This window comes from Nocardia sp. Root136 (assembly GCF_001427185.1).
Lineage (GTDB): Bacteria > Actinomycetota > Actinomycetes > Mycobacteriales > Mycobacteriaceae > Nocardia > Nocardia salmonicida.
Map to the genome: position 1 here is coordinate 1 of NZ_LMFE01000005.1, position 55,450 is coordinate 55,450.

A 55,450-nucleotide genomic window follows, 5' to 3' on the forward strand; every position below is an offset into this window, starting at 1 on the left:
CCTCCCACGACCGGGGGGTACATGAAAGATTGGAACCAATAATAATTATTGGCACTGACATTCATCGACACACTATTGAGTTCTCAAAGAACACACGCACACACTTCTACCAACAACATGTCGTCGGGGTTTCAGTGAGGCAAGGGTTCAAACTTAGCTCAAGGCAATCACCGGAAGCAAATCCGGTTGACGTAACCCTGAACACATGATCAGTCAGGCGCTCAACGTCCTACCTCGTGTCCCAGCCAGTGGCTGAGTCGGTGTCCGTGTCGCTCTGACTGGAATAAAGTTACGTGCCGACAAACACGAAGTCAAATCGCCTGGAAAATCCAGCATTTCCCCAGGTCACGACCATCATTCTACCCAGGGTTGCAGGCCGGCGCTCGCCGGTGAACATCACGAGCGACGACGGTGAACAAGCGGCGATCGAACGGCAACTGATCACTCGTCCAGTGTGTTCTTGATCAACAAAATGCGGCTCACCAGGCAATATGGCGCGACAACCATAGACAGCATGCAGTGCCACCTATACAGTTTGCCGACATTCAGCAATTTTGTAGCTATCAGGCGGGTGGAAGGCAGGCCGAGGTGATGGAGTATCTCGACCCGGTCGAGCGTCGCGTATGGAGCGCGGTGATCACCCTCTCGATGCGCGTACCGAGCGCACTCGACTCACGACTACAGCGAGAGTTCGGGGTGACCCATTTCGAGTACCGGGTCATGGCCCTGCTCCACGACGCGCCGCGACGCCGGATGCGGTTGAGCATGCTCGCGGCGCGCGGGCACGGGTCCATCTCCCGGCTCTCCCACGTGGTTTCGAAGCTGGAAGGGGTGGGGTGGGTACGGCGTGAGGCCGCGGAATCTGGCCGCGGGATCGACGCGGTACTCACAGCGAGCGGGCAGGCCAAGGTGCTGGAGGCGACGCCCGACTATCTCCTCGCGGTGCGCAAGCTGGTACTCGACGGACTCGACGATCCGCAGAAGGCCGAGCTCGCGGTCTTGGGCGAGCGGCTCTCGCTGCATATCGTCCGCACGCTCGGTGCCGTCGAAACGGAGTATTCGGCACTCGACGACTGAACGATCCGACGACCGCAACGACGAACAAGCGCCGCCCCGGTGACCGGGGCGGCGCTGTCGAATGGATCAGGACAGCTCAGACCCTGTTCGGTCGCCAGGTGGCCACCGCCCAGATCACCACGATGTCGACGGCGATGATCAGGATCGACCACCACGGGTAGTAGGGCAGCCACAGGAAGTTGGCGATGATCGACAATGCCGCGATCACCATCGCCGCTACCCGGCCCCACGTCTGACCGGCCAGCAGGCCGATCGCGACGATCACCGCGATAGCGCCGAGAACGATGTGCCACCAGCCCCAGCCGGTGATGTCGAACTGATAGAGGTACTCCGGTCCTACGACGATGAGGTCGTCCTTGGCGACCGCGGAGATTCCCTGGAGGATCTGCAGAACACCGACCACGGCCAGCAGGATGCCAGCGCCGATGGAGGTTCCTGCTGCAATTCCGTCGCGCAGCTGGTGCTGATTCGTGTCTGTCATCGCTGGGCCTTCCCATGAGGTCAACGCCACGTGCCACCACGGCACACGACAACGGTAGGAAACCCAGCGAGTCGAGCGCCTCACCCGTTGCGGGTGAACTCCCCTACCCGACGCGACACCGGTCGCAGGGTCTTGCCGAGGTCGGTGCGCAGGGTGATCAGCGCGTCGAGCAGGTAGTTCTGCCTGACCCGCCATGGATGACGGTCGCCCTGACGTGGGAAGGCGGCGATCGAGCGCAGGACGTAGCCGGCGTTCAGATCCAGTAGCGGGCGCTCGGCGAGCGAGCCCCTGGGCTCGGGGACGACCGCGGCGCTCCCGGTGCGGTCCAGGTGGGTGAGGACTTTGCAGACCAGACGGGAGGTGAGGTCGGCGCGCAGGGTCCACGACGCGTTGGTGTAGCCGACGCAGATGGCGAAGTTGGGCAGGCCGGTGAGCATGGCGCCCTGCCAGACGAACTGATCGGCCAGCGGCACCGGGGTGCCGTCGACCGAGGGCGCGATGCCGCCGAACGCCAACAGGCGCAGGCCCGTGGCGGTGACCACGATGTCGGCGGGCAGCGTCTCCCCCGAGACCAGGCGGATCCCCGCCGGGACGAAGGCGTCGATGTGGTCGGTGACCACCGAAGCCTTGCCCTTCTTCATCGCCTTGAAGAAATCGGCGTCGGGGGCGGCACACAGGCGCTGGTCCCACGGGTCGTAGTCGGGCGTGAAGTGTTCGGCGACGAGCCTGTCGTCTTTGAGGATGCGCGCGGTGAGGTCGGTGAGCAGTTTGCGCGCGGCGGCGGGGCGACGGCGGCAGAACTGGTAGAAACCGATGCTGAACAGGATGTTCTTGGTGCGGATGAGCCGGTGGGCGAGACCGGCGGGGAGCAGTTTGCGGAGCTTGTCGGCATGCTTGTCGCGGCCGGGGACGGGGCTGATCCAAGTGGGGCTGCGCTGCAGCATGGTGACGTGTGCGGCATCGACGGCGAGGTTGGGCACCAGGGTGACGGCCGTGGCGCCGCTGCCGATCACGACGATGCGCTTGCCGCTGGTGTCGAGGTCGGCGGGCCAGAACTGTGGGTGCACCACGGTGCCCGCGAAGTCGTCGCGGCCGGGGAACTCGGGGGCATGCGGCTGCTGGTAGTCGTAGTAGCCGGCGCAGGCGTAGAGGAAACCGCAGGTCAGGGTACTCAGTTCAGGGCCGTCGGGGCCCTCGTGGGCGATGGTGAGTTGCCAGTGGGCCTGCGCCGATGACCAATCCGCGCCGATCACGCGGGAACCGAAGCGAATGCGCCGATCGATGCCGTTCTCCTGCGCGGTCTCGCGGATGTAGTCCAGGATCGCGGAGCCGTCGGCGATGGAGCGGGCCGCGCGCCACGGCTTGAACGGGTAGCCGAGGGTGAACATGTCCGAATCCGAGCGGATGCCCGGGTAGCGGAACAGGTCCCAGGTGCCGCCGAGGTCGGCGCGCGCCTCGAGGACGGCGTAGCTGCGATGCGGGTGCTCGGTCTGCAGCCGGTAAGCGGCCCCGATGCCGGACAACCCGGCGCCGACGATGACGACGTCGAGGTGTTCGGGGGCAACGGCGGTGTCGGTCATGGGCTCCAGTGTGCCTGGCATGCGACCGCGACAGAAGAGCGTGTGCCCGGTCGACAGCGGGACCGGCGGCCCACTTCGAGATTTCGGTATCGTCGGAGCCGTGTCGATCTTTCGGCGTGCGGGATGGTTGCTCGTCGGCGCACTGGTCACCGTGCTGGCTGCCGCGTTCGCTGGATGGCCGGTCTTCGTGCACCCCCAGGTCGACCCGTTACGGCCCGCGGACGTGATCGTGGTGCTCGGTGGCACCGCCTACGAACGGTTCGACCTCGGCATCGAACTCGCCGAGCGCGGCCTCGCCCCCGAGGTACTGATCTCGCAGTCCACCGGACCCGACGATCCGATGATGGACAAGTACTGCGGCGGCCGATTCGCCTTCCGGGTCTCGTGTTTCGTGCCCGACCCGTGGACCACCGACGGCGAGGCGCGCGAAATCGTCCGGCGCGCAAAGATCTACGGATGGCGCCACATCATCGTGGTCACCTTCACACCACATGTGTCGCGCGCGAGATACATCGTCGAGAAGTGCTACGACGGCGAGATCACCATGGTCGCCAGCCCGTCGGACTCCGGGCCGGAATTCTGGGCGTGGATGTATGTGCGCCAATCCGCCGGGTACATCAGAGCTTTCGTCAATCAGCATTGCGAGACCGACTGACACACGGTGGTCCGGCTCCTACAGTGAAATCAGCACTTCGGGGGCAGCGCTGGTGAGAGGACCGCCGATGCTTGTGGAGGATCTGCGCACCGTCGGCGACGACGCGCTGCGCACCCAGATCTGCGTCATCGGGTCGGGCCCCGCCGGACTGACGGTGGCCACCGAACTCGCCGCCGCCGGACTGCGCGTGCTGGTGCTGGAAAGTGGCGGGCACGAGATCACCGCGGACGAACCAGCATTCGCCGCGATGGAGAGCATCGGCGCCGCACGCGCGGAGCAACACCGGATCGCGGGAAACCGGGTGCTCGGCGGCAGCTCACACAGCTGGGCCGGACGTTGCGGCGTGCTCGACGACCTCGACTTCGCCCATCGGCCCTGGGTCACCCGATCCGGCTGGCCGATCGACGCGAGCGCACTGCGGCCCTATGCCGAACGGGCCGCCGCGCATGCCGGGCTCGGACACGGCACCGGCTTCACCGACAACGAGTTCTGGTCCCTGGCCGGGCGGCAAGCACCGGCCGACGCGCTCGACACCGCCTCGTTGCGCCCCTACTTCTGGCAGATCAGCCGCGACCCGGCCGACCGGTTCGACTGCAAACGATGGGGTCCGCACGTGCGCGACATCGTCGCGCCGACAGCTCGGGTGCTGGTGAACGCGACGGTCACCCATATCGACACCGATGCCACCGGCGCGCATGTGAATTCGGTCGAGGTGACCGGTGCGGGCGGGCGCGTGCGCACCGTCGAGGCGCGGATGTTCGTGCTGGCAGCGGGGGGAATCGCCACGCCACGGCTGCTGCTGGCCTCGCGGCGCACCGTCGCCGGCGGGATCGGGAATCGGTACGACCAGGTCGGGCGGTACCTGATGGATCACCGCTGCGGGGTGGTGGCGACCCTGCGCACCGCGGAGGCCGGGGCGGCGCTCGACCGGTTCGGAAAGTACGTGGTCAAAAGTGCGCGAGGCCGCCACACCTATCTGCACGGCATGGCGTTGTCGTCCACACTGCAACGGCGCGAGTCGCTGGTGAACTGCGCGCTGTGGTTGCAGGAGGTCGCCGCCGACGACGATCCGTGGGACTCGGTGAAGCGGTTCCTGCGCGGACGAGCGCACTGGCGGGACCTGCTGATCATGCTGTCCGGCACCGGGCTTCTGCTCGACGGTGCGCGACGCAGGTTGGTCGACAATGTCGGGATACCGCATCGACTGGCCTGCGTCGAGGTGCGGGCGATGGTGGAGCAGACCCCGAACGCCGACAGTCGAGTGCGGCTTTCGACACGGACCGATCCGGTGGGAATGCCTCTGCCGCAAGTGGATTGGCGAACGAGCGAGCAGGAGGATCGAACGGTGCGCCGGGCCACGGCGTTGCTCGTCGGTGAGTTCGCCCGGCTCGGTTTGCCGGCGCCGCAGGTGGTTCCGGCGGCACGGCCCGACAGCACCGATCCCCTACCGCTCACCGACTGGGCGCATCCCTGCGGCACCACCCGGATGTCGGCCGATCCCCGACACGGCGTCGTGGACCGGCACTGCCGGGTACACGGGGTGGACAACCTCTACATCGCCGGTAGTTCGGTGTTTCCGACGAACGGGCACGTCAATCCGACGCTGACGGTGATCGCGCTCGCGGTGCGCCTGGCCGACACGCTGCGCGCGGGCTGGTGGCCGCTCCCGACTAGGCTGAGCCGGTGCCGGACTCGTCGACGACCAGCCATCCCCACGAACCCCATGCCGAGGGCCTCGCGTCACGGTTGAACTGGCTGCGCGCCGGGGTGCTCGGCGCGAACGACGGCATCGTCTCCACCGCCGGGCTCGTCGTCGGCGTGGCCGCGACCACGAACAACGCCCAGACGATCCTCACCGCGGGTATCGCGGGACTGGTCGCGGGTGCGATCTCGATGGCCGCGGGCGAATACGTGTCGGTGAGTACCCAGCGGGATTCGGAGAAGGCCCTGCTGGCCAAGGAACGCCGCGAGTTGGCCGACGAGCCCGATTTCGAACTGGCCGAACTGGCCGGGATCTACGAGAAGAAGGGCCTCAGCCCGGCCACCGCGCGCGTCGTGGCCGCCGAACTCACCGCCCACGACGCGTTCACCGCGCACGCCGAGGCCGAACTCGGCATCGACCCGCGCTCGCTCACCAACCCGTGGGCGGCCGCGTTCTCCTCGGCGGTCGCGTTCATCTGCGGTGCGCTGCTACCACTGCTGGCGATCGTGTTGCCGCCCACCGCCTGGCGGGTCCCGGTGACCTTCGCCGCGGTAGTGATCGCGCTGGCGGTCACCGGCTCGGTGAGTGCCCGCCTCGGCGGCGGCAACCTCGGACGAGCGGTGCTCCGCGTGGTCATCGGCGGGGCGCTGGCCATGGCGATCACCTACGGAATCGGCGCCCTCACCGACACACTGAGCGCCGGCTGAGCTCCAGACCGACCGCCCCATTCAGCTGAATTGTCTCGGCACCAGCACACCAAGCGAATCCGCGAACCGCGCATTATGCGCCTACCAAAAAAACTGAGGTCAGACCACGAATCCGTGAACTACCCGAGTCTGCGCACTCAGTGCATCGGGCCGAGGTCGAGGCGGCGGGTGACCCGATCGACGACGTCGGGGGGCATGCCGGGTTCGCGGCGGGCGGCTTGGGCCTCGCGGCGGCCCGCTTCGGTGACGGCGGCGCGGACCGCGCGCATCTGCGAGGCGAGTTTTCTTTCCTTGTCCAGAGCGGCCTTGGCGTCGGCGTCGGCCGCTTCGGGATCGGCCTTGGCGGACAGCCTGCGCAACAGGGCCTTGAGGTCCTCGTAGACGTCTTCGGGGAGATTGTCGCGGGCGGCGATCGCTTTGAGTTCGGCGAGTTCGGCATTCACCACCCTGGTCCAGAGGGCCTGTTCGACGGCGCGTTCGTGCCGGGTGTCGGCATGGACGCCGGTGAGGCGGACCACCAGCGGGAGTGTCGGGCCCTGGACGAGCAGGGTGAACAGCACGACCGCGAACGCGATGAACAGGATTTCCGAGCGGGCCGGGAAGTCGGCGTCGGTGTCGAGGGTGAACGGCACGGCCAGCGCCAGCGCCACCGTGGCGACGCCGCGCATTCCGGCCCACCAGGTGACGATGACCTCGCGCCAGGTGAACGGTTCGTCGGTGTAGGGCAGTTTGGCGCTGATCGCCCAGGTGGCCATCAGCCAGGCAAGGCGCAATCCCACGACGACCACGATCACCGCCACGGTGACCCCGGCCAGCCCCGGCCAATTATGGCCGGTGGTTTCGATGACCACCCGCAGTTCCAGCCCGATCAGGGCGAAGGCGAAACCGGTGATGAGCATTTCGGTGATGTCCCAGAACGAGTCGGCGACCAGGCGATAGTCACGGTCGCCGATCTCGGTCACGGCATCGGTGAGATACAGCGCGCAGACCAGCACGGCCAGGACCGCCGAGCCCTCCCAGTGTTCGGCGATGCCGTAGGCGGCGAAGGGCAGCAGCAGGCTCAGGGCGACCTGGCCGGTGGCGGTGTCGAGGTGCTTGGTGAGCGTGCTGCCGAGCCAGCCGAGCACCAGTCCGACGACCAGCCCGACCACCGCGGCGATGGCGAAGTCGGCGAGCGCGTGCCACGGACTGAACAGGCCGGTCATGACCACCTGGAGACCGACGGTATAGATGACGATCGCGGTGACATCGTTGAACAGACCTTCACCACCCAGCGTGACGATCAGTCGACGAGGCAGACCGAGGCGGCCCGCCATCGACGTGGCTGCCACCGGGTCCGGCGGCGCGACTAGAGCGCCGAGCACCACGGCCGCGGCGACGGCGGTGCCAGGACTCCAGGCGTGGAAGACGGCAGCTACCGCGATCGCGGTGACGATCACGAGGCCGACCGCGCGCAACGCGATGATCTGCCAGTTCTCCGCGAACTGCCGCCACGAGGTGCGGCGGGCGGCGGCGTAGAGCAGGGGCGGCAGGACCAGCGGCAGGATCAACTCGGGCGGGATGCTCAGGCTCGGCACGGCCGGAATCAGGGCGAGCAGGCAGCCGAACAGGGTCATCAGGATCGAGGGCGCCAGACCGATGCGCGCAGCGAGGGGTTCGGCGAGGACAGCCGCGAGCAGGATCACCAGAGTCAGCACCAACTGGTCCATAGCTGACCAGTCTCACCGACATCGCCGGTGCGCGGGGATCGACCCGCCGCCGGTCAGGGGGTCGAACGGCGGACCTGACTCACCCGCGCTACCGCACCGGAGAGCCGGTCCGCCTGGACGGCACGGTGTGATCGCGGATCAGGGCCGAACGGCTGCCGCCGGTGGGAGCAGGATCGGCGGAATGGGGAACGGGAGTTGCAGGACAGGGGGCGGCGGAGGTGGTGGGGGCGGCGCCGGGGCGGGTTCGGGTTCGAAGACCGGAGGCGGCGGCTCGGGCGGAGGCGGCGGCTCGTAGACCGGCGGCTCGTAGACCGGCGGCGGGGGCGGCGGCTCGAATGCGGGCGGCGGCGCAGGCGCCTCCACGGGCGCGGGCCCGGGGCCGGGTTCGGTTCCGGGCGGCGGCGCGGGGGCCGCTGTCGGGGGCAGGGCGTCGGGGGTGGTCACCGTGCATTGCCATTGGCCGTCGTCCTGGACGCGCCAGTGCGCGACGATGCCACCGGCCGAGCAGTTCCCGCCGACTCGCCTTGCCGGCCACGGTGGCGCGAATTTCTGGTCCTGATCGGCGGCTTCTCGGTCGGACCCGGCGATCGGGAGACCGTTGGCGTCCGATCCCATCGGGTTCACCGACGGGTTGTCGTCACTCTGGTCGGCGCGCAGCAACAGACCGAGCGCGCCCACCAGTGCGAGTATCGCGGCGAGTACCGCCGCGATCGCGATCATTCGAGTACTGCTGCCGGTCCGAGTCTCCGGACCCTCGCTGCTCTCTGCCATCGCACCGCCTTTACCGCGGACCAGGTCCCCCGTCCAGCAGGCTACCGTACGGTTGCTCGCAGGCCGCTCGGCTCGACCGAACAACCACTGGCCAGGGCAAATACCTATATGCGATGGTTGCCAGATATTTACTTGATCGCGACCCGCACCTTCACCGCGTCGGCGTCGGTGTTGTGCAGCGCCTGGGTGACCAAGGCGCTCAGATCGAGCTGCGGAGCGGTCGCGGTGACCGATTCGGTGAGCGGGCGCAGCCCGGGCAGCAGCGCGGAGAGCTCGGGGCCGAGCTCGTTCAGCTTGGCGGAGAGCTGCTCGAGCAACGGCACCAGACCGCCGTCGCGCAGGTACATCCGCGGATCCCCCTCGGTGGCCCGGCCGACCGATTCGACGAACTGATCGATCACCTGACTCAACCGGATGAAGGCGGGCGCGGCGGCGGAGGTGGCCGGGCCTGCCCAGCCGATGTCGCCGGAGACGTACTCGAAGTTGTTCTGCAGCTCGCCGATCGCCGGGGCGCGACTCATGAGCGCCGCGGCGAGCAGGTCGCCTGCCCTTGCCAGTTCGGGGACCACGTTCTCGGTACCGACCATCGCCGTGCCGAGCGTGTCGACCAGGGAGCCGACGACCGCGGGGTCGAGCTGCTCGACGGTCTTGGTGACCAGCCGCGCGACCTCGGGGATCGACATCGGAGTGCGCACGTTCTCGCCGGAAAGGCGCTGTCCGTCGGTGAGATAGGGACCGTTGGCGTCGCGCGGCACGAACTGCACGTACGGCTCACCGAGCGAGGACAGGTGCTCGATGGTGACGACACTGCTCATCGGGACCTTGTGATCGGCGCCGAACCGGAAGCCGACCTGGACGCGACCGCTCGCCGAGGTGTCGACGCCGGTGACCTCGCCGATCTCGATGCCGGTGAGCAGGATAGGCGAACCGACGCTGAGGCCACCGGAATTCGCGATCTCGATCGAGGCCGCGGTGTAGTCGGCGAACGGGTCGACGCGCACCACCCCGAAGGTCAGGTAGCTCGCACCGAGCACGGTGATGGCGGCGATGCCGCCGAGTGAGGCCAGTGCACCGATCTTCATCGCACCATTCCGATCATCCGCAGCGCGGTGACGATCTGCGCCAGCTGGTCTTGTTCGGACACCTCGACACCGGTGACGTTCACCTTCGGTCCGCGCTCGGCGAAGGGAATGATCTTGTCGCGCAACAGGGCTGTCAGCAGCGCCATATTGGTCGAGGAGCGCAGGTCGGCCGAGCCGCCGGTGGCCAGCGGGAGGAACGCGGTCGCGGCGGCGTCACCGGAGCTCGCGATCGGAGCCAGCCAGGTGAGCGAGGAACCGACCGGGCCGAGTGCGTCGAAGATCTTCATGGTCTCGGCGATCGAGTCCTGCGTGCCCGTGAGCGAGGCCACGGCCTCGGGGGTGAGGATGTCGGTGAGCGCCTGTTCGGTGTCGTCGTGCAGGATCGCCGCATTGCGGGACAGGCCGTCGACCAGCAGGTCGACCCGGTCCAGATTCGCGGCCAGGTCGGCGGCGTCGGCGCCCATCACCGCGGAGATGCGCGCGGTTTCCCTGGGGTCCTGTGGCATCACCGAGTTGATCCGGCCGAGCATCTCCTGCAGCTGACCGATCGCCCCGCCCTGGACGAACAGGGCCATGGTGGCCATCGTGTCCTCCAGTTGCACAGGTGGTTTCGTGCGTTCGATCGGGATCGTGCCGCCGTCGCGCAGCAGCTCGCCGAAGCCGTCTTTCGGGGTGGTGAGCGAGAGGTGGATATCGCCGAGGATGGTGTCCTGGCGCAGTTCGGCGATGGACTTCGTCGGCAACTGCACGGTGTCGAGGATGTCGGCCTCGACGATGACATAACCGCCGCGACCGGCGGGGGCGTCGGCGGGCTGGACCACGCGCACTCCGTCGACGATGCCGATCTCGGCGCCGTTGGCGATCACCTTCGACTTCGCGGGCAGGTTCAGCGCGCTGCTGAACTCGATCTGCACACGATAGGTCGAACCGCTGACAGTCGAGCCGGGCACCGGCACCTCGGCGGGGTCGAAACCACAGCCGCCGACCGCGAGTCCGCCCGCGATCACCAGCGCGACCACACTGCGCCGCAACATCTTTCGAGTGTTCATCGAGCACCTGCCATTCCCAGCACGACCTGCACGAGATTCACATCGGCCAGTCCCCGCGCCGGATCTGGGCACTGCCCCGGGATCAGCTCGTTCACCGCGCCGCACACCTGGTCGGCCTCACCGGCGGGGAGGGCGACCTTCGGCGGCGCGTAGGTGATCGCGGTGCCGCCCGCGGGATCGGTGGCGCTACGGAAGGCGGAGGCGAGCGCGGGCATCTTCGCCACGATCTCGCTCAGCGATCCGACGTTGGCGCGCAACAACTTCACCAGCGGGACCGCCTCGTCGAGCGCGCCGATCAGCGGGTCACCGAGGATGACGGCGATGTCGTTGAGCATCGGCAACACCTCGCCGAGACCGTCGAACAGCGAGGTGGCCGGGCCGAGCAGGTCGTCGGAGGCCATATTGAGCAGCGGCGCCAGGCGGACCAGCATCGTCTGCAGGTCACCCCAGTTGGCGGCGACCCGGTTCGACACCGAGGCGAACGCGTCGAAAAGGCTTGCGAGATGGCCGATGTCGGCGTCGGGCTTGGTCATCGCCGAACCGAGCTTGTGGATGAGTTCGTTGACCGTCGGGCCGGTGCCCTCGGTCGCGCGGTCGAGCGAGGACAGGCCGTCGGACAGGGCACTCGGCTCACCCGCGGCGCTGCCGGAGAGCTGATCGGACAGGCTCGCCAGCGCCGTGAGTGTTTCGGTGATGCTCTTGGGAGTCAGGGTTTTGGTGATGCAGCCGCCCGCCAGCGGGGGCGCGGTCTTGCCGCTGGTGAGCACCGCCAGATTGCGGTCCGCCGCCACCGAGTACGCGACCGTGGTGGCGGAAGCATCGGAGTAGACACCGAATTCGGCGTCGACCTCGAATTCGACGCGTACCTTGGCGCCCTCGTTGCGCACCGCGGTCACCTCGCCCACATCCATGCCGCGCATGGTGACGTGGTTGCCGGGGTAGAGGCCGATCGCGTCGGGCATGAGCGCGCAATAGGATTCGGTCTTCTTCAGCGGATCGAAGGCGACGAAGTAGCCGCCGGTCACCAGCGCCACGAGCACCGCGACACCGGCGATCGACATGAACGCCTGGGATCCGAGCAGTCGTTTCAGCATCAGCACGCCTTCCCGGGCAGCGGTACGCACACGCGGGCGCTCGACTGGTCGACCACCACACCGGCTTCGGGAGTCGCCAGCTGCGACAACTTCGTCTGCAGGGCGCCGACGGTCCCGATGACGGGCTCGAGCTGGCCGCCGAGTTCCTGCATGCGCGGCAGGGCGTCGGCCAAAGCCTGCGCCTGTGGTTTCAGAGTCGATTCCCAAGTCGGCGCGAGGCCGGCCAGACGGTTCACCACCGAGGTGAGCAGCCGAACCGCTTCGGCCAGTTCGGCTTTCTTGCTCAGCAGCAGGTCTTCGAGGAGGTTGACGTTGTCCATCAGCCTGCCCAGATCGGACTTGGCGCCGTCGTACATGGAGATGTACTCGTCGACGACCGCGATCGACTTCGACACCTGGCTGCGCTGACGATCGAGCATGTCGACGTACTTGCCGACGGTGTCCAGCGTGGTGCGCAGCGCCTCCGGCGAGGTCGCGATCGCGGAGTTCGCGGCGGCCAGGTTGTTGCGCACGGTGTCGCCGTCGACGGCGGCCAGCGGGGCGGTGGCGTCCTGGAAGGTCTCGATCAGGCTGTAGGGCAGGCGGATTCGATCGGAGGGAATCGCCTTGTCCCCCAGCGGGGCGGTACCGGCCGGGTAGAGCGCGACGTAGTGGCCGCCGACCACGGTGAGCATGCGGACATCGAGGGAGGTCTTGTCGCCGACGAACACCTCGTTGTCGACGGTGAACTGCATGAGCACCTTGTCGGGCTTCAGTTCTAGGGAGGTGACGCTGCCGACCGAGATGCCCGCCAGACGCACGTCGTCGCCCTCACGTACCGACTGCGCTTCGCTGAGCTCGGCGGTGTAGGTGTGCTTGCCCAGCGGCACCACGTAGACCACGCCCGCGGCGATGATGAACAGCACGACCAGGCTCAGGCCGATGATCCCCATCCGAAGTTCCCGTGCGCGTTTGCCCGCTTCATCGGGGATGGGGCGATCACCGGCGAACATCCCGGTGAGCTTCTTCAGCGGTTGCATACGGTGACCTTCTGTCCGGCGATCAGCACCTGCAGCGGCGCGGGCACCTCGGCGGCGCCGTTGCTGCAGTGCGGCGTGAAGTCGGCGAAACCACGCGAGAGCGAGGCGTCTACCGTGGCCAGCAGACCGGGAAGCTTGCCGAATACCTCGACAGCTTCCTGGGGATTCGGGAAGAGTCCGCGGATCATCGCGTCGACATCGGCGCCGCCGCCTTCGACCAGGCCGAGCGAGGCGAGCAACCGGTCCACCGGGGCCAGCACCGAGGGCGCGGTCATCGCGAACTGCGCGACGCCGCCGATATTGCGCTGCATCGCCTCGAAGATGTCGGTGAGCCGGGCCAGCAGCGGCAGCAGGTATCCGACTCGACCACCGTGCCGGTCGCCCATGTCGGACAGGTTGCGGATCAGGACGCCTATCACCTGCTGACGGTCGTCGGCGTAGCTCGCGAGCTGGTCGATCGCGGTCAACGCGGGACCCAGGCCCGTGCCGTCGCCCTCGATGACGGCGAGCATGCTCGCGGTGAACTGGTTGATCGCTTCCGGCGACAAGGTGGCGAGCACCGGCTTGAGGCCGCTGAACAGGCTCGTCACGTCGAAGGACGGCACGGTCATGTTCGCGCCGATCCTGGCGCCCTCCGCGATGGTCTTACCCGGGTTGGGCGCCTGCTGCAGGTCGATATAGCGCTGGCCGGTGAGGTTCTGGTAGCGGATGGCCAGCTTGGAGTTGTCGTAGATCGGGGTGTCGGTCTTGACCGTGATCGCGACCTTGGCCTTGTCGCCTTCGAGGCTGATCTTCTCGATCTTGCCCACCTGCACGCCGAACATCCGCACGTCGTTGCCGACCTTGAGGCCGTTGGCGTCGGTGAACAGCGCGTCGTGGGCGAAGGTGTCGCCGTCGACGGGACGCTTGATCAGGGTGAACACGAGCCCGAGGACGGTGATCATCACCAGGGTGAAGGCGCCGAGGCGCAGCGCGGTTCCGCGAATCTTCATCGCCCACCGGCCTTTCCGAACAGCGGCACCGCGATGCCGGGGACACCGCTGAGCTCGACGTCGAGGTTGAGGACAGGACCGTTCGGGCTGTCGGGCATGGCGCCGCGCAGGTTCTGCAGCAGGGCGGTGAGATCGGCGCCGGTCCGGCGCGGATTCGGCGACATCTGGGCCAGCGCGAGCAGCATCGGGGCGAGCATGTCGGTGGTCTCGGCGAAGTGGCCGCCCGCGGTATTCAGCGTGGTGGTCAGCGCGGGCAGGATGCTGCCGCCGATCACCCCGACGCCGATGTCGTAGCGCTCCTTGTCGACCTGGGTGACCCTGATCTCGCTGAGCTGGTCGATCACTTTCATGGTGGCGCCCGCGAACTCACCGCCGCCGTCGAAGGCGGGGCCGAGCTTGCCGAACAGCTCCGAGGGCATCACGTCCTGGTTGTCGGCGAGGGTCTTCGCGACGGTGATCAGGGCCTGCACCAGCGGGGTGAAGGCCTTGAAGTCGGCGGCCAGCTGGGAGATGACGGTCGCCATCTGCGGACTGGTGACGGTCATGCCGACCTGCGAGAGGCTGCGCAGGATCGCGCTCATCGTGGCGTCGTAGACCCGGTCGCCGTTGGTGCCGGTGAGGTCGAGGACCGCGCCCTCGCGCAGCGGCGAACCGCCCGCGCCACGGCGCAATTCGATCTCGGCGATGCCGAACAGGTTGGTCGGGGCGTAGTCGATCGCGAGGCTGTCGTCGATGCCGACCAGACGCTGCGAGTCCAGCAGCAGCGAGATCTGCTGGGTGCCGCGTGCGCCGGGGGTCACCTCGGCGACCTCGCCGACCGTCACGCCGTCGACGCGGACCTGGCTGCCCGCGCTGATGCCGTCACCGAGATGTTCGGTGTGCAGGGCGATGCGCAGGCCGTCTTCGGTGCGCAGGTTGTTGTAGGTGACAGTTCCGAGCAGGACCGCCGTGATCAGTCCGAGGATGATCGCGCCGGTCGTGCGCGCGCTGCGCCGATCGGCGGCGACGCCCGGCATTCCGTAATTAGGCATAGCTCACCCCGTAAAACTGATCGCCGAGTTGAAGCCCCAGAGCATGATCGTGAGGACCATGTCGATGGCGATGATGGCCACCGAGCTGGCGCGCACCGCGCGACCGGAGGCGATGCCGACCCCCTCGGGACCACCGGTGGCGAAGAACCCGAAGTAGGCGTGCACCAGGATCACCACCGTGCCGAAGACCGCCACCTTGATCACCGCGGCGATCATGTCGAAGCCGGAGATGAACTGGAAGAAGTAGTGGTCGTACACACCGGCCGACTGGCCGTAGACCATCGTGAGCAGCCCGCGGCAGGCGCCGTAGGCCAGGATCAGCGCGATCAGGAAGGTCGGCACGATGGCGATGGCGCCGGCGATCACCCTGGTGGTGACGACATAGGGCACCGAACGCAGGCCGAGCGCCTCGATCGCGTCGATCTCCTCGGAGATGCGCATCGCACCGATCTCGGCGGTGATCCGGCAGCCGGCCTGTGCGGCGAAGCCGATGGCCGCCGCGATCGGGGCCAGCTCACGGGTGGTCGCGTAGGCCGAGATCACGCCGGTGACCGGGCCCATGCCGAGCATGTCGAGCGAGGCGAACGATTCGACGCCCACCGAGGCGCCCATCACCAGGCCGAGCACGATCATCATCGGAACGGTGCCGCCGCCGACGATGATCGACCCGCGACCCCAGGTCATATCGGTGACCGCGCGCAGCGTTTCGTCCCGGTAGCGGCGCAGCGTCAGCGGCACCGAAGACAGCACCTGCCAGACGAACACCGCGACGAAGCCGATCGATTCACCGGCGGTGACGATCCGCTTGCCGATGCGGGCGGGCTTGCGCAGCCAGTGCAGCGAGGTGGGGATATACGACGAGGCAGCCATCACGCCAACTTCGTCGGCAGGAACATGGCACTGATCTGGCTGGCCAGCAGGTTCACGATCGCGATCGAGACGACCGAGAGCACCACCGCCGCGTTCACCGCGTCGGCGACACCGCGCGGACCGCCCTTGGCCTCCAGGCCGCGCTGGCAGGAGATGATCACGACCAGGAAGCCGAAGATCAGCGCCTTGAGCAGCGAGACCCACACGTCACCGGCAGTCGCGAACGAACCGAACGTCGACCAGTAGCTACCCGGGGTCACGCCCTGACCGCCGACGGCGACCGCGTAACCGGCCAGCACGCCGACGAAGATGATCAGCACATTGAGCATCGGAGCGACCAGCAGCATGGCGGCCAGGCGCGGGATGACGAGCCGGTGCACCGGGTTGATGCCCATGGTGTTGAGCGCGTCGATCTCCTCGCGGATGGTGCGCGCGCCGAGGTCGGCCGCGATGGCCGCCGCGCCCGCGCCACCGAGCAGGAAGCCGGTGGCGATGGGCGCGCCCTGCTTGATCACGCCGAGGCCGCCCGTGGCGCCGAGCATGGAGTCGGCGCCGAGGCTGTGGATCAGGTTGCCGACCTGGACCGAGACGATCACGCCGAACGGGATCGCCATCAGGATCGCGGGAATGGCGGTGACCGTGATCAGGCGCCAGGCCTGCACGAGGGTCTCCCGCCACTGGAACTGCCTGCGGGCGATGTCGGAGAACGAGCCGCCGACCGATTGCTGTGCGAGATCGACCGCACGCCCGAAGGTCCGCAGCGACGACACGACGGTGTCGGTGAAATTCTCGCGGACGATCTGGGTAGCGGAATCCGGCTTCGCGGGGTGCAGATCGGTAGACATCAGAGATGCCTCCGGGCCGCTCGTGAAGCACGGGGCTTGGTGATTTTCATACCGCACTCTCTGGCTTCGGCGTCGGTGCCAACTCCAGCAAGCTAACCGGTACTCTGCGTCACAACAAAATTTCCAGTGGGTGACCCTGGTCGCTTTTCCACGATTTCCATGACAGATCTACATGCCGTGTGATCCGCAACACCTCAGCTACGGACTTGCGGCCAGGAACACAAAAGCCGCGAACAACGCCAGGTGAACGCCACTGTGCAGCAGGGTCGCGCGCCCGGGAACGATCGTCAGCGTCCCGACCACGACCGTGAGTGCGAGCAGAACCATCTGCGTAGCACCGAGACCGAGCACCAGCGGACCACTGAGCCAGATGGTCGCGATCGCGATCACCGGAATGGTCAGGCCGATGCTGGCCATCGCCGAACCGAGCGCCAGGTTCAGACCGATCTGCACCTGGTTGCGGCGCGCGGAGTTCACCGCGGCGATGGTCTCGGGCAGCAGCACCAGCATCGCGATCACCACACCCACCGCCGACGGCGGCAATCCGGCCGAGGCGATCGCCGACTCGAGCGCGGGCGAGACCACTTTGGCCAGGCCGACCACGCAGACCAGGGCGAGCACCAGCATGCCGAGACTGATCAGCGCGGCCCGATTGGACGGCGCGTGACTGTGGGCGTCGCTGTCGTCGACCGCGCCGCCGTCCTCCACCGGGAGGAAATCGTCGGGGTGACGCACCGTCTGCACCATCACGAACAGCCCGTAGAGCGCCAGCGAGGCGACGGCGGCGAAGGCCAGCTGCGCCGGCGAGAACTCAGGGCCGGGCGCACTGGTGGTGAAGGTCGGCAACACCAGACTCAGCGTGGCCAGGGTCGCGACGGTGGCCAGGGCGGCGCCGGTCCCCTCCGCGTTGAACACCGCCACCCGCCTGCGCAGCGCACCGACGAGCAGCACCAATCCGAAGATGCCGTTGCAGGTGATCATCACCGCGGCGAACACGGTGTCGCGAGCCAGCGAGGCCGCCTTGTCGCCGCCGGAGATCATCATCGTGACGATCAACGCCACCTCGATCACGGTCACCGCTACCGCGAGCACCAGCGAACCGTAGGGCTCGCCGACCCGGTGGGCCACGATCTCGGCGTGATAGACCGCCGCCAACACCGCACCGACCAGGGCGATACTCACCAGCGCGACGATCAATCCCGGCACCGAACGGCCCCAGCTGAGTACGAGCACCAGCGCGGCGAGGATGGGCACGTACATGGTCCATTTAGTCGTCAACGCGGCAATCATGACCTCCATCCTTCCAGCTACGACCGGGCACACCCGGATCCGTCGCGGCATGGATCTCGGCGATGGATTCACTCGCGCCCCCTGCATGGGGAACAATTCAGCGCGTGCGGACCCAGTTCACCCTCGAGCTCGTCGCTTTGGCCAACGATCTCACCCTGATGTCGCGCGTCGCCCATGACGCGACCGAGCGGGTCACCCAGGCGCTGGCCGGTGCCGACCTCGCTGCCACCTACGAGGTGTTCGCGCTCGACGAGCAGCTACAACTGATGTTCGCCGCCTGCGAATCCCGCACCATGGCCCTGCTCGCGCTGCAGGCGCCGGTCGCGCGCGATCTGCGCCATGTGGTGACCGCGATTCAGGTCGCCGGCGAGCTGTCGCGGATCGGTCGGCGCACCGAAACCGCTGGGCAGTACGTGTATCGGGCGCATCCGGGCGTGGTCGCCCCCGCATCGGTGATCACCGAACTGGTCTCGATGGGCACGCTCGCGGCCGCCTGTGTCGCGCGGGTGAGCGCGTCGGTGGCCAGCGGTCGATTCGCCGCCGAGGACGGCAGCGACATCGACGCGATGGACACGCTGTGCAAGCAGTTGCGCACCGCCCTCAGCGAGGCCGAGGTGAGCACCGAGGCCGCGATCGATATGGCGTTGCTGGGCAGTCAGTTCCAGCGATGCGTCGACCATGCCGCCCGTATCGCACGGCTGATCCGCTTCTTGGACACCGGGATTCCGCCGGAGTCGGGATCACTGCCCGACTGATAGATTGTGATGTCGGTCACCTCGAGTTTGCACTCGGGCGGCAACGGTCACTTCCGTCGATAGATGAACGCTATTGAGCCACAATCGGTTCCCGCTGTGCTGTGCGGAACCTCATAGCGGACAATCACTGACGACACCCGGTGCGGCCGTTAGGTTGTGCCGGTTCATTTTTCGACGGAGCGTCTGGGCGGTACGGGCATGAAGTGGTCTTCGATCAACGGCACGATCCTGGGACGAGCCCTGCTCGCCTTCGCCACGGCGGTATGTCTGGCCGTGGTGGCCGCCTGTTCGAACTCGCTGCTGGACGAGGTGAATCCGGGGCCTGGCGCCGCGGGCGCGGCGACGGTGTCGGGCAAGGAGGTCGGCGATCTGGTCGCCACCCTCGTCGTCGCGAAGGAAGGCCCGATGACGGGCTACACGCGCGAGAAGTTCCCGCACTGGGACACCAACAAGCCCGAGCACGGCTTCACCGGCGACCTGGCCAAGTACACCAAATGCACCAGCCGCGAGGTGATGATGCTGCGTGACGCCAACGGCAAGGTCACCCTCGATGCCAAGACCTGCGACTTGACGGTGGCGGCCGGTGGCGGCTGGCAGGACCACTACGGCTTCATCGACAAGAAGACCGGCCAACTCGGGCCCTACAAGTTCATCACCGATCCGTCCAAGGTCGACGCCGAACACATTGTCGCCCTTGCCGAAGCATGGCGATCCGGTGCCGCCGACCGCGACGAGGACACCCGTCGCCGCATCGCCAACGACTCGATGAACCTGGTCGCCGCCGACCCGTCGGCCAACCGCTCCAAGGGTGATCAGGATCCCGCGAACTATTTGCCGCCCGGTAACTTCCGGTGTGCCTATGTGGAGCACTACGTCAAAGTAAAGGTAAAATACGCACTGACCGTTGATACCGCCGAGCACACCGCATTGCGCACCGCAGTCGATGACTGCCTCCGCCGAGGAGAGTTCACATAAGCGAGCCCATCGAGATCACCGCCGAGAGCGCCGTCATGACCGAAGAGGAAGGGACCGTGTCCGGCGAGCTCGATGTCATGCTCGACGACGCCGGCAAGGGTCTCGTCCGCTATCGCGGCACCGATACCTGGTTCACGATCGGCAACATCGACTGCGAGCCCGCCCGTACCTGGGACTGCGTCGCCGACCTGGTGAAGGCGATCAAGAAGGACGCGGGCACCCGAGATGTCGCCGGAAACATCGTGGTCTTCGAAGCATGAGGATTCACCTGGCAATCTGGTAGTTATGCCGACTGCCTCTCGACAATCGCCGCCACCCGACATCGCCTGGTCGACGCTGTGCCGTCGGACACCGCGCGTGCTCGCCCTGATAGCGACCGCCGCGGTGCTGATCATCGCCCTCACCTGGGAGGTCACCAGCGGCATCAGCCGGATGGACACCGCGGTGCTCGACTGGATGATCGCGCACCGCGGCGAACCGCTCACCAGCATCGCCACGGTGATCACCGACCTCGGCAGCACACTGTCGATGACGATTCTGGCGTCGCTCACCGTCGGTGTCTTCGTGCTGCGGCGCAACCTGCCGGTCGCCGCCCTGGTCGCCATCACGTCGCTGGGTGCGGGAGTGCTGGTGTGGGTGATCAAACGTCTCGTCGGCCGCCAGCGACCGCCCGAGGCGTCGCGGCTGGTCTTCGAACCCAGCCTGTCGTACCCGTCGGGGCACACGCTCGGTTCCACCGTGGTCGTCGGCATCGTGGCGATCGTCCTGGTTCCGCGGATCACCCAGCGCTGGCTCCGTCTGACCGCCGCCGTGCTCGCGGTCGCCTTTCCCGTCGCCGTCGGGTTGTCGCGCATCTATCTCGGTGTGCACTGGACCACCGATGTGCTGGCCGGTTGGATCATCGGCCTGCTGTGGCTGGTCCTGTGCGTCACCGTGTTCACCCGCGTGCTGAACCCTCAGCCCACCGCGATCACCACCTTGCCGAACGAGGCACCCGAACGCAGGTAGTCGTAGGCGTCGGTGGCTTTGTCGACATCGAATTCGCGGTCGATCACCGGGCGAAGGCGGTGCTCGGTGATCACCCGGTTCATCGCCTCGAAACCGGCGCGGCTGCCGACCGCGATGCGCCGGATGGCCAGGTAGGAGGAGCCGAACGGGTTGCCCGGCAGTGCTGTTCCCGGTGCGGGCGCCATCGCGCCGACCATCGTCACCGTCGAGTTGTACGCGCCCGCTCGCACCGATTGTTCGAGCGTGGGCAGGCCGACCGCGTCGACGATGTGCTCGGCGCCGGTCCCGGTCAGGTCCATCACCGCGTCACCCCAGTTCCTGGTCACGGTGCGGTCGATCACTGTGTCGGCGCCCAGCGCGCGCAACCGGTCGGCCTTCGCCGGGCTGGAGGTGATCGAGATGACCTCGGCGCCGAGGATCTTCGCGAACTGGATCGCGAACAGCGCCACCGCGCCGCTTCCGACGGTGAGCACGCGCGCACCGGGGGCAGGCGGGACGGGTGTGGTGAGCGCCGACCAGGCGACCAAGCCCGCGCACGTCAGGGTCGCCGCCTCCGTATCGGTGAGGTGAGCGGGCACGTGCACGATCGAATCCTCTTCGACGAGTGCGTAGGTGGCGAGGAATCCGTCGTAGTTCGCGCCGTACTGTTCGGCGGCCGTGGCGAGGGTCTGCGGGCCGTCGACCCAGTGGACGAAGTAGCTCGCGGTGATCCGGTCGCCGATTTTCGCGCGGGTCACCGCGGGGCCGAGTGCGATCACCTCGCCGACGCCGTCGGAGAGCGGGATGACGCCGGCGGTGGCGGGCAACGGGTACGTGCCGTCCATCAGCATCAGATCGCGGCGGTTCACCGAGGCGGCGCGGACCCTGATCAGGACCTGATGCGGGCCCGGTTCGGGCCGCTGCTGTTCGGTCCGCGTGAGACCACCGTCGAGGCGGTAGGCGAAAGCGTGGTCGGGGTGGAGTTCGTTGTGCGGCATGGGAACAACTGTGTCGGTGAGGGTGGGACCGCGCGATTCCCTGGAGGGTATGGGCGTTGGTCTGCGGCGGGGAATGGCGGCGGCCGTCGACGCGGTTGACTCCGGTCATGACGATCGTGCTGCCGACGACCGGTTTCGGCCCCCAACTGCGTCACTGGCGCACGCTGCGCCGGGTCAGCCAGCTCGATCTGGCGATTCGGGCCGAGACCAGCCAGCGATACTTGAGCTTCCTCGAGCAGGGCAAGTCCCAGCCGGGTCGCACGATGGTGGTGCGACTGGCCGAATCGCTCGAGTTGTCGCTGCGCGACCGCAACACCTTGCTGCTGTCCGCCGGATTCGCGCCGGTATTCCCCGAAAGCGACCTGGCCGCGCCGGAATTGGCACCGGTGCGCGAGGCGATCAGCGCGGTCCTCGACGGGCATATGCCCTACCCGGCGCTCGTCGCCCGCCCGCGCGGCGAGCTCGTCACCGCCAATGCCGCGTTCGACCTGTTCACCGAGGGGGCCGCCCCGCACCTGCTGCGTTCGCCGATCAATGTCCTTCGGCTGGCCATGCACCCCGACGGCGTCGCCCCGCGCGTGCGCAACCTCCCCGAGTGGGGCAGACACATCATGGATTCGCTCCGGGGCCGCGCCGCGCACACCCCCGATCCGGCTCTCGACCAGCTCATCGCCGAGTTGTCGAGCTACCTGCCCGCCCCCTCCCCCGGCCCCGACCATGTCGGCTTCGCCGTTCCCCTCCACCTGCACACCCCCGACGGTGACCTCCGCCTGATCACCACCCTCACCTCCTTCGCGACCGCCACCGACGTCACCATCGCCGAACTCCACCTCGAGGCGTTCCTGCCCGCCGACGCGGAAACCGCGCGCATCCTGCGACTGCGCGCGGACCGGCACCGAACGAAGCAGTGATCGCGCACTGCGTGACAGCCCTCGATCACCACGGACCGAGGGCTGCCCGGATCACTGTGCGGCAGTGGCGGATTCCGCCCGCACGGGCGCATCCCAATCGATGCGGTACCGGCGTTCGGCGCCCATCGTCTTCTCCGGGTTCATCACCGTCTTGACCATGAGCGGCATCATCGCGTTCATCACCTTGCGGGCGAGGGGTCCCGGCGTCTTGCTGTGGTTGATCTTCGCCGCGCGCGCCGCGATGCCTTCCACACGGGCCCGCCGCAACTGCTCGTAGGCCGCGAAAGCCTCGGTAGGCGAGGCGATATCGCGCAGGCATCGCGCCAGCTGCACGGCGCTCTCGATCGCCAGTGACGCACCCTGTCCCGAGCTGTTCGACGGTGCGTGCACCGAATCGCCCACCAGCACCATGCGGTCGCGATACCAATGCGGCACCGGCGGCATGATGTGCAGGGCGCCGGTGATCTCGAGGTTCTGCGCCGTGGTGCGGCGGGTGAATTCGGCGCCGGGAGAGTCGGACGCGTACGTCTCGCGCAGTACTTCCAGCCAGTGCTCCGCGGGGACGGCACGAGCATCGGTGAGCGAAAGGTATTGCTTGCTCGGCAGGTTCGCGCCCCATGCCACGCGGCCGTCGGCCTGCTTCCAGTACAGGTAGTACGCCTTGGCGCCGAAGGCGAACACCATGGTGTCGTCCGGCAGGTCGAGGTCACATTCGACCAGAGCGCCGAAGCCGAGCATGCCGGTGTAGTCGGGACCGGGCGCGGCCGGGTCGATCAGACTTCGCACGGTGGAACGGATTCCGTCCGCGCCGACGAGGATATCGGCGGTGGCGGTCGATCCGTCGGTGAAGTGCGCGGTGACACCGTCAGGGTGTTCGTCGACCCTCGTCAGCCGCTTGTCGTAGCTGAACGGCACGCCCGCGGCGACCGCGTGATCGTGCAGGGTGCGGTGCAATGCACCGCGGTCGACAGCCTGTAGTGGCGGCTGGTCGGCCAGCACCGGCATGATGTGTTCACGACCGCTGACGCGCAGTCGCATCTGCGCGACCGGCAGGGCGATCTCGCGCACCGCGTCGCCGGCGCCGATGATGTCGAGCGCCGCGACGCCGTTGGGTGCCAGCGCGAGCCCGGAGCCGATGCCCTCGGAGGGGCCGGAATAGGCCTCGTAGACATGGGCGTCGATGCCTGCTTTGCGCAAGGCGGTGGCGGCGACGGGTCCGGCGATGCCGCCGCCGATGATCAATGCGGAACGGGTGGTGGACATGGGTGATCTCCAGATCTGTGTCGGCGCCACCCAGCTATCCTGTGGTTGCCTCACCTCGTGGCCGGGTGCGCCTGGTTTCGAGACGGTTTCTCGGGCTCGGTGGGGTGTTGCCGCACGCCACCGGGTCCGGGTCTTGGGGCGGGAGCTAGTCGTTCCCCCTCTCGCCGAGTTCGGGGATCTGTTCGGTGGGCATGCCGTCGACATGCCACTGCCGCCAGAGTTCGAGGCCCTCGAAGGTGCCCGCGGCGAGTTCCGCGCACAGGGAACGGGCCCAGTTCGCCTCGGCTTCCAGCATCGCCAGACCGAATTCGGACTCGACGAGGAACAGCCGGGGCAGCGTCAGCTCGGCCAGCTCGGCCTTGGTGGTCTCGATGGTTCGCTCCAGCGCCGCGACGCGGGTGCCGAGCAGCGCGATCACCTCGTCCGGCGGCAGCACCGCCAGAATCGACAGGCCCGCGGTGAACCGGTGATGTTCGGGCTCGGGCGCGGCGAGCAGCTCGCGGGTCCAGTCCGCCATCTCGGCGCGGCCCGCGTCGGTGATCCGGTAGATCACCCGCTCGGGGCGCGCGCCGTCGCGTTCGCTACCGATGACCTCGAGGAATCCGGCCTTCTCCATGTTCTGCACGACGGTGTAGAGCGAGCCCCACTTGATGTCCATGTCACGGTCTTTGCCGTGCGCGCGCAGGGTGGCGGCGATCTCGTAGCGGTGCATCGGGCGCTGCACGATCACCGAGAGCACGGCGAGCGCCAGCAGATTGTTCACTTTGCGCTTCGTAGCCATGACCGCCTCCTTACTCGTCTACGAATATACGTCTACGAGTATATGGCGGCAAGGCTTGTCCAGCGGAGTGGACGGCGGAAATCAGACTTTCGATACCTCGCTGCTATCAGCGCCCTGGTCGAGCAGCTTGGCCGCGATCTTCGACAGCGCCTCGTCGAGCAGCGCGCGGTCGACCGGATCGTCGGAGTTCCAGTCGTCGAGGCGGTCGCCGAGCCAGCGCCGCCAACCCGCCCGCAGCTTGTCGACCTCGGCGTCGCCCTCTCCGGTCAGCGAGAGGACGCCACCGTCGTCGTGTAGCAGACCCGCGTCGACGGCCTGGCGGAAGACGGGCGAGAGCACCTCAACCGGCAGCCGGTGCCGGTAGGAGATGGCGTGCACGGTGGCGGGCATACCTTCCTTGGCATAGAGGTAGGCCTGCCCCAGCGCCCATGCCGTGTCCGGACTCAGCGTGCTGCCGGAGGCCGCGATGAGCTCGGGGATGATCGGTTTCTCCGCCCTGGCCTTGCGCACCGTCGTGGCGACCGCGCGTTCCAGCTGCACCACCCGGTCGTGCGAATCGGGTACCGAGAATCCCTCGCCGACGTCACCGGCGCCGTGGCGCGCGCTGTCACGTAGCCGCACCTGTGGCAGGAACCAGGCCACCACGAAACCGACCAGCGCCACTGGCACGACCCAGCGGAACACGTGATCGATCGACAGCGCGTAGGCGTCGATGATGGGCGCGGCCTGCTCGTACGGCAGTTCTCGCAGCAGTTTCGGATTCGCGACCACCTCGGGCGGGACGCCCGGCGCCTGCGTCAGCGCGTTCTCCAGCGCGGTCTTGCTCTGGTTGGTGTAGAGCGTGCCGAAGACGGCGGTGCCGAACGCGCTGCCGAGGGTGCGGAAGAAGGTGACGCCCGAGGTGGCGGTGCCGAGGTCAGCGTAGGGCACGGTGTTCTGCACGACGATCGTGAGCACCTGCATCGACAGGCCGAGCCCGGAGCCGAGAATCAGCATGTACAGCGATTCCAGCCACACGCTCGTGTCGTGCCCCATCGTCGACATCAGGCCCAGGCCCACCGCCATCACCGCCATGCCGACGATCGGGAAGTACCGGTACTGCCCGGTTTTCCCGACCACCTGCCCGGAGAAGACCGAGGTGATGAACAGGCCGACGACCAGTGGCAGCGTTCGCACACCGGAGATCGTCGCTGTCGCGCCGTCGACATATTGCAGGTAGGCGGGCAGGTAGGTCATCGAGCCGAGCATCGCGAAGCCGACGATGAAACTGAGCACCGACGACACCGTGAACACCCGGCTGCTGAACAACCGCATCGGCAGCATCGGCGCCTTCGCCCGGTTCTCCACCAGCACGAACCCGGTGAGCAGCACCACCGCGAGCACGAACAAACCGATGATCTGCCAAGAGCCCCACGGATATTCGTTGCCACCGAACTCGAGTCCGAGGATCAGCGACGAGACACCGAGCGCCACCAGGCCGATGCCGAGGTAGTCGATCACCGGCCGGGTGACCGCGCGCAGGTGCGGCAGCGTGCGCGCCGCCATCACCACCATGACGATCGCGATCGGCACATTCACATAGAAGCACCAGCGCCAACTCGCGTGGTCGGTGAACAGCCCGCCGAGGGTGGGCCCGACGACGGTGGTCACGCCGAACACCGCGCCGAGCGCGCCCTGATATTTGCCGCGTTCGCGCAGCGGGATGGTGTCGGCGATCAGGGCCATCGAGGTGACCATCAACCCGCCCGCGCCGACGCCCTGGATCGCGCGGGCCACGATCAGGACGGCCATGCCATTGGACAAGCCGGCCAGCGCCGAGCCCGCGATGAAGATGATGCCGCTGATCTGGAACAGCAGTTTGCGGCCGAACAGGTCACCGAGTTTGCCCGCGAGCACGGTCGCGACGGCCTCGGCGAGCAGATACGCGGTCACCACCCAGGCCATGTGCCCCGCGCTGCCGAGATCGGCGACGATCGAGGGCAGCGCCGCCGAGACGATGGTCTGGTCGAGTGCGGCCATGAGCATGCCGAGCACCACGGTCGCGAAGATGATGTTGATCTTCGCCTTGCTCATCGGCTCGACGGGCTCGTCTACAGCAACACCATCCGACATTGCCTCAGTATGGGCTTTCAGGTCCGGTGCCGGACCCCAGTGACACGGCAGCAATCGCCACCGATCGCTCAGCGCACGGCGTAGTTTCCCAGGCCCGGTTCGAGCGCGTCGAAGGCGATCTCGGCATCGCGGGTCAACGCGGCGGCGATCTCGGTGTCGGCTTCACCGGCGAGCGTGCGGCGGGTGATCTCGTCGAACAACACCCGCAGCACACCGGCGAGTTGGGCCGCGGCCACGCGTGGGGTGATGTCGCCGGGCGCGGCCCCGGTCTCGGTGGCCAGCGCGACGGCCAGTGCCACCTCACGGTCGTCGTTGAAGTCGCGCACGCGGGCAGTGAGCGCCGGACTGTCGGCGATCATCCGGGCAAACGGTTCGCCGCTGAAGCCGATGAGTTGGTCGTGGGCCGCGACGGCCGTCAGATACGCGTGACGTAGCGCCGCCAGAGCAGATTGCCCCGGTTCGCGTTCGCGCACGATCGCGGCGAGTTGCCCGATGTAGACCTCGCCGAGATCGAGGGCGAGGTCTTCCTTGCGGGGGAAGTAGTTGGTGACGGTCATCTTGGCGACGTCGGCGGCCGCCGCCACTTCCGCGATGGTCACCCGGTCGAAGCCGCGTTCCAGGAACAGCGCGGTAGCGCGGTCGGAGATCTGCTCCCTGGTCTGCTGCTTCTTCCTGGCCCGTAGCCCCGGTTGCGTCATGCCACCAGCATATCTGAAGCCGTCATAAATTTACTCTTGACATATTTTTAGGTTCATTCTAAGTTTGTGTTCGTTGTACTGAGCCCATCAGTCCCACTTCTCGCCGCAGATCGAACGGGAGCCTTCTTGACCACCGCCGTCACCGCCGATCCCATTCGCGACTACCTGACCGCGATCGGCCGCACTCCCCTACTGACCGCCGAGCAGGAATACGCCCTCGGTGCTCGCATCGCCGCGGGGGCCGCCGCGCGCGCCGAGATCGACTCAGCCGGTGACGAACTCACCGCCGCGCGACGAGAACTGTTGCACCGCACCGAACTCGACGGTCTGCGCGCGAAAGATCACATGGTGCGGGCGAACCTGCGCCTGGTCGTCTCCATCGCCCGCCGGTTCCCGACCAATACCGGGATGTCGCTGCTCGATCTGATCCAGGAGGGCACGCTCGGACTGATGCGGGCGGTGGAGAAGTTCGACCACGAGCGTGGACTCAAACTCTCCACCTACGCGACGTTCTGGATCCGGCAGTCGATCGGTCGCGCGCTCACTGATCAGGGGCGCGCGATCCGGCTGCCCTCGAATGTGGCCGACGTGCTGCACCGGGTGATCCGGGTACGGCGCGAGCTGACCCACCAGCTGGGGCGGGCGGCCACGACGGAAGAACTCGCCGTCGGCGCCGAACTCACTGTCGCGCAGGTCGAAGCGATGCTGCGACACGAAGCCGAGCCGGTGTCGCTGCACGCGCCCGTCGGCGAAGACACCGATCTGGGCTCACTACTCCCCGACACCACGCCCGCGCCCGCGGATGTGGTCGCGGATCGAATGCTCGGCGGCTACGTCGAGACGGCCTTGACGGTGCTCACCGAACGAGAATCGGCCGTGATCCGGCTGCGGTTCGGCCTCGATCGCGGGGAAGGCCGCACACTGGAGGAGGTGGGTTCGGCGCTCGGCTTCTCCCGCGAACGGGCACGCCAGATCGAGGCGAAAGCCATGATCAAGCTGCGCAGACTCGCCTGCGCCCGTACGCTAGCCGGATTGCTGGGGTGAACTTCCCTCCTATCTTACTCCGGAGTAAGATAGGAGCATGGCATGGAAACCAACTGACATCGCGGACCAGTCCGGGCGCACGTTCGTGATCACCGGGGCCAATGGCGGCCTCGGTGCCGAAACCACCAAGGCGCTGGCAGGTAAGGGCGCCACCGTGATCATGGCCTGCCGCAACGCGAGTAAGGCCCAGCCCATCGCCGACGCCATCCCCGGCGACGTGCGGGTGGCCGCGCTCGACCTCGCCGATCTGGCTTCCGTGCGCGAATTCGCCGAGCAGCAGGGCGAATTCGATGTGCTGATCAACAACGCGGGCCTGATGAACATCCCCTTCTCGCGCACCGCCGACGGGTTCGAAACCCAGTTCGGCGTCAACCACCTCGGCCACTACGCGCTCACCGGACTGCTGCTCGATCGCGTCCGCGACCGGGTGGTGTCGATCGCCAGCATCGCCCACAAGCAGACGCCGAAGCTGTGGATCGACGACCTCAACTACGAGAACCGCCGCTACCAGCGCAATCTCGCCTACGCCCAGGCCAAGCTCGCCAACCTGATGTTCGGCCGTGAACTGCAGCGCAGGCTCACCGAGGCCGGCTCGGCGAAGAAGTCCTACGTCGTGCACCCCGGGGTCTCGGCAACGGATCTGTTCGCCCGCACCGAGACCCCGCTGGATCGGATCAGCAAGCCGTTCATCAGGCTCATCGGCCATGCGCCCGCCAAGGCAGCGCACTCCACACTGTTCGCGGCGACCGAACCCGACGCCGATCCCACCACCTACTGGGGTCCCAACCGTTTGATGCAGTCCCAGGGGCCGGTCGAGGCCTGCCCGTCGAGCAAGATCTCGCGTGACCCCGAACTGCTGCGCAGGCTGTGGGAGGAATCCGAGCGGATGACCGGGATCAGCTACAAGTTCTGATTCACGCCACCACCGCGAGCACGATCTTGCCGCGGGTGCGCTGATTGTCGCTGATCTCGTGGGCCTTGCTCACCAGATCCAACGGCAGCACGGTCTCCACGTGGGGTCGCAGCGCACCCGCTTCGACCAGGTCCGCGATGGCGCGCAGGCTCGCTCCGTCGGGTTCGACGATCATGAATCCGGCACGCACTCCGAGCGGGCGGGCCTGCTCGACCAAGGCCGCTTCCGCCGGGGAAGCCAGCGATACGACGATCCCGCCCGGGCGAAGCACCCGCAGGGATCGCGGGCCGTATTCGCCGCCGACGGTGTCGACCACCACGTCGACGTCGCGGGCCGCGTCGACGAAATCTGTTGTCGTGTAGTCGATTACCTCGTCGGCGCCGAGATCGCGGACGAATGCGTGATTGTCGGCGCGCGCCGTGGCGATCACATACGCGCCGCGCGCCTTGGCGATCTGCACCGCGACATGGCCGACGCCTCCCGCCCCGGCGTGGATCAACACCCGCTGACCGGGCCGCACGTCGGCGGTGTCGACGAGCGCCTGCCAGGCGGTGAGCGCGACGAGCGCCAGCGCGCCGGCTTCGGCGTGGGTGAGGTTCGCCGGCTTGCGCGCGAGATGGCGGGCCGGCGCGGTGACGTACTCGGCGTAGGTGCCCGCGGCGTGCGGCAGGCGCGGCATGCCGAACACCTCGTCACCGGGGGCGAACATCGTCACGCCGAGGCCGACCTCCTCGACCACGCCGGACACGTCCCAGCCCAGCCGGATGATCGCGCCGAACAGCCCACCGCTGCCGCGATGCCATGAATCGGTCGGGTTCACCCCGGCGGCGTGGACGCGGATCAGCACTTCCCCCGGGCCCGGCGTCGGCTTGTCGACCTCGATCACCCGCAGCACCTCGGGTCCGCCGAAGGTGTCCTGCCCGATTGCCCGCATTGCTCGTCTCCCTTGTCTCGCATGCCGTTTCGAAGGATCCGGCTGTGTGCGAACCACGATGCCGGGTCGGCAAGACGGCGACGAGTGGCAAGAAGGACAATATGTGCAAGAATCTTGCCATGCATCGCGTGGCGGTTCTGGCACTGAACGGGGTCTATCCGTTCGAATTGGGGATCCCGGCCCGGATCTTCGGCACCGCGGAAGATCCCGACGGCGCCGCGCTCTACGACGTGCGCACCTGCAGCCTCGACGGGTCGCCGGTGTCGACGAATGCCGATTTCACGATCGCCGTCGAGTTCGACAGCAGCGCGCTCGACGAGGCCGACACCGTGGTGATTCCGCCGTTCTCCACGTGCGACGCACCGGAGGAGGAGTGGATGCCCGCCGGACTGGCCGATGCGCTGGGACGCCTGCGGCCGGATACTCGCATCGTTTCGATCTGCACCGCGGCCTTCGTCCTGGCTGCTCTCGGCCTGCTCGACGGCCGCCCCGCGACCACGCACTGGAAGCAGGCAGACCGGTTCCGCACCCTGTTCCCGCAGGTCGAGATGGATGCCGCTGTGTTGTTCGTCGACGAAGGCCGCATCCTCACCGCGGCGGGCAGTGCCGCGGGCATCGACGCCTGCCTGCACCTGCTGCGCCGCGATCACGGCAGCGCGGTCGCCAATCGCGTCGCTCGCCTGTGCATCGTGCCGCCGTGGCGCGACGGCGGCCAGGCCCAGTTCATCGACCGCCCGATCCCCGAGCCGACCACCGCGACGACGGCGGCCACCCGTGCCTGGGCCATGACCCACCTCGACCGCCCGCTCCCGCTCACCGAACTGGCCGCCCACGCCCGGATGAGCGTGCGCACCTTCTGCCGCCGCTTCCGCGAGGAGACCGGTCTGCCACCGGGCCAATGGCTCACCCAGCAACGCGTCGGCCACGCCCGCCACCTCCTCGAAGCCACCGACCTTCCCATCGACCGCGTCGCCGCCGACGCGGGCCTCGGCACCGCGGCCTCCCTACGTCAACACCTGGCCACCACCATCGGCGTCTCCCCGACCGCCTATCGCCAGACCTTCCACGCCAGGACCGCGCGGTGAGCACCGCGACCTGCTCCTACGCAGCCTGTAGTAGGCGGGTACCGTGGAGCGCGTGTCCGTTCCACCTCCTCGCCCGGCGCACAATCGTCCGGCTCTGATCGCGCTGGTCTGTGTCGCCGCGCTGGGCTGTCTGGCGCTGGCCTGGTGGCAGTGGGAGCGGTACGAATCGTCGTCGGGGACCGGCCAGAATCTCGGCTACGCGCTGCAGTGGCCACTGTTCGCCGGTTTCGCGGTGTTCGCCTATGTGCGTTTCGTGCGACTGGAACGCGAGGCCGACGAGCCGACGCCGCCGCGTCCGGGCAAAGCGGAGGCGCCGCGCGAGATCCCCGCGGGCATCCTGCCGGAACGCCCCGCCGCCGCTTCGTCCGACGACCCGGAAACGGCCGCCTACAACCAGTACCTGGCGCAACTGCACGCCAGCGACATCGATGCGCAGGTCCGCACCGCCGGCTTGCACTCCCCCGAGAGGAATGCCGGGTGACCGACAACAACACCACCGCACCGTCGCTGGACACCGACTCCGCCGCCCCCGCGGGCAGCGCCCCCGCCGCCAAGATCGCCTCGGCCCTGCTGCGCTACCGCGTCCTGGCCTGGGTCACCGGTCTGTGGCTGCTGCTGCTCACCGTCGAGGTGATCGCCAAATACGGCTTCGGCGCCGACACCCCCAGCTGGATCGCGGTCGTGCACGGCTGGGTGTACTTCGCCTACCTGTTGGTCACCGCAGACCTCGCCGTGAAGGTCCGCTGGCCCATCGGGCGCACCGTCGGCACCCTCATCGCGGGCACCATCCCCCTGCTGTCCTTCTTCGTCGAACACCGCAACGCCAAGGAAATCAAGCAGCAGTACAGCCTCTGACCTCGACGAAAAGCGCCGCCGCCCCGGTGATCCGGAGCGGCGGCGCTGTCGTTGTACGGTCAGCTCCCCGAGCTCAGGCCAGGGCGGCCAGGGCGGGGATGAGCTGGGTCAGGGCGCGGCCCCGGTGGGAGACCGCGTCCTTGTCGGCGGGGGTGAGTTCGGCGGCGCTGCCGATGCCGCCCTCGGGGAGGAACAGCGGGTCGTAGCCGAAACCGCCGTCGCCGTGGGGTTCGCGGGCGATGGTGCCCGGCCATTCGCCGCGCACCACCGTGGTCGTGCCGTCGGGCAGGACCAGCGCGCAGGTGGAGACGAAGCGGCCACCGCGACGGTCGTCGGGAACGTCGCCGAGTTGGGCGAGCAGCAGGGCGTTGTTCGCGGCATCGTCACCGTGGCCACCCGCCCAACGGGCCGACAGCACGCCGGGCATCCCGTTCAGCGCGTCCACTTCGATGCCGGAATCGTCGGCCACGCAAGGCAATCCGGTCGCGACGGCACCGTCACGCGCCTTCGCGATCGCGTTCTCCTCGAAGGTGGCGCCGGTTTCGGGCGCCTCCTCGTAGGGCGGCACCTCGTTCAGGCTCACCAATTCGACTCCGGCCACGCCTGCTTCGTCGAGAATTCGGCGAAGCTCTGTCAGCTTCTTGGCATTTCGGCTGGCGACCAGCACGCGCGCGGCCACGACTACTTCTTCGCGGACAGCTCGGGCAGGGCGCCCGGGTACGGCAGCGCCAGCGCCGCCTTCTGGATCGCGAACAGCTGCTCGGCGCCGTGGAAGGCCGAGTCGAGCATCTTGTCCAGGGTCGAGCGCGGGAACGTCGCGCCCTCGCCGGTGCCCTGGATCTCGACCAGAGTTCCGGTATCGGTGGCCACCACGTTCATGTCGACCTCGGCGCGCGAGTCTTCCTCGTAGGGCAGGTCGAGGCGAACGCGCCCATCGACCACACCCACGCTGACCGCGGCGATCATGCACGAGATCGGCTGTGGGTCAGCCAGTTTGCCCGCGGCGGCCAGGTAGGTCACCGCATCGGAGAGCGCCACATAGGCGCCGGTGATCGCGGCGGTGCGGGTGCCGCCGTCGGCCTGCAGCACATCGCAGTCGAGCGCGATCGTGTTCTCGCCGAGCGCGGCCAGGTCGATGCAGGCCCGCAGCGAACGCCCGATCAGCCTGCTGATCTCCTGCGTCCGCCCGCCGACCTTGCCCTTCACCGACTCCCGACCACTGCGGGTGTGCGTGGCGGCGGGCAGCATCGCGTATTCCGCGGTCAGCCAGCCCAACCCCGAATCCCGGCGCCACGGCGGCACCCCCTCGGTGACGCTCGCGGTACACATCACCCGCGTCTGCCCGAATTCCACCAGCACCGAACCCGCCGGGTGCGTGGTGAAACCCCGAGTGATCTTCACGTCGCGGAGTTCGTCATCCGCCCTACCATCAGCTCGTCTAGACACGCTGGACAGACTAACCCGTACCTCGCCACCTACGACCCCAGGTCCGCCATGATCGCGTTCCCGGCCAGCGGATCCTCGCCGCGCCTACAGGTCGAACGTCTCGCCCGGCGATACCGCGTGCACCGGCCCCGAGAACGCCGCCTTGGCCTCCGCGATCACATCTTCGCGCGAAGTCCACGGCGGGATGTGGGTCAGCAACAGTTCCTTCGCCCCGGCGCGGGTCGCGATCTCGCCCGCCTCGGTTCCCGAAAGATGAATTCCCGCAGGACGATTCGCCGGATCATGGGTCCACGACGCCTCGGCCAACAGCACGTCGGCGCCCTGCGCCAGCTCGACGACGGCATCGCACATCGCGGTGTCGCCGGTGTAGACGAAGACGCGACCGTCGGCGGCGGTGATCCGCAGCCCGTAGGACTCCGGCGGGTGGAACATCCGCCGAGCTTCCACCGTGTGACCGGGACCGAACGGGATCGGCGTGTTCTCGACCCAGGCCTGCGAGTCGATCACGTCGGACCAGTCGTCGGTCTCGCCCCCGATCTCGGCGGAGGCGTTTCCGATCCGCAACGGCGCATCGGACGGCCCGCGTACCAGGGCCTTACCGGTCGGCGGATTCGGATGGTAGCGACGCCACACCAGCAGTGCGGGCAGATCCAAGCAGTGATCCGCGTGCAGGTGGGTGAGGAAGATGTCGACATCGGCGGGGTTCATGTGCTTCTGCAGCGCGCCGAAGATCCCGGGGCCGAAGTCGATGACTGTCGGCCGCATATCGGGGCCCGTCAGCAGGTAGCCCGACGCTGGAGAGTCCGGGCCGGACACGCTGCCCGAGCACCCGAGGACGGTAAGGCGCATGCCCCCATGCTGCCACGACGTGCTGGTACTCAATGCAGGATCCCCCCAATTTCCAGACCGGATCCCCGGCTACCGCGTTGGTGCTGCGCGGCCGACCGATGCTCCACGGCGGCGTCGACGTTCATCTGACGAGAGTACCCAGCCCGCGAGCACTCCACCCACCGCCCCGAAAAGATGTCCCTGCCAAGAAATTCGAGGGTCGCTCGGCAGCACGCCCCACAGCATCGAGCCGTAGAACACCAGGATCACCAGCCCCACCACGATCTGGCCCACATTGCGCGCGAACCACCCGCGACAGATCAGATACGTCAGCCAACCGAACACGATCGACGACGCTCCGACGTGCACACTCCCCGTCGACCCGGTGAGCCAGGTGCCGACGCCCGCGATCACCCAGATGATCGCCGTCGCGGCGATCCCCCGCCCGATCCCGGAGAGCAACACGAGGAACCCGAGCACCAGCAACGGCAGCGTGTTGGCGAACAGATGGTCCCAGCCGCCGTGCAGCAGCGGCGCCCAGAGAATGCCGTCGAGCCCGGCCACCTCACGCGGTTCGATCCCCGCCGAGTCCAGTTCGCCGGGCGCGCCGGGAGGTGAATCGTAGGAGAGCACCATGTCGACGCCCTCGATCACATACAGCGACCCCACGAAGCCCAGAATCACCACCGCGGCCCGAATCCACGACCCGCCTCGCGACGCACCGACGCTCGGACTCGCGTTATCGAACGAGGCACCCACCCCACCGCTCACCGACATCGCCTCCACTCCGGCAAGGGACTGTCGAACAGCCCGTTGACCAGAGCGTACCGAAGCCGGGCGGCATCCGGTCAGGCCCAGAGTTGCCCGTCCAGCTTCTCCTCGGCTTCGTCCAGCGTGCCGTCGTATGCCCCGGTAGACAAATACTTCCACCCGCCATCGGCGACCACGAACGCGATATCGGCCCGTTTGCCCGCCTTCTGCGCCTTCTTCGCGATGCCGAGCGCGGCGTGCAGAATCGCCCCGGTGGAGATCCCGGCGAAGATTCCCTCCTCGCCGACCAGTTCACGAGTCCGCTTCACCGCGTCGTAGGGCCCCACCGAGAAACGGGTGGTCAGCACTTTCTCGTCGTAGAGTTCCGGAATGAATCCCTCGTCGATATTGCGCAGGCCGTAGACCAGCTCGCCGTACCGGGGTTCCGCGGCCACGATCTCGATATCGGGCACCTGTTCACGCAGATACCGACCGGTGCCCATCAGGGTTCCGGTGGTACCGAGCCCCGCGACGAAATGCGTGATCTCCGGCAGATCGGCCAGCAATTCCGGCCCGGTGTTCTCGTAGTGCGCGAGCGCGTTGGCCGGGTTGCCGTACTGGTACAGCATCACCCAGTCCGGATTCCGCGTCGCGATCTGCTTGGCCATCGCCACCGCTTGATTGGACCCACCCGCCGCGGGCGAGTCGATGATCTCGGCGCCGAACATCGTCAGCAATTGCCGCCGCTCCACCGAGGTGTTCTCCGGCATCACACAGACGAGCCGGTAACCCTTGAGCTTGGCCGCCATGGCCAGTGAGATCCCGGTGTTGCCGCTGGTCGGCTCCAGAATCGTGCATCCGGGGGTGAGCAGCCCGTCGGCCTCGGCCTGTTCGATCATCCGCAGCGCGGGCCGGTCCTTGATCGACCCCGTGGGATTGCGGTCCTCCAGCTTGGCCCACAGCCGCACGTGATCGTCGCCGTCCCACTGGGGCGACAGTTTCTGCAATCCGACGAGCGGGGTGTTGCCGAGCGTCGCGATCAGGGATTCGTAGCGGGCCACGGTGTCAGGCGCCGCCGGCCACGGCGGGCAGGATGGTCACCGACGCGCCCGCGGGCACCTCGGCGTCCAGACCACCCGAGAAGCGCACGTCCTCGTCGTCGACGTAGATGTTGACGTAGCGGTTCAGCTTGCCGTCCGACAGCAGCTTCTCGGCCAGCCCGGGGTGGTTGGCGTCGAGGTCGGAGATGAGTGCCGACAGCGTCGAGCCCTCGCCCTGCACGCGCTTCTCACCTCCGGTGATACCGCGCATGATGGTCGGAATAGACACGGTTACCGGCATGGGGACTCCTCGGGGTGGTGACTTTTCTCGGACGGGTTCAGTAGGACTCGACGATGCGCACCGGTTCTTCGGTGACCTCGCCGTCGACGATGCGGTAGCTGCGCAGTTCGTGGGACTGCGGATCGCGCGTGGAGACGAGCACATAGTGCGCGTCCGGTTCGGCGGCGTAGGAGATGTCGGTGCGGCTCGGGTAGGCCTCGGTGGCGGTGTGTGAGTGGTAGATGACGACCGGCACCTCGTCGGCGTCGTCCATCGCGCGCCACACGCGCAGTTGTTCCCCGGAATCGAACCGGTAGAAGGTGGGCGAGCGTTCGGCGTTGACCATCTCGACGAAGCGTTCGGGCCGGTCACTGCCCTCGGGACCGGCGATGATGCCGCAGGCCTCGTCGGGGTGGTCGGCGCGGGCGTGCGCCACCATCGCGTCAACGAGATCGGCCCTGATCACCAGCACTTGTCGACCCTTTCCACATCCTGCATGCGTGCTGTCGAGCACCTTCCTCGACAACGACTCACCCTATTCGGGTATTCCGCGGGGCATGCACTCCGGTCCCGGCCGGGTCGTCACCGCAGGCGCGGAAAGTCGCCGAAGGGCTGGTCCGCAGGTGGTTCGGGCTGCATCGCAGCCTCACCGACCGAGGGTGGGCGACGACTGCCGATCAGCGCGGAAACAAGTCGTAGTAGGCAGGAATTCCGGCGATCGAGGTCGCGGCGAGCACTGCGTCGACGACGGCGCGCTCGACGACCACCGCCGCGGCTGTACACAACTGGTCGAGCAGCAGCAGATCAGTGGGAAACGCGGGTGGCAGCGGGAGCGGGGGGACCTCGATCGCGCCGGTGGACAGCGCGAACAGGGTGTCGCCGTCGAGCGGGGAATGCACGGGTCGGATCGCCCGGGCGAGTCCGTCGTGCCCGGTGGCGGCCATCCGTCGACAGCCGGCCGGGTCGAGGGCGGCATCGGTGGCGATCACGCCGATCGTCGTGTTGAGAACCATGCTCTTCGCGGGTAGCGCGGCCAGTGCGGCGATCTCGTCCGGTGTCCCCTGCCGCAACCCGAAGAAGTCGGGTCCGTCGGTGCCGACGCCCCACGGCAACCCGGTGCGCGGATCGACGACCGACCCGACGGGATTGGCCACGATCACCGCGCCGACGGTCACCCCGGCCCCAGGGCCGTCCGCGAGAACCACACTCGCCGAACCGATTCCGCCCTTGATCGCGCCCGCACGCGCGCCGACACCGGCACCCGCGGTGCCCCTGGCGAACTCGGTCGACGCCGCCGCGGCCGCGCCATATCCGAAATCGGCGTCGGGCCGGATGCCCCAGTCACCGACCGGCAGATCGAAGATCACCGCGCCGGGCACGATCGGCACCACCCGACTCGCGTCGGTCGGGTCCATCGGAATGCCCTCGCCGTGTTCCTCCGACCAGCGCATCACCCCGTCGGCGGCGGCCAGACCGTACGCGCTGCCGCCGGTGAGGAGCACCGCGTGGAGTTGGCGGACGGTGTTGGCGGGGTCGAGCAGGTCGGTTTCCCTGGTGCCCGGACCGCCGCCGCGGACGTCGACCGAAGCTGTCGCGCCGCCGGGGACCCGCACCACGGTGCAGCCCGTCGCGGCGCCGGTACCGAGGGTGACTTCGTCGTCGAGGGCTTGGTGATGCCCGACCAGCACCCCGGCGACATCAGTGATCGAGTTGCGTGCCCCCGTGCTGCTGCGCATTGTCTCGTCCTTGTCTGATCAGCGAATCCTTGCACTGCGACAGGGTCAGGGAGCCAGTGCCTGGAGCAGTGAATCCTGCATCCACGTCAGCCAGTGGTAGACGTCCAGATGCGGCGCGCGCGGGTCTTCCGGATCGAAATGGTCGGGCGTGTCGTCGTCGATGTCGAGCAGGGTGCCCAGCGCGAGCCGGACATCGGTGAGCGCGGCCAGCCACGCGTCGGCCTGCTCGGGCGTGAGCACGATCTTGCCGCCCATTTCCGGGCAACTGTCGAGCACAGTCCGGCCGGCGGCGAGTTTCGCGTCGATGATCTCCGGCTCGTGCAGGCTGCGCAGCGCACTGTTGAGATCGGCGCGCTTGGCGTCGGGGGAACCGGGTTCGGCGCGGTGGAAATCGGGCAGCAGGCGCAGCAGTTGCGGATCGTCGGGCGGGGTGGAGTTGCCGGTACGCAGGCCGGTGAGCGCGGAGAGTTCGTCCTCGGGGGCATCGGCGGCGCGGTCGCTGAGCAGTCCGGACACCGCGCCGATCAGGGAGCGAAGGACGGTGGCCTCGTGCTCGTCCATTTCGGATCGAAGCTTGAGGCCACTCAGTGAGTTCTTCCTGCTCCACTTACGCACAGGGCCCAGGTTACTCAGGTCGTCAGTCGCGCTGCATGGTTGCCCAGAGCCCCGCGGCGTGCAATCGACGCACGTCCTGCTCCATCTTGTCGCGCGAACCCGAGGACACCACCGCCTTGCCCTCGTTGTGCACCTGCATCATCAACTCGGTCGCCTTGGCTTTGCTGTAGCCGAACAGCTTCTGGAAGATGTAGGTGACGTAGTGCATGAGGTTCACCGGATCGTCCCAGACGACGGTGACCCAGGGCCTGTCCTCGGCCTCCAGGATCTCGGTGTATTCCGTAGTCTCCGGCGTCGCCTGCGGTGCCGGCAGTGCGGCGTTCACAGCGTCGGTGACGGCGCCGGCCCGAACGGTATTGCACACGGCCATGAAAACCAGGGTACGACGAGGCCCACAGGAAACAACACCCGCGGTGACTAGAGTTTCTGGTGTGCAGATCCGTGACGAGTTCGCCAGCACCGCGCTGCTGACCGACCAGTACGAGCTGACCATGCTGGCCGCGGCGCTGGCCGACGGTTCGGCCCGTAGACAGTGCACCTTCGAGGTGTTCGCCCGGCGGTTGCCGCACGGGCGCCGCTACGGCGTCGTCGCCGGTACCGGCCGCCTGCTCGACGCGCTGACCCATTTCCATTTCGGCGCCGACGAGCTGGCCGTGGTCGCGAAGTTCCTCGACCCCGCCACCGTCGACTGGTTGCGGGAATATCGCTTCACCGGCGATATCGACGGCTATGCCGAGGGTGAGCTGTACTTCCCCGGTTCGCCGATCCTGACCGTGCGCGGCAGTTTCGCCGAGTGTGTACTCCTCGAGACCCTCGCGCTGTCGATCTTCAATCACGACAGCGCGATCGCCTCGTCGGCCGCACGCATGGTGAGCGCCGCGGCCGGTCGGCGGATGATCGAGATGGGATCGCGGCGCACCCACGAACTCGCCGCGCCGTCGAGCTCACGCGCCGCCTACCTGGCCGGATTCGACGCCACCTCCAATCTAGAGGCCGTGCGCAGCTTCGGCGTGCCCGGTGCGGGCACCAGCGCCCACGCGTTCACCCTGCTGCACAGCGGCGCCGACGGCGAACACGAGGCAGCGGCGTTCCGCAGCCAGATCGACACGCTCGGCATCGGCACCACCCTGTTGGTCGACACCTTCGACATCACCAGGGGCGTCGCCACGGCCATCGAGGTGGCCGGTCCCGAACTGGGCGGTGTGCGCATCGACTCCGGCGACCTCGGCGTGTTGGCCAGACAGGTCCGTGACCAGCTCGACGAACTCGGCGCCACCGGCACGCGCATCGTGGTGTCCGGTGACCTCGACGAGTACGCGATCGCGGCGCTGCGGGCCGAGCCTGTCGACGTATACGGCGTCGGCACCTCGGTGGTCACCGGTTCGGGCGCGCCGACCGCGGGCATGGTCTACAAGCTGGTCGAAGTCGACGGCATCCCGGTCGCCAAACGGTCGAGTCACAAGCAGTCGCGGGGCGGGACCAAGAAGGCCGTGCGGTTGGCCCGCGCCACCGGCACGATCGTCGAGGAGATCGTCTACCCCGAGGGCGGAGAAGCACCGGCTACCAACGGTTTTCAGGTGCGTGAGTTGCAGATTCCGCTGGTTCGCGACGGCAAGGTCGTCGACGGCGTCGCCACCCTTACGCAAAGTCGCGACCTGGTCGCGCGCGGATTGGTGAGTCTGCCGTGGGAAGGACTGAAACTCTCCGCGGGCGAGCCCGCCGTGCCGACGACGTTCCTGGGCTGAGCGGCGCGGCCTTCGGACAGGGTGGCCGCCGCGCCATCCGCAGCGGAGAATGGTGCGCGTCGACAAGGTGGAGGATGACATGGCACGCGGCCTGATAATCGTGGACGTACAGAACGACTTCTGCGAGGGCGGCTCGCTCGCGGTAGCGGGTGGTGCCGCAGTAGCGGCCGCGATCACCGACTTCGTCGCCCGTGAGCAGTACGACGCGGTCGTAGCCACCCGCGACTGGCACATCGATCCCGGCCCCCACTTCTCCACCGAGCCCGACTATGTCGACTCGTGGCCACCCCATTGCCGAGTGGGCACCCCCGGCGCCGATTTCCACCCGGCGCTCGACACTTCGCCCATCCAGGAAACCTTCTCCAAGGGCGAATACACCGCCGCCTACTCCGGATTCGAAGGCGCGGCAGCGGACGGCACCTCCCTCACGGACTGGCTGCGCGCCCACAATATCGACGCCGTCGACGTGGTCGGCATAGCCACCGACCACTGCGTCCGAGCCACCGCGGTGGACGCCGCCGACGCCGGATTCGACACCACCGTGCTGCTCGACCTCACCGCAGGCGTCGCCCCCGACACGACCGAATCCGCCCTGGCCACCCTCCGCGATGCAGGCGTGCGCCTGCGCCCCTGAATACTTGCCGCATGGACTATCGATTCCCGGCGCACACCCGATCCGCCCTGACGAAGGCACTCGCCGAGACCGACAGCATCCACGACGCCGCCGACACCGTCTTCTGGTCGAACCCGGCCACCGACGATCTCCAGCGCCTCGGCATCGGCGCGTTCGGCAAGCTCCCCCCGGCCTTCTCGCATCTGCTGGCCCTGTCGAGCCTGCACACCAGCGTCCTCGACGCCGGATTCTCGGGCTACCTGAAAACCCGCCGCAGCGAACTCCCTTGGGCAACAAGGGGTTTGCGAGCGGCGGGCATGCCCCAACTGGCCGCCGCGGCCATCATCGCCGCCCGCGACGCCTCCCTCAGCTCCCCGAACGACGACCTCGACCGCTTCTGGGAAGACGAACACCAGACCCTCGCCACCCCCGACCAGATCCGCCGCCCCACCGGCGACCGCGCCGAGGACCCCGACGAGATCTACGACATCAACGAACCCCAGGACTTCGAACAGCGCGTCATGGACTACGTCCGCGACCACATCGACGACTTCGTCCGCGAGTCCTGAACGGGCTCGCCGTCGCCCGGGCGAACCTGTCCGAGGGTGCCGTTAAGCTGCCAGCGTGCCCGAACTTCCTGCCGTCGCCGACCTGCTCGTCACCGCCGTGCACGCCCTCGGCGGCAAGGAACGCTCCGGGCAGACCACCATGGCCACCGCCGTCGATCATGCGATCGACACCAAGGAACACCTGGCGGTCCAGGCGGGCACCGGCACCGGTAAATCGCTGGCCTACCTCATCCCGAGCCTGCGCCACGCGGTCCGCACCGGCCGCACCGTGGTGGTCTCCACGGCGACGATCGCGCTGCAACGCCAGCTCGTCGACCGCGACCTGCCGCGCCTGGCCGAGGCGCTGACCAAACCATTGGGCCGAGCGCCCAAGTTCGCGATCCTCAAGGGCCGCAACAACTATCTCTGCCTGAACAAGATCAACAGCGTGATCCCGGAGGACACCGGCGGCGAGGCCGAGCTGTTCGACGCCTTCGCGATCTCCCGTCTCGGCCGCGAGGTCCAGCGCCTCAACGAATGGGCCTCCGACACCGAAACCGGCGACCGCGACGAGCTCGCCCCCGGCGTCACCGACCGCGCCTGGCGTCAGGTGAGCGTCGGCTCGCGCGAATGCCTCGGCAAGTCCCGCTGCCAGTTCGGCCAGGACTGCTTCGCAGAGAAGGCCCGCACGGAATCAGCCCAGGCCGACGTGGTGGTGACCAACCACGCGCTGCTGGCCATCGACGCCATCAGCGGCATCCAGATCCTGCCCGAACACGACGTGGTGGTGATCGACGAGGCACACGAGCTGGTCGACCGCGTCACCGGCGTGGCCACCGCCGAACTGGCCGCCACCGCGATCAGCGCCGCCGCCCGCCGCTGCACCAAACTGATCGACGAACGCGAGGTAGACCGTTTGGAGGGGGCCGCGGAGGCCTTCCATCAGGCCCTCGAGGATCTCCCGCCCGGCCGCTGGGACCAGATGCCCGACGGCATCGCCCCGGTCCTGGCCCTGGTCCGCGACTCCGCCTGGAACGCGCGCACCGCCATCGCACCGCAGGGCACCGTCAAAACCCAGGACGACCCCGACAACGCCGCCGCCCGCACCATGGCCGTGGCCGCCATCGACGACGTGCACGACGCCGCGGTCCGCGCCCTCACCGCGTTCGAGGAGGCCGATCCCGCTGCCCGCCGCGATGTGATCTGGTTGTCGGCCGACGAGATGCGCGGCGTCGCCCGCCGTACCTTGCGGATGGCGCCGCTCTCGGTCGGCGGACTCCTGCGCAGCAGACTGTTCGGCACCGCGACGGTCGTGCTCACCTCGGCCACCCTGCAGATCGGCGGTTCGTTCGACGGGCTCGCGATCACCTGGGGTCTGCCGTCGCAATCGGGCGGCAAGGTCGATCCGGCCATGGCCAACGGCGCCACCGCACCCGCCGATGTGGAATCGGTGCGCTGGAACGCCCTCGATGTCGGGTCCCCGTTCGACCACGCCAAGTCCGGCATCCTCTACGTCGCCAAGCATCTGCCCGCGCCGGGCCGCGACGGCCTCTCGCCCGCCTATCTCGACGAGATCGAACAGCTCATCACCGCCGCCGGTGGTCGCACGCTCGGCCTGTTCTCCTCGATGCGCGCCGCCAAGGCCGCCACCGAGGCGCTGCGCGAACGGCTCGACACCCCCGTGCTGTGCCAGGGCGACGATTCGATGGGCGCGCTGGTGCGCAAATTCGCCGACGACCCGGCCACCTCACTGTTCGGCACCCTCACCCTGTGGCAGGGCGTCGACGTGCCGGGTCCGTCGCTGAGTCTCGTTATCCTGGACCGCATTCCGTTCCCCCGACCCGACGATCCGCTGCTCACCGCACGTCAGCGGGCGGTGGAGTCGCGCGGCGGCAACGGTTTCATGACCGTGGCCGCCAATCACGCCGCGCTGCTGCTGGCCCAGGGCACCGGCAGGTTGCTGCGCAGCGTCGACGACCGCGGCGTGGTCGCGATCCTCGATTCCCGCCTTGCCACCGCGCGCTACGGCAGTTACCTGCGCGCTTCACTGCCGCCGTATTGGGAGACCAGCGATCCCGAGGTGGTCGCGAAGGCACTGCGTCGGCTCACCGATACGGCCTGACCTGCCCGGCGCCGGCAAGTCGAGTCCTGCAAGCGCCGTGACCACACTCGTGAATCAGCGAGCGTGCGAACGCAACTCGTGAGAACGTGTGGTGATGATGCACCACGCCGATGGCGAGGTACTCGGCGAATTTCTGGTCAGCGCACGATCTTTGGCCGAGTACCGCGCGATGTTCCATCTCTCCGACGATGACCTGTCCGGTCGCCGCGTCCTCGATTGTCCCGGTGGCGCAGCCAGTTTCGCGGCCGAGGCGAGCGCACTGGGCGCCGAAGTCACCGCGATCGATCCCATCTACGCCACCCCACCGCTCGAACTGGCCGCCCGCGCGACCCCCGAAACCGAACGCGCGGTGGCCTGGGCGCACTCCCACGCCGACCGCTATCGCTGGGACTGGTACGGCTCCACCGCCGAGCACGCCGCGATCCGCCGCGGCGCCGCCGCCCGCTTCGCCGACGACGTGCGCGCCGCACCCCACCGCTACCTGGCCGGTTCCCTGCCCTCGCTCCCCTGCCCCGACGACGCTTTCGATCTGGCCCTGAGCTCGCACCTGCTGTTCAGCTACGCCGACCGACTCGACGCCGATTTCCACCTGGCAGCCCTGCTCGAATTGACCCGTGTCGCCACCACCGAAGCCCGGGTCTACCCGCTGCTCGACTACACCGGCGCCCCACTCGACGACCTGATCGATCACCTTCGCGCCGAACTCCACGACAAAGGTGTCACCACCGCCCTGCAGAAGACCGAGTATGAGTTCCATCACGGCGCCGACACCATGCTGACGTTGCGTCCAGCCGCCTGATGGGGCGCGCACACGCAACGTCGCGCAGTCGTTCTCGGATAGCCGAGAACGGTTCGCCGCCAGCTGTACCCGCTTTCATGTCGTTTTCCTACCGAAGTCGGTCCGCCGCCGAACGTCGTTCACCCGGCGCGGTAGGTTCTTAGTCGTGCATACGATGTGGGCCGGCCGGTAGCACGGCCGTGGCGGAGAGATCTCGAGGCGTGGCACTGCCGCGCACGACCCTGACGCTTCTTCTGCTACTCGGTACCGCTGTCTTCGGCGTGACACTGCTGTTCACGACCATGGATCCATGGATGGACAGCGGCGGCATTCTCGTCGGCGGTCTCGACGTGCACATCTACCGCGACGGCGGCTGGCGCGTGGTGCACGACCGGGCGCTCTACATCGACCCGACGCACTACGGCCTGCTCTACACCTACACGCCGTTCTCGGCCCTGGTGTTCCTGCCGCTGTTGCTGGTTCCGTGGGCACACGTCACCACCACCTGGATGGTGCTCAACCTGCTGGTGCTGTTCGCGGTTGCGCTGCAGAGCTTCCGGATGCTCGGCTACCGCGTAACCCCCGGGCTGGCCGCCGTCAGCGCACTGCTCACCCTGGCCTGCACGTTCGCCGAACCGGTGCGCACCACGCTGTACTACGGGCAGATCAATCTGGTGCTGATGCTGCTGGTGCTGTGGGACTTCTCCCGCGCCGAGAACAGCAAGTTGCGCGGCATCGGCGTCGGCATCGCCGCGGGCATCAAGCTGACCCCGCTGTACTTCATCGCCCAGTACCTCGCCCAACGGCGTTGGCGCGCAGCCGCGACCGGCGGCCTCACCTTCGTCGCGTCGATCGGCCTGACCGCGCTGGTCCTGCCGAGGGACTCCTATCAGTACTGGACCTCGACGTTCTTCCATTCCGGCCGCATCGCCCCCGACGTCCACCCGGCCAACCAATCCCTGCGCGGCGCCATCGCCCACCTCACGCACGGCCCCGCACCGGTGTGGTTGTGGCTGATGATCGCGATACCGATCGCGCTGGCGGCCCTGTGGCTCTCGGCCGTGCTGGTCCGGCGCGGCGAACCTCTGCTCTCGGTCACGCTCGGCGGCCTCACTGCCTGCGCGATCTCCCCGTATTCCTGGGGCCACCACTGGGTCTGGTTCGTCCCACTGCTGGTCTACCTGATCCACCGCGCCCAAACGCGCACACCGTGGTGGCTCGCCGCGGGCGGCCTCTACCTGGCCATCGCCGCCTGGAACTACACCTATACCCCCACCTGGGTCAGCGTCGGCACCTTCCTGCTCCCGCCGTGGTGGCCGCTGTCCCAGGTGCTGATGAACGTCTACGTGATCATCTACCTGATCACCCTGGCGGGCATCGCCCTGCACATTCGTTCGCGCAGACTACCGCCCGCTCCCATCGAGCCGATTATCGATATCTCTGCCCCCGAACAGATTTCACCCGAAACCCGGACCGTCGCCGCCCCACACCCCGACGACGACCGTCCGGCGATGATGAACTGAGCTACCCGCAGGACCAATCGAAAACGCCCGACTCCAAGTCGAGTTGGGCGTTGCCGCCGCCGAGGTTCATGCCGGAGATCTCTTCGATTTCCAGGTAGTACGGGGTCAACCCCTCGGGCAGAGCCTGGACGGGGAAGGCGGTGCCGCCGAGGTGCGAGCGGCCGAAAAGCGGCTCGGCCCACGCGGTCCAGCCGGAGTCCTCGGTGAGCGGGTCCTGGTACTTCGTGTTCGGCTCGTATTCGACCGGGGGGATGCCGACATTGGGATCGGCGGTGCGCTCGGCGAGCCAGACACCGACGGTGGGATGCACATCGTCCCAGGCATTACAGCCTTCATCGCTCGCGCTCGGAGATCCGGGCAGGCGAACGTCGGCGGGCGGGGCCACGGGACCGCCGGCGAATTCCTTTTCGGTGAGCCAGATCAGCGCGAAAGCGCCGCCGATCTCGTCGTGCATGATCTGCGACTTCGGGTGCGGGCGGGTGGCGACCAGGTCGCGTGCGAGGGGGTCATCCGAGGCCGCGTCCGCCTCGACCGCGTCGGTACCGGCGAACTGGCCCTCGCCCTGGAAGAGCGCGACGGCGGGGAACCCGGGGCCGCGGCGCTGGAAATCGGTGGGCAGCCGCAGGGTGAGCGCGTGCATCATCGGCAGGCCGGTGACGGGTCCGCGCGGCCAGGTGGCCGGATCGATGGCCGGTCCTTCGCTGCCGATCCAGCCGGAGCGCACCGGCGCGTCCAGCGTCAGCGGCTCACCGTCGGGCGTCTCGGCCAATTTGTCCGCCGAGTCCCCGAAACCCAGGTCGTAAGCCTTCATCGCAGCTCTCCTCTTCCATCCGCGGACAATGCGTGGCGCCGCTGAGAACAGGCACCGCCACGAGGTTAATCGCTATCGGTGACAGGTGCGGCCACTGCATGGAACCACTGGCGTACGGCCGATGACGAGTCGCCGCCTACCGCGAAAACGATGCGTAGCGGCGGCCGGGAGCCGGTCACCGCCCTGCGAGTGGTCAGACTCACATCGGCGCTTCGCGGATCAACGCGCCTCTCCGAGAGACCACCCAACCCAAACCTCTTGTACCCCAACTGAATCAGACAGCTTCGTCATCATTGCAGGACCATACTGATCCAGGTAGCCTGGCAACGCGATCGTTCGACGACTCGATCGACCGCATTCGAGTTCCAGGGGAGGGAACCATGAAAGCAACACGCATATTCGCTGCCTCGCTGGCAGGTTGCGCATTGACGCTCGGGGCGGCGTCCGCCGCGAACGCGGATCCGATGACTGTCCATTGGAAAATTGTCGGCGTCTACGCCACACAACAGGAGTGCTATTTCGGCGCTGCCGATTACATCGGAGCACACCCGAACCAGCGCGACTACAAATGCGAATTGACGCCCCAGGTCCAGTGGCGCCTCTGGGTCCGCAAGTAGCTCGACCACACCAGTGGCGTTGGGGTGGCTGCGCAGCGCGGAGTCACCCCAACGCCACAGCTACATCGAAATCGCGAGTACGCGACCGATGAGATAACAGCTCGCCGTCGGATGAAAAAGCGGCGCGACAACCGAATTCCGGTCACCGCGCCGCGGAAGAACTACCTCAGAGCGCAGCTTTGAGAATGAGCGTCAGCACAGCGGCGCCGAGGGCGACCGCCACCGCGGCTCCGCCCCACACCAACCCCTGACGCTCCCACCGCCGCCCGGCATCGAGCGAGAAACGCCCCGGCCCGGTGAACGCCAGAGCCGCAGCGACCAGCGCGAACAGTAGCGGTGTGGTGTATCCCGTCAACGGATATTCCGGAAACAGCCCGCCACTCCACAGCACGTTGATGGCGTTGATCATCGTCCCGAGCACGATGGCGGCGGCCAGCGGCGTGAACAGCCCGAACACGAGTAGGAGCCCGCCGACCAATTCGGTCAGCCCGGCCAGCGTGCCAAATATTTCGCCGGGGTTGTAGCCCATGGCGGTGAAGTCATCAACAGTACTCTGCCAGCCTTTGCCGTTGAACCAACCGAACAGCTTCTGGGTTCCGTAGGCGGCCATCAGACCACCGAAGCCGACGCGCAGCACCAGCAGGCCGATACCTGCGGCAGTGGTCTCGTCGGTGGTGGCGGTAGGGGTGATGCGGGTAGCGGTGTCGGTCATCGTTTCCTCGTCTGCGATTCGAAACATGCCCGCAACCGGACCGTGGTCCGATTGCCTTCCTCGGTCACAACCCTGGGTCCGCTGTCACTATTTCACGCCCTTCCAGGCATTTCTGTGACCCCGCGCACAGGACAACGAAAAGGGTCGCCCCAGCGGGACGACCCTTGTCGAAGACGTCAGTTCACCACGCCATGGTGGCGTAGCCGACCAGAGTCTGCTCGGACTCCTGCGACAGCTTCCAGGTGCCGCCGATGTTCTTCCAGGTCACCGGGATCGGGAAGGCGTAGTCACCCAGGCGGCTGTTCAGCGTGGCCGACAGCGTGTCACCGTCCACGGTGACCGGGCCGGAGACATCCCAGCTGTAGCCGGGGATCCGGTTGACGGTGTCGCGCACGACCGCGAGGCCACTGGCATCGCCCGACTCGAGCTCGGACGCCGAACCATTCATGGCTGCCTGCAGCTTGCCGTACAGCTCACCGACCGAAGGCGTGGCGGGGGCGGCGATCGCGGCGGGGGCGGTGGCGACGACAGCGGCGGTGACCGGCGCGAAGATGGTGGCAAACGCCATCGACGCGGCAACAAGCGAACGCTTCATGGATGGATCTCCTCTAGTTAGGCAAGCCTAGGCTAGCCCGAGTATAGACACACCTATGGCCGGAACGCCTACTCCACCAGGAAGATGAAGTACGCGAGGAACAGCACCATCAGTGCCCACATGGCCGGGTGTACTTCCCTGATACGGCCCTTGGCGACCATCACGATCGGGTAGAAGATCATGCCCATCGCCAGCCCGTTGGCGATCGAATACGTCAGCGGCATCATGATGACCGTGATGAACGCGGGCACCGAGTACTCGAGGTTCTGCCAGTCGATGTCGCCCAGCGAACGCGCCATCAGGATGCCGACCACGATCAGCGCGGCAGAGGTGATCTCGGCCGATCCGGCGACCACCGAGAAGATCGGATAGCAGAACATCGCGATCAGGAACCAGCCCGCGGTGGTCACCGCCGTGAGTCCCGTTCGACCACCCGCCGACACACCCGCCGTCGATTCGACATAGGCGGTGGTGGTGGAGGTACCGATGATCGCGCCCGCGGTGGTGCCGACCGAGTCGGCGGCCATCGCGCTCGCCGCGCGGGGCAGGGTGCCGTCCTTGTTCAGCAGACCGGCTTGGTTGGCGACACCGATCAAAGTGCCGGAGGCATCGAAGAAATCGACGAACAGCATGGTGAGGACAACCACGATCATCTGCCCGGTGAAAGCGTCCGGCAGGTGGATGATCGCCTGGCCGAAGGTCTGATCCAGCCCCTTCGGCATCTCGGCGATGCCGTTCGGTATGTCGACCAGACCGGTCACCATGCCAAGGATCGTTGTCGAGACGATGCCGTAGAGCACCGCGCCGTGCCAGCCGATCACCAGGAAGACCACGGTCACGATCAGACCGAACAGCGCCAGCAGCGTGGTGCCATCGGTGAGGTCGCCGAGAGTCACCAGCGTCGAGTCACTGTTGACCACGATGCCCGCGTTCTTCAACCCGAGGAACGCCACGAACAAACCGATCCCCGCGCCGACGGCGAACTTCATCTGCAACGGGATCGCGTTGAGGATCCGCTCCCGGACCTTCGTGATCGCCAGAACGAAGAAGATGATGCCCGACAGCAAGGTGCCCGACAGCGCCACCTGCCACGGGATGCCCATGCTGAGCACCACCGTGTAGGCGAAGAACGCGTTGAGACCCATACCCGGCGCGAGCGCGATCGGGTACTTCGCCCAGATGCCCATCACGAGGGTGCCGAAGACCGCGGCGACGGCGGTGGCCGTGAAGACCGCCTGCATCGGGATGCCCTTGTCGCCGAGAGCGCCCTCGTCACCGAGGATCGACGGGTTCACCGCCAGCACATACGACATCGCCAGGAACGTGACCGTGCCCGCCATCGCCTCGCGCTTGAAGCTGGACCCACTCGACGAGATACCGAAATATCCGTCGATGCGCCCTCTGGCACGGGTCAGGGCATCACTGGCCATGATTCTCCTCAGTTATCGACCCCGGAACGGTAGCGGAAAGTTCACTGAATCGAATAACCCGGCACTCGTGTCACCCTGTACGGTCACGCCCCCGCGACGGCCACCAAGCCCAGTTCGGCGTCGGAGGCGAGCAACGCGTTGTGGGGAAGGACACGGACCGTGTACCCGACCGCGCCCGACAGCGGGACCGGAGCCTGGATCGAATACAGCTCGGTGCCTTCGTCGGCGCCGGTGTGGCGCATCTCGATCGTGGTCGTGTCGGAGAGGTCGTCGGTCGGCGAGACCCGGCCGAGTACCGCCTGCACCACCACATCCGACGGCGCGAGCCCGCCGAGATCGATGCGCGCGTGCAGCGACAGTTCCGCGCCGATCACCGGGGTATCGGGCAGGCCCGAGCTGTCGACCTGTGCGATCCGTACCGAGGGCCACGCGGCGTCGACGCGCTTGCGGTATTCGGCGATCTCGGCGGCACCGGCGAATTCATCGGCTGCGGCGCGACCGAACGCTGCGGCCGCGGGTCCGTAGTACTGCTCGGCGTAGTCGCGCACCATCCGCGATGCCAGGACCTTCGGGCTGGTGGTCTGCAGGGTGTGGCGCACCATCTCGGTCCAGCGGATCGGCACATCACTCGCGTCACGGTCGTAGAAACGCGGCGCGACAGTGCGCTCGACGAGTTCGTAGAGCGCCGAGGCCTCGAGGTCGTCGCGGCGGGTCTCGTCGCGGATGCCGTCGGCGGTGGGGATGGCCCAGCCGTTCTCGCCGTCGTACATCTCGTCCCACCAGCCGTCGCGGATGGACAGATTGAGGCCGCCGTTGAGCGCGGACTTCATTCCCGAGGTCCCACAGGCTTCGAGCGGGCGCAGCGGATTGTTCAGCCACACATCGCAACCCCAGTACAGGTAGCGGGCCATCGACATGTCGTAGTCGGGCAGGAAGACGATGCGGTGACGCACCTCTGGGTCGTCGGCGAACCGTACGACCTGTTGGATCAGCGCCTTACCGCCGTCGTCGGCGGGGTGGCTCTTGCCCGCGACCACCAGTTGCACCGGACGTTCGGGGTCGAGCAGCAACGCGCGCAGACGTTCGGGGTCGCGCAGCATGAGGGTGAGTCGCTTGTAGGTGGGAACGCGACGGGCGAAACCGATGGTGAGCACGTTCGGATCGAAGACGTCGTCGATCCAGCCGAGTTCGGCGTCGGCGGCGCCGCGCTGTCGCCAGGAATCGCGCAGCCTGCGTCGCACTTCATCGATCAGTACCCCGCGCAACGTGTTCCGCGTCGACCACAGCTGACCGAGGTCGACGTCGCTGAGCTTCTCCCAGCCCCGCGCCTCCTCGACCAGCTCGGGCCCGACGAGTTCGCGTGCCTTGTCGATCCATTCGCGCGCGGCCCAGGTCGGGGCGTGCACGCCGTTGGTGACCGAGCCGATCGGCACCTCGGCCGCGTCGAAGTCCGGCCACAGCGCCGCGAACATCTCCCGGCTGACTTCACCGTGCAGTTTCGATACGCCGTTGGCGCGCTGGGCCATGCGCAGACCCATGTGCGCCATGTTGAACACCGAGGGATCGCCCTCACGACCGAACGCGAGGATCCGGTCCACGGAAAGCCCTGGCAGCAGCACGGATTCGGACTCACCGTGCGATCCGCCGAAGTACCTGCGGACCAACGGCATCGGGAATCGGTCGATGCCCGCGGGCACCGGAGTGTGCGTGGTGAACACGGTGCCTGCCCGCACAGCGGCGAGTGCGGTCTCGAAATCCAGTCCGCCCGCGATGAATTCACGCATGCGCTCGACGCCGAGGAACCCCGCGTGACCCTCGTTCATGTGGAAGACATCGGGATCGGGGAGCCCGTTGGCACGGGTGTAAGCGCGCACCGCGCGAACGCCACCGATTCCGGCCAGGATCTCTTGCTTGATGCGGTGGTCCTGATCGCCGCCGTAGAGCCGGTCGGTGACGGCCCGCAATTCGGGATCGTTGTCGGCGATATCGGAATCGAGCAGCAGCAACGGGATCCGGCCCACCTGCGCGATCCACACCCTGGCCCGCAGCACCCGCCCCTCCGGCATGCCGACGCGGATGAGCACCGGCGAGCCGTCGCTGGTGAGCAGCCGCAGCGGCAGCCCCTGCGGGTCGAGCGCCGGGTAGTGCTCCATCTGCCAGCCGTCGGCCGACAGCGACTGCCGGAAATACCCCGAGCGATACAGCAGCCCGACGCCGATCAGCGGCAAGCCCAGGTCCGAGGCGGCCTTGAGGTGATCACCGGCGAGGATGCCGAGACCGCCGGAGTAGTTCGGCAGCACCTCGGTGACGCCGAACTCCATCGAGAAGTAGGCGATCCCCGCCACATCGGTGCCGGTCTGCTCCTGGAACCACCGCGGCCGAGTCAGGTAGTCCTGCAAGCCCGCAGCAGCGGCGTCCACCCGCGCGGTGTAGCCAGGATCGGCGGCGAGCTCATCGAGCCGCTCGGCGGGCACCTCCCCCAGCATCCGTACCGGGTCCTGGCCGACGGCGCGCCACAACTGCGGATCGAGCTCGGCGAACAGATCCTGCGTCGGGCCGTGCCACGACCACCGCAGGTTCGTCGACAACTCACCCAGCGCGGCGAGCCGCTCCGGCAAATGGGCACGGACAGTGAACCGACGAAGTGCCTTCACCCCGGAAGAATAAACGATCGAGCCCGCACGGGGGTCCTAGGTGAACTGGGCAGCGAATTCGGGGGTGGGCGGGACCTCGGTGATCACGTCGATCAGCACGCCGGCGGGATCGGCGACGATGAAGTGGCGTTGCCCGAAGTCCTCGGTGCGCAGCTCGAGTTCGGGGCGAAGGCCGCCGGCCCGCACGAGTCGGTCCCACTCGGCGTCGACATCGTCGACCTCGAAGTTGAGCACCACCCCCTGAACCGGCTTGCCGAAGCCCGCCGGGATCGTGGGATGGGTGGGGTCGAGCAGGGCCAGTTCGTAGGTCGGCTCGTCGTCGGCGCCCGGCCGCCGCAGGCTGACGTACCAGTCCGCCTCGAAGACGATCTCGAAGCCGAACCAGGCCGTGTAGAAGTCGCGCGATTCCGCGATCCGACTGGTGGCGAGCACCGGGTAGTAGCTGCTGAGTCTCATGGGATTCACCTTTCACATACCGTTGGTATGTGTCGTACGATAGTTCACATACCATCGGTAGGTCAACGGGAGGACAGTCGATGACATCGACGGCGCGAACGCGGCAACGCGAACAGACGCGGCGCGTCCTGCTACACGAGACAAGGGCCCTGTTCGCCGCGAAAGGCTATGCCGCCGTGGGGTTGCCGGAGATCGTGACGTCCGCCGGGGTCACCAAGGGCGCGCTGTATCACCACTTCGACAGCAAGGCCGACCTGTTCCGCGCGGTCCTCACGCAGGTACAGGAGGAGGTCGGCGCGCAGGTGGCCGCCGCCGCCGACACCGAGTCCGACCCGTGGACCCAGCTCACCACCGGCTGCGCCGCCTTCCTGCGAGCCTGCGCCGACCCGCTCGTTCAGCGGATCCTGCTGATCGACGGCCCCGCCGTACTCGGCTGGCACGAATGGCGCGCCATGGACGAGGCCAATTCGGCCCGCCACCTGCACGAAGCCCTGCAATCCCTCGTCGACGCCGGTGTCCTTCCCCCACAACCGGTCGCCCCGCTGACCCAACTGCTCTCCGGCGCGATGAACGAGGCCGCGCTGTGGTTGGCCACCACCACCGACCCCGACGCGCTGACCGACACCATCGCCGCCCTCGACCGACTCCTCGCGGGCCTGCGCGGGCCCTGACGCCACGAAATCCGTTCGCCATACCCCGGCACTCCGTGCCACCATGCACCGATGCCGCACTGGGTCGATGTCCTGCCCGAATTCCTGGTCGCCGCCCTCATCCTGGCCGCGCTGCCCGGGCCCGCGACGGCGCTGTTCCTGCAGCGATCGGTTCGCGACGGCCGCAGCGCCGGTCTGGCCGCGGTCGTGGGCAACGAGATCGGCATTCTCGGCTGGACGCTCGCGGGCGGCACCGGGCTCTCGATTCTGCTGGCCGCCAACCGCTGGCTCAACACCACCATGCATGTCGTCGGCGCCGTCGTCCTGATCTGGCTCGGCGTCCAGTCCTGGCGCCACGCCCGCGGCCACAGCGACGACTTCGGCGCCGCCCTCACCGCGAAACTCCCGGGCGGCAACACTCCCGCCGCCGCCTTCCGCGCCTCGCTGATCTCGATCGCCGCCAACCCGAAGGCGGCGGTGTTCGGCATGACGATCCTGCCCCAATTCCTCCCGAACGAAGGCCCTGCCCTGCCCACCCTGTTCATCCTGGCCACCATCCAGGTCGTCGTCGACGGCGCCTGGTGCGTGGGAGTGGTCCTGGCCGCCGACCGAGCAGGCGCCTGGCTGCGCCGTGCCGCGATCCGTCAGCGGGTAGAACGCACCCTCGCCGCCGTCCTGGTAGCCCTCGGCCTAGGCCTGGCCGCCGACACACGCTGAAACCACCCCGGACGACATCACCGCACCCCCGGCCACCAGCGCTCCCCACCCGGAAAAATGCAGTAGGTTAGCCGAGTGACCGGCCGGATAGCCATCGATGACATCGCCCCGTCCATCCCCGGCGGTCGCCCGTCTAAAGCCGCAGTCGGCGAGGTGTTTCCCGTCCGCGCCGTCGTCTGGCGCGAGGGTCACGACGCGGTAGCCGCCACCCTGGCGGTCCGAGCCCCCGGCTCCTCCCGGATCACCCGTATCCGCATGGCCCCCGACTACCAACCCGACGTCTTCAACGCCCACTTCACCCCCAACGCCCCAGGTCTGTGGACCTACCGCATCGAAGGCTGGAGCGACCCCGTCGCCACCTGGCGCTCGGCCGTCGAAGCGAAATTGTCCGTCGGCCAGACCGCCGCCGACCTGGCCAACGACCTCGAGACCGGCGCGATCCTCTTCGAACGCGCCGCCCAAGCCGTCCCGAAGAAGCAGTTCGAACGCCTGCGCGCCGCCGCCACCGCCCTGCGCAGC

Annotated in this window: 60 protein-coding genes (1 of these 60 cut by a window edge); 24 read left to right on the forward strand and 36 right to left on the reverse strand. The window is 67.7% G+C overall.

The window, feature by feature from the left end; translation table 11 throughout:
- Positions 1 to 289: 289 nt before the first annotated feature.
- On the reverse strand, positions 290 to 526 hold the full coding sequence (locus tag ASD42_RS34430) for a hypothetical protein (protein ID WP_156677496.1): 237 nt from the start codon (positions 524 to 526) through the stop codon (positions 290 to 292).
- Between the two features lie 65 nt (positions 527 to 591).
- On the opposite strand from ASD42_RS34430, the gene ASD42_RS16805 reads away from it, so the two are divergent.
- Positions 592 to 1,077, forward strand: a complete 486-nt coding sequence (locus ASD42_RS16805) for a MarR family winged helix-turn-helix transcriptional regulator (RefSeq protein ID WP_056817739.1) — start codon at positions 592 to 594, stop codon at positions 1,075 to 1,077.
- Between the two features lie 76 nt (positions 1,078 to 1,153).
- Here ASD42_RS16805 and ASD42_RS16810 read toward each other — a convergent pair whose 3' ends face one another.
- Positions 1,154 to 1,558: a DUF7144 family membrane protein gene (locus tag ASD42_RS16810; protein ID WP_056817740.1), complete on the reverse strand. Its 405-nt coding sequence runs from the start codon at positions 1,556 to 1,558 to the stop codon at positions 1,154 to 1,156.
- 80 nt (positions 1,559 to 1,638) lie between these two features.
- Entirely contained in the window at positions 1,639 to 3,138 is a 1,500-nt protein-coding gene (locus tag ASD42_RS16815; protein ID WP_056817854.1) for a flavin-containing monooxygenase, read from the reverse strand.
- Positions 3,139 to 3,238: 100 nt separating this feature from the next.
- On the opposite strand from ASD42_RS16815, the gene ASD42_RS16820 reads away from it, so the two are divergent.
- The 3 genes from ASD42_RS16820 to ASD42_RS16830 all read left to right on the forward strand — a co-directional run bounded on the left by ASD42_RS16820 (position 3,239) and on the right by ASD42_RS16830 (position 6,202).
- A complete protein-coding gene (locus ASD42_RS16820; RefSeq protein WP_056817856.1) occupies positions 3,239 to 3,793 on the forward strand; it encodes a YdcF family protein in 555 nt (184 codons plus the stop codon).
- Positions 3,794 to 3,860: 67 nt separating this feature from the next.
- On the forward strand, positions 3,861 to 5,543 hold the full coding sequence (locus ASD42_RS16825) for a GMC oxidoreductase (protein WP_162256212.1): 1,683 nt from the start codon (positions 3,861 to 3,863) through the stop codon (positions 5,541 to 5,543).
- Complete coding sequence (locus ASD42_RS16830; RefSeq protein WP_056817743.1) at positions 5,477 to 6,202, forward strand: VIT1/CCC1 transporter family protein; 726 nt, start codon at positions 5,477 to 5,479, stop codon at positions 6,200 to 6,202. The genes ASD42_RS16825 and ASD42_RS16830 overlap by 67 nt, the downstream gene beginning before the upstream one ends.
- Positions 6,203 to 6,339: 137 nt before the next feature.
- Here the strand turns inward: ASD42_RS16830 and ASD42_RS16835 are convergent, their stop codons facing one another.
- The 11 genes from ASD42_RS16835 to ASD42_RS16885 form a co-directional block, all read right to left on the reverse strand.
- Positions 6,340 to 7,911: a Na+/H+ antiporter gene (locus tag ASD42_RS16835; RefSeq protein WP_056817745.1), complete on the reverse strand. Its 1,572-nt coding sequence runs from the start codon at positions 7,909 to 7,911 to the stop codon at positions 6,340 to 6,342.
- Between the two features lie 138 nt (positions 7,912 to 8,049).
- Positions 8,050 to 8,682, reverse strand: a complete 633-nt coding sequence (locus ASD42_RS16840; RefSeq protein WP_156677497.1) for a hypothetical protein — start codon at positions 8,680 to 8,682, stop codon at positions 8,050 to 8,052.
- Between the two features lie 128 nt (positions 8,683 to 8,810).
- Positions 8,811 to 9,764 (reverse strand): MlaD family protein, encoded by a 954-nt coding sequence (locus ASD42_RS16845; RefSeq protein ID WP_056817748.1) that lies wholly within the window; start codon positions 9,762 to 9,764, stop codon positions 8,811 to 8,813.
- Positions 9,761 to 10,813 (reverse strand): MlaD family protein, encoded by a 1,053-nt coding sequence (locus tag ASD42_RS16850; RefSeq protein ID WP_200950472.1) that lies wholly within the window; start codon positions 10,811 to 10,813, stop codon positions 9,761 to 9,763. The genes ASD42_RS16845 and ASD42_RS16850 overlap by 4 nt, the downstream gene beginning before the upstream one ends.
- On the reverse strand, positions 10,810 to 11,907 hold the full coding sequence (locus ASD42_RS16855) for an MlaD family protein (protein ID WP_056817858.1): 1,098 nt from the start codon (positions 11,905 to 11,907) through the stop codon (positions 10,810 to 10,812). Before ASD42_RS16855 ends, ASD42_RS16850 begins: the two co-directional genes overlap by 4 nt.
- Entirely contained in the window at positions 11,907 to 12,926 is a 1,020-nt protein-coding gene (locus ASD42_RS16860) for an MlaD family protein (RefSeq protein WP_056817757.1), read from the reverse strand. The genes ASD42_RS16855 and ASD42_RS16860 overlap by 1 nt, the downstream gene beginning before the upstream one ends.
- Positions 12,914 to 13,918, reverse strand: a complete 1,005-nt coding sequence (locus ASD42_RS16865; RefSeq protein ID WP_056817767.1) for an MlaD family protein — start codon at positions 13,916 to 13,918, stop codon at positions 12,914 to 12,916. Before ASD42_RS16865 ends, ASD42_RS16860 begins: the two co-directional genes overlap by 13 nt.
- Positions 13,915 to 14,949, reverse strand: a complete 1,035-nt coding sequence (locus ASD42_RS16870) for an MlaD family protein (RefSeq protein WP_056817770.1) — start codon at positions 14,947 to 14,949, stop codon at positions 13,915 to 13,917. Before ASD42_RS16870 ends, ASD42_RS16865 begins: the two co-directional genes overlap by 4 nt.
- A 3-nt stretch (positions 14,950 to 14,952) precedes the next feature.
- Complete coding sequence (locus ASD42_RS16875; protein WP_056817772.1) at positions 14,953 to 15,819, reverse strand: MlaE family ABC transporter permease; 867 nt, start codon at positions 15,817 to 15,819, stop codon at positions 14,953 to 14,955.
- Positions 15,819 to 16,664: an MlaE family ABC transporter permease gene (locus tag ASD42_RS16880; protein WP_056817774.1), complete on the reverse strand. Its 846-nt coding sequence runs from the start codon at positions 16,662 to 16,664 to the stop codon at positions 15,819 to 15,821. The genes ASD42_RS16875 and ASD42_RS16880 overlap by 1 nt, the downstream gene beginning before the upstream one ends.
- Positions 16,665 to 16,862: 198 nt before the next feature.
- On the reverse strand, positions 16,863 to 17,954 hold the full coding sequence (locus ASD42_RS16885; protein WP_200950473.1) for a calcium:proton antiporter: 1,092 nt from the start codon (positions 17,952 to 17,954) through the stop codon (positions 16,863 to 16,865).
- Positions 17,955 to 18,058: 104 nt separating this feature from the next.
- Here ASD42_RS16885 and ASD42_RS16890 point away from each other — a divergent pair, with 104 nt between their 5' ends.
- The 4 genes from ASD42_RS16890 (at position 18,059) to ASD42_RS16905 (ending at position 20,692) form a co-directional block, all read left to right on the forward strand.
- Positions 18,059 to 18,709 carry a phosphate signaling complex PhoU family protein gene (locus ASD42_RS16890; RefSeq protein WP_056817778.1) on the forward strand — a complete coding sequence of 217 codons (651 nt, stop codon included), beginning with the start codon at positions 18,059 to 18,061 and terminating at the stop codon, positions 18,707 to 18,709.
- A gap of 198 nt (positions 18,710 to 18,907) precedes the next feature.
- Positions 18,908 to 19,684: an HNH endonuclease family protein gene (locus tag ASD42_RS16895; RefSeq protein WP_056817780.1), complete on the forward strand. Its 777-nt coding sequence runs from the start codon at positions 18,908 to 18,910 to the stop codon at positions 19,682 to 19,684.
- Between the two features lie 35 nt (positions 19,685 to 19,719).
- Positions 19,720 to 19,944, forward strand: coding sequence for a hypothetical protein (locus tag ASD42_RS16900; protein ID WP_084504764.1), 225 nt, complete (start codon positions 19,720 to 19,722; stop codon positions 19,942 to 19,944).
- A gap of 25 nt (positions 19,945 to 19,969) precedes the next feature.
- Positions 19,970 to 20,692 (forward strand): phosphatase PAP2 family protein, encoded by a 723-nt coding sequence (locus ASD42_RS16905; RefSeq protein ID WP_162256213.1) that lies wholly within the window; start codon positions 19,970 to 19,972, stop codon positions 20,690 to 20,692.
- Here ASD42_RS16905 and ASD42_RS16910 read toward each other — a convergent pair.
- Entirely contained in the window at positions 20,641 to 21,669 is a 1,029-nt protein-coding gene (locus ASD42_RS16910) for a zinc-dependent alcohol dehydrogenase family protein (RefSeq protein WP_063893665.1), read from the reverse strand. The genes ASD42_RS16905 and ASD42_RS16910 overlap by 52 nt on opposite strands.
- A 107-nt stretch (positions 21,670 to 21,776) precedes the next feature.
- Here ASD42_RS16910 and ASD42_RS16915 point away from each other — a divergent pair, with 107 nt between their 5' ends.
- A complete protein-coding gene (locus ASD42_RS16915; protein WP_056817786.1) occupies positions 21,777 to 22,580 on the forward strand; it encodes a helix-turn-helix domain-containing protein in 804 nt (267 codons plus the stop codon).
- A gap of 51 nt (positions 22,581 to 22,631) precedes the next feature.
- Here ASD42_RS16915 and ASD42_RS16920 read toward each other — a convergent pair whose 3' ends face one another.
- The 4 genes from ASD42_RS16920 to ASD42_RS16935 all read right to left on the reverse strand — a co-directional run bounded on the left by ASD42_RS16920 (position 22,632) and on the right by ASD42_RS16935 (position 27,434).
- Positions 22,632 to 23,843 (reverse strand): FAD-dependent monooxygenase, encoded by a 1,212-nt coding sequence (locus tag ASD42_RS16920; protein WP_056817789.1) that lies wholly within the window; start codon positions 23,841 to 23,843, stop codon positions 22,632 to 22,634.
- Between the two features lie 145 nt (positions 23,844 to 23,988).
- On the reverse strand, positions 23,989 to 24,624 hold the full coding sequence (locus ASD42_RS16925; RefSeq protein WP_056817790.1) for a PadR family transcriptional regulator: 636 nt from the start codon (positions 24,622 to 24,624) through the stop codon (positions 23,989 to 23,991).
- Between the two features lie 81 nt (positions 24,625 to 24,705).
- On the reverse strand, positions 24,706 to 26,736 hold the full coding sequence (locus ASD42_RS16930; protein WP_235569633.1) for an MDR family MFS transporter: 2,031 nt from the start codon (positions 26,734 to 26,736) through the stop codon (positions 24,706 to 24,708).
- A gap of 68 nt (positions 26,737 to 26,804) precedes the next feature.
- Entirely contained in the window at positions 26,805 to 27,434 is a 630-nt protein-coding gene (locus ASD42_RS16935) for a TetR/AcrR family transcriptional regulator (protein ID WP_056817793.1), read from the reverse strand.
- Between the two features lie 126 nt (positions 27,435 to 27,560).
- Here ASD42_RS16935 and ASD42_RS16940 point away from each other — a divergent pair, with 126 nt between their 5' ends.
- Positions 27,561 to 28,478, forward strand: coding sequence for a sigma-70 family RNA polymerase sigma factor (locus tag ASD42_RS16940; protein WP_056817795.1), 918 nt, complete (start codon positions 27,561 to 27,563; stop codon positions 28,476 to 28,478).
- A 37-nt stretch (positions 28,479 to 28,515) separates the two neighbouring features.
- Positions 28,516 to 29,391 (forward strand): oxidoreductase, encoded by an 876-nt coding sequence (locus ASD42_RS16945; protein WP_056817797.1) that lies wholly within the window; start codon positions 28,516 to 28,518, stop codon positions 29,389 to 29,391.
- A gap of 1 nt (position 29,392) precedes the next feature.
- Here ASD42_RS16945 and ASD42_RS16950 read toward each other — a convergent pair whose 3' ends face one another.
- A complete protein-coding gene (locus ASD42_RS16950; protein WP_056817799.1) occupies positions 29,393 to 30,325 on the reverse strand; it encodes an NADP-dependent oxidoreductase in 933 nt (310 codons plus the stop codon).
- Positions 30,326 to 30,426: 101 nt separating this feature from the next.
- Here ASD42_RS16950 and ASD42_RS16955 point away from each other — a divergent pair, with 101 nt between their 5' ends.
- The 3 genes from ASD42_RS16955 to ASD42_RS16965 are packed head-to-tail and all read left to right on the forward strand — an operon-like array spanning position 30,427 to position 32,265.
- Entirely contained in the window at positions 30,427 to 31,410 is a 984-nt protein-coding gene (locus ASD42_RS16955; RefSeq protein ID WP_200950474.1) for a GlxA family transcriptional regulator, read from the forward strand.
- Between the two features lie 52 nt (positions 31,411 to 31,462).
- Complete coding sequence (locus tag ASD42_RS16960) at positions 31,463 to 31,891, forward strand: hypothetical protein (protein WP_056817865.1); 429 nt, start codon at positions 31,463 to 31,465, stop codon at positions 31,889 to 31,891.
- 26 nt (positions 31,892 to 31,917) lie between these two features.
- Positions 31,918 to 32,265 carry a DUF3817 domain-containing protein gene (locus ASD42_RS16965; RefSeq protein ID WP_056817867.1) on the forward strand — a complete coding sequence of 116 codons (348 nt, stop codon included), beginning with the start codon at positions 31,918 to 31,920 and terminating at the stop codon, positions 32,263 to 32,265.
- A gap of 73 nt (positions 32,266 to 32,338) precedes the next feature.
- Here the strand turns inward: ASD42_RS16965 and rdgB are convergent, their stop codons facing one another.
- The 10 genes from rdgB to clpS all read right to left on the reverse strand — a co-directional run bounded on the left by rdgB (position 32,339) and on the right by clpS (position 39,330).
- The gene (gene rdgB / locus ASD42_RS16970) at positions 32,339 to 32,944 is read right to left on the reverse strand and encodes an RdgB/HAM1 family non-canonical purine NTP pyrophosphatase (RefSeq protein ID WP_056817801.1); all 606 of its coding nucleotides are present in this window, start codon (positions 32,942 to 32,944) and stop codon (positions 32,339 to 32,341) included.
- A 2-nt stretch (positions 32,945 to 32,946) separates the two neighbouring features.
- Positions 32,947 to 33,711 (reverse strand): ribonuclease PH, encoded by a 765-nt coding sequence (gene rph / locus ASD42_RS16975; protein ID WP_056817802.1) that lies wholly within the window; start codon positions 33,709 to 33,711, stop codon positions 32,947 to 32,949.
- A gap of 84 nt (positions 33,712 to 33,795) precedes the next feature.
- Positions 33,796 to 34,560, reverse strand: coding sequence for a cyclic nucleotide-degrading phosphodiesterase (locus ASD42_RS16980; RefSeq protein WP_056817804.1), 765 nt, complete (start codon positions 34,558 to 34,560; stop codon positions 33,796 to 33,798).
- Between the two features lie 69 nt (positions 34,561 to 34,629).
- Positions 34,630 to 35,316: a rhomboid family intramembrane serine protease gene (locus ASD42_RS16985; protein ID WP_082844349.1), complete on the reverse strand. Its 687-nt coding sequence runs from the start codon at positions 35,314 to 35,316 to the stop codon at positions 34,630 to 34,632.
- 71 nt (positions 35,317 to 35,387) lie between these two features.
- Positions 35,388 to 36,350, reverse strand: a complete 963-nt coding sequence (locus ASD42_RS16990) for a PLP-dependent cysteine synthase family protein (protein WP_056817806.1) — start codon at positions 36,348 to 36,350, stop codon at positions 35,388 to 35,390.
- Positions 36,351 to 36,354: 4 nt separating this feature from the next.
- Positions 36,355 to 36,630, reverse strand: a complete 276-nt coding sequence (locus tag ASD42_RS16995; RefSeq protein WP_056817808.1) for a MoaD/ThiS family protein — start codon at positions 36,628 to 36,630, stop codon at positions 36,355 to 36,357.
- A 37-nt stretch (positions 36,631 to 36,667) separates the two neighbouring features.
- The gene (locus ASD42_RS17000; RefSeq protein WP_056817810.1) at positions 36,668 to 37,081 is read right to left on the reverse strand and encodes a Mov34/MPN/PAD-1 family protein; all 414 of its coding nucleotides are present in this window, start codon (positions 37,079 to 37,081) and stop codon (positions 36,668 to 36,670) included.
- 205 nt (positions 37,082 to 37,286) lie between these two features.
- On the reverse strand, positions 37,287 to 38,345 hold the full coding sequence (locus ASD42_RS17005; RefSeq protein WP_056817812.1) for a P1 family peptidase: 1,059 nt from the start codon (positions 38,343 to 38,345) through the stop codon (positions 37,287 to 37,289).
- Positions 38,346 to 38,390: 45 nt separating this feature from the next.
- Entirely contained in the window at positions 38,391 to 38,960 is a 570-nt protein-coding gene (aosR, locus tag ASD42_RS17010) for an oxidative stress transcriptional regulator AosR (RefSeq protein ID WP_056817813.1), read from the reverse strand.
- A gap of 22 nt (positions 38,961 to 38,982) precedes the next feature.
- A complete protein-coding gene (clpS, locus tag ASD42_RS17015; RefSeq protein ID WP_056817816.1) occupies positions 38,983 to 39,330 on the reverse strand; it encodes an ATP-dependent Clp protease adapter ClpS in 348 nt (115 codons plus the stop codon).
- A gap of 61 nt (positions 39,331 to 39,391) precedes the next feature.
- Here clpS and ASD42_RS17020 point away from each other — a divergent pair, with 61 nt between their 5' ends.
- From ASD42_RS17020 to ASD42_RS17045, 6 genes are all read left to right on the forward strand, one after another.
- Positions 39,392 to 40,705 carry a nicotinate phosphoribosyltransferase gene (locus ASD42_RS17020; RefSeq protein ID WP_056817817.1) on the forward strand — a complete coding sequence of 438 codons (1,314 nt, stop codon included), beginning with the start codon at positions 39,392 to 39,394 and terminating at the stop codon, positions 40,703 to 40,705.
- A gap of 79 nt (positions 40,706 to 40,784) precedes the next feature.
- Positions 40,785 to 41,339: an isochorismatase family protein gene (locus tag ASD42_RS17025; protein WP_056817870.1), complete on the forward strand. Its 555-nt coding sequence runs from the start codon at positions 40,785 to 40,787 to the stop codon at positions 41,337 to 41,339.
- Positions 41,340 to 41,350: 11 nt separating this feature from the next.
- Positions 41,351 to 41,887 carry a DMP19 family protein gene (locus tag ASD42_RS17030; protein WP_056817819.1) on the forward strand — a complete coding sequence of 179 codons (537 nt, stop codon included), beginning with the start codon at positions 41,351 to 41,353 and terminating at the stop codon, positions 41,885 to 41,887.
- A gap of 55 nt (positions 41,888 to 41,942) precedes the next feature.
- Positions 41,943 to 43,988: an ATP-dependent DNA helicase gene (locus tag ASD42_RS17035; RefSeq protein ID WP_056817821.1), complete on the forward strand. Its 2,046-nt coding sequence runs from the start codon at positions 41,943 to 41,945 to the stop codon at positions 43,986 to 43,988.
- Positions 43,989 to 44,082: 94 nt separating this feature from the next.
- Complete coding sequence (locus ASD42_RS17040) at positions 44,083 to 44,787, forward strand: hypothetical protein (protein ID WP_063893668.1); 705 nt, start codon at positions 44,083 to 44,085, stop codon at positions 44,785 to 44,787.
- Between the two features lie 200 nt (positions 44,788 to 44,987).
- The gene (locus ASD42_RS17045; RefSeq protein WP_235569637.1) at positions 44,988 to 46,289 is read left to right on the forward strand and encodes a glycosyltransferase 87 family protein; all 1,302 of its coding nucleotides are present in this window, start codon (positions 44,988 to 44,990) and stop codon (positions 46,287 to 46,289) included.
- A gap of 1 nt (position 46,290) precedes the next feature.
- Here the strand turns inward: ASD42_RS17045 and ASD42_RS17050 are convergent, their stop codons facing one another.
- Positions 46,291 to 47,100, reverse strand: coding sequence for a hypothetical protein (locus ASD42_RS17050; RefSeq protein WP_056817823.1), 810 nt, complete (start codon positions 47,098 to 47,100; stop codon positions 46,291 to 46,293).
- Positions 47,101 to 47,480: 380 nt separating this feature from the next.
- On the opposite strand from ASD42_RS17050, the gene ASD42_RS17055 reads away from it, so the two are divergent.
- Positions 47,481 to 47,717 (forward strand): hypothetical protein, encoded by a 237-nt coding sequence (locus ASD42_RS17055; RefSeq protein WP_131816882.1) that lies wholly within the window; start codon positions 47,481 to 47,483, stop codon positions 47,715 to 47,717.
- A gap of 166 nt (positions 47,718 to 47,883) precedes the next feature.
- Here the strand turns inward: ASD42_RS17055 and ASD42_RS17060 are convergent, their stop codons facing one another.
- From ASD42_RS17060 to ASD42_RS17080, 5 genes are all read right to left on the reverse strand, one after another.
- Positions 47,884 to 48,429, reverse strand: coding sequence for a DoxX family protein (locus ASD42_RS17060; protein ID WP_056817827.1), 546 nt, complete (start codon positions 48,427 to 48,429; stop codon positions 47,884 to 47,886).
- A 181-nt stretch (positions 48,430 to 48,610) separates the two neighbouring features.
- Positions 48,611 to 49,024 (reverse strand): hypothetical protein, encoded by a 414-nt coding sequence (locus ASD42_RS17065; RefSeq protein WP_063816362.1) that lies wholly within the window; start codon positions 49,022 to 49,024, stop codon positions 48,611 to 48,613.
- A gap of 68 nt (positions 49,025 to 49,092) precedes the next feature.
- Positions 49,093 to 50,454: an NCS2 family permease gene (locus tag ASD42_RS17070; protein ID WP_056817831.1), complete on the reverse strand. Its 1,362-nt coding sequence runs from the start codon at positions 50,452 to 50,454 to the stop codon at positions 49,093 to 49,095.
- A gap of 83 nt (positions 50,455 to 50,537) precedes the next feature.
- On the reverse strand, positions 50,538 to 53,108 hold the full coding sequence (gene glgP / locus ASD42_RS17075; protein WP_056817833.1) for an alpha-glucan family phosphorylase: 2,571 nt from the start codon (positions 53,106 to 53,108) through the stop codon (positions 50,538 to 50,540).
- Between the two features lie 36 nt (positions 53,109 to 53,144).
- Positions 53,145 to 53,564 (reverse strand): VOC family protein, encoded by a 420-nt coding sequence (locus tag ASD42_RS17080; protein ID WP_056817875.1) that lies wholly within the window; start codon positions 53,562 to 53,564, stop codon positions 53,145 to 53,147.
- 80 nt (positions 53,565 to 53,644) lie between these two features.
- Here ASD42_RS17080 and ASD42_RS17085 point away from each other — a divergent pair, with 80 nt between their 5' ends.
- From ASD42_RS17085 to ASD42_RS17095, 3 genes are all read left to right on the forward strand, one after another.
- Entirely contained in the window at positions 53,645 to 54,235 is a 591-nt protein-coding gene (locus ASD42_RS17085) for a TetR/AcrR family transcriptional regulator (protein ID WP_056817835.1), read from the forward strand.
- 51 nt (positions 54,236 to 54,286) lie between these two features.
- A complete protein-coding gene (locus ASD42_RS17090; protein WP_056817837.1) occupies positions 54,287 to 54,931 on the forward strand; it encodes a LysE family translocator in 645 nt (214 codons plus the stop codon).
- 75 nt (positions 54,932 to 55,006) lie between these two features.
- Positions 55,007 to 55,450 carry the 5' end (the start) of an alpha-1,4-glucan--maltose-1-phosphate maltosyltransferase gene (locus ASD42_RS17095; protein WP_056817839.1) on the forward strand. The gene runs 1,557 nt beyond the window's last position, so only the first 444 of its 2,001 coding nucleotides appear in the window; the start codon lies at positions 55,007 to 55,009; its stop codon lies off the right edge, out of view.

What these genes read in the sequence shown, in the direction of transcription:
- ASD42_RS16805 (WP_056817739.1), top strand. Translation starts at nt 592, where the DNA reads ATGGAGTATCTCGACCCGGTCGAGCGTCGCGTATGGAGCGCGGTGATC.
- ASD42_RS16810 (WP_056817740.1), bottom strand. Translation starts at nt 1,558, where the DNA reads ATGACAGACACGAATCAGCACCAGCTGCGCGACGGAATTGCAGCAGGA.
- ASD42_RS16815 (WP_056817854.1), bottom strand. Translation starts at nt 3,138, where the DNA reads ATGACCGACACCGCCGTTGCCCCCGAACACCTCGACGTCGTCATCGTC.
- ASD42_RS16825 (WP_162256212.1), top strand. Translation starts at nt 3,861, where the DNA reads ATGCTTGTGGAGGATCTGCGCACCGTCGGCGACGACGCGCTGCGCACC.
- ASD42_RS16835 (WP_056817745.1), bottom strand. Translation starts at nt 7,911, where the DNA reads ATGGACCAGTTGGTGCTGACTCTGGTGATCCTGCTCGCGGCTGTCCTC.
- ASD42_RS16840 (WP_156677497.1), bottom strand. Translation starts at nt 8,682, where the DNA reads ATGGCAGAGAGCAGCGAGGGTCCGGAGACTCGGACCGGCAGCAGTACT.
- ASD42_RS16845 (WP_056817748.1), bottom strand. Translation starts at nt 9,764, where the DNA reads ATGAAGATCGGTGCACTGGCCTCACTCGGCGGCATCGCCGCCATCACC.
- ASD42_RS16850 (WP_200950472.1), bottom strand. Translation starts at nt 10,813, where the DNA reads ATGAACACTCGAAAGATGTTGCGGCGCAGTGTGGTCGCGCTGGTGATC.
- ASD42_RS16855 (WP_056817858.1), bottom strand. Translation starts at nt 11,907, where the DNA reads ATGCTGAAACGACTGCTCGGATCCCAGGCGTTCATGTCGATCGCCGGT.
- ASD42_RS16860 (WP_056817757.1), bottom strand. Translation starts at nt 12,926, where the DNA reads ATGCAACCGCTGAAGAAGCTCACCGGGATGTTCGCCGGTGATCGCCCC.
- ASD42_RS16865 (WP_056817767.1), bottom strand. Translation starts at nt 13,918, where the DNA reads ATGAAGATTCGCGGAACCGCGCTGCGCCTCGGCGCCTTCACCCTGGTG.
- ASD42_RS16870 (WP_056817770.1), bottom strand. Translation starts at nt 14,949, where the DNA reads ATGCCTAATTACGGAATGCCGGGCGTCGCCGCCGATCGGCGCAGCGCG.
- ASD42_RS16875 (WP_056817772.1), bottom strand. Translation starts at nt 15,819, where the DNA reads ATGGCTGCCTCGTCGTATATCCCCACCTCGCTGCACTGGCTGCGCAAG.
- ASD42_RS16880 (WP_056817774.1), bottom strand. Translation starts at nt 16,664, where the DNA reads ATGTCTACCGATCTGCACCCCGCGAAGCCGGATTCCGCTACCCAGATC.
- ASD42_RS16885 (WP_200950473.1), bottom strand. Translation starts at nt 17,954, where the DNA reads ATGATTGCCGCGTTGACGACTAAATGGACCATGTACGTGCCCATCCTC.
- ASD42_RS16895 (WP_056817780.1), top strand. Translation starts at nt 18,908, where the DNA reads ATGAAGTGGTCTTCGATCAACGGCACGATCCTGGGACGAGCCCTGCTC.
- ASD42_RS16900 (WP_084504764.1), top strand. Translation starts at nt 19,720, where the DNA reads ATGACCGAAGAGGAAGGGACCGTGTCCGGCGAGCTCGATGTCATGCTC.
- ASD42_RS16905 (WP_162256213.1), top strand. Translation starts at nt 19,970, where the DNA reads ATGCCGACTGCCTCTCGACAATCGCCGCCACCCGACATCGCCTGGTCG.
- ASD42_RS16910 (WP_063893665.1), bottom strand. Translation starts at nt 21,669, where the DNA reads ATGCCGCACAACGAACTCCACCCCGACCACGCTTTCGCCTACCGCCTC.
- ASD42_RS16915 (WP_056817786.1), top strand. Translation starts at nt 21,777, where the DNA reads ATGACGATCGTGCTGCCGACGACCGGTTTCGGCCCCCAACTGCGTCAC.
- ASD42_RS16920 (WP_056817789.1), bottom strand. Translation starts at nt 23,843, where the DNA reads ATGTCCACCACCCGTTCCGCATTGATCATCGGCGGCGGCATCGCCGGA.
- ASD42_RS16925 (WP_056817790.1), bottom strand. Translation starts at nt 24,624, where the DNA reads ATGGCTACGAAGCGCAAAGTGAACAATCTGCTGGCGCTCGCCGTGCTC.
- ASD42_RS16930 (WP_235569633.1), bottom strand. Translation starts at nt 26,736, where the DNA reads ATGTCGGATGGTGTTGCTGTAGACGAGCCCGTCGAGCCGATGAGCAAG.
- ASD42_RS16935 (WP_056817793.1), bottom strand. Translation starts at nt 27,434, where the DNA reads ATGACGCAACCGGGGCTACGGGCCAGGAAGAAGCAGCAGACCAGGGAG.
- ASD42_RS16945 (WP_056817797.1), top strand. Translation starts at nt 28,516, where the DNA reads ATGGCATGGAAACCAACTGACATCGCGGACCAGTCCGGGCGCACGTTC.
- ASD42_RS16950 (WP_056817799.1), bottom strand. Translation starts at nt 30,325, where the DNA reads ATGCGGGCAATCGGGCAGGACACCTTCGGCGGACCCGAGGTGCTGCGG.
- ASD42_RS16955 (WP_200950474.1), top strand. Translation starts at nt 30,427, where the DNA reads ATGTGCAAGAATCTTGCCATGCATCGCGTGGCGGTTCTGGCACTGAAC.
- ASD42_RS16980 (WP_056817804.1), bottom strand. Translation starts at nt 34,560, where the DNA reads ATGCGCCTTACCGTCCTCGGGTGCTCGGGCAGCGTGTCCGGCCCGGAC.
- ASD42_RS16985 (WP_082844349.1), bottom strand. Translation starts at nt 35,316, where the DNA reads ATGTCGGTGAGCGGTGGGGTGGGTGCCTCGTTCGATAACGCGAGTCCG.
- ASD42_RS16995 (WP_056817808.1), bottom strand. Translation starts at nt 36,630, where the DNA reads ATGCCGGTAACCGTGTCTATTCCGACCATCATGCGCGGTATCACCGGA.
- ASD42_RS17005 (WP_056817812.1), bottom strand. Translation starts at nt 38,345, where the DNA reads ATGCGCAGCAGCACGGGGGCACGCAACTCGATCACTGATGTCGCCGGG.
- clpS (WP_056817816.1), bottom strand. Translation starts at nt 39,330, where the DNA reads ATGGCCGTGTGCAATACCGTTCGGGCCGGCGCCGTCACCGACGCTGTG.
- ASD42_RS17025 (WP_056817870.1), top strand. Translation starts at nt 40,785, where the DNA reads ATGGCACGCGGCCTGATAATCGTGGACGTACAGAACGACTTCTGCGAG.
- ASD42_RS17030 (WP_056817819.1), top strand. Translation starts at nt 41,351, where the DNA reads ATGGACTATCGATTCCCGGCGCACACCCGATCCGCCCTGACGAAGGCA.
- ASD42_RS17040 (WP_063893668.1), top strand. Translation starts at nt 44,083, where the DNA reads ATGATGCACCACGCCGATGGCGAGGTACTCGGCGAATTTCTGGTCAGC.
- ASD42_RS17050 (WP_056817823.1), bottom strand. Translation starts at nt 47,100, where the DNA reads ATGAAGGCTTACGACCTGGGTTTCGGGGACTCGGCGGACAAATTGGCC.
- ASD42_RS17055 (WP_131816882.1), top strand. Translation starts at nt 47,481, where the DNA reads ATGAAAGCAACACGCATATTCGCTGCCTCGCTGGCAGGTTGCGCATTG.
- ASD42_RS17060 (WP_056817827.1), bottom strand. Translation starts at nt 48,429, where the DNA reads ATGACCGACACCGCTACCCGCATCACCCCTACCGCCACCACCGACGAG.
- ASD42_RS17065 (WP_063816362.1), bottom strand. Translation starts at nt 49,024, where the DNA reads ATGAAGCGTTCGCTTGTTGCCGCGTCGATGGCGTTTGCCACCATCTTC.
- ASD42_RS17070 (WP_056817831.1), bottom strand. Translation starts at nt 50,454, where the DNA reads ATGGCCAGTGATGCCCTGACCCGTGCCAGAGGGCGCATCGACGGATAT.
- ASD42_RS17080 (WP_056817875.1), bottom strand. Translation starts at nt 53,564, where the DNA reads ATGAGACTCAGCAGCTACTACCCGGTGCTCGCCACCAGTCGGATCGCG.
- ASD42_RS17085 (WP_056817835.1), top strand. Translation starts at nt 53,645, where the DNA reads ATGACATCGACGGCGCGAACGCGGCAACGCGAACAGACGCGGCGCGTC.
- ASD42_RS17090 (WP_056817837.1), top strand. Translation starts at nt 54,287, where the DNA reads ATGCCGCACTGGGTCGATGTCCTGCCCGAATTCCTGGTCGCCGCCCTC.